Here is a 56421-nt window from a genome sequence, read left to right as displayed (position 1 = left end):
GGTCTGGTTCTTTACTGGCTAGTATCGAACATCGTAACCCTTATCCAGCAAACGTTAATTTATCGTGCACTGGAAAAGAAAGGCTTACATTCTAAGTAAGACTTAATATAGAAAGAAAGGCGACCAAAAGGTCGCCTTTTTGTTTTGCGCTGATTACAATTGCGTTAATGACTATCAATTTCATCGAACAAGCGATTTGGCAAAATTATGACTACAGAGACGATTGTTGCTCAAGCAACAGCACCGGGCCGAGGCGGTGTTGGGATTATTCGTGTTTCAGGGCCTCTTGCAACACAGGTCGCCCTAGAGGTAACCGGAAAAGCGCTAAAGCCACGTTACGCTGAGTATCTTGCTTTTAAAGCAGAGAATGGCGCAGAGCTCGACCAAGGTATTGCCCTGTTTTTCCCAAATCCTCACTCCTTTACAGGTGAAGATGTTCTTGAACTGCAAGGTCACGGTGGCCCCGTTGTGATGGATATGCTTATCAAACGGATATTGTTGATCCCTGGAGTGCGCGCAGCAAAACCTGGAGAATTTTCAGAACGTGCATTTTTGAATGACAAAATGGACTTAACGCAAGCTGAGGCGATAGCAGACCTCATCGACGCCAGTTCTGAAGAAGCTGCTAAATCGGCATTACAATCCCTTCAAGGTGAATTTTCAAACCGTATCAATACCTTAGTGGATTCTTTGATCCATTTACGTATCTATGTCGAAGCGGCCATCGATTTCCCAGAAGAAGAAATAGATTTTCTGGCCGACGGAAAAGTCTCCGCAGACCTACAAACCATCATTGATAATCTTGAAGCGGTACGTAAAGAAGCCAATCAAGGTGCACTCATGCGCGAAGGCATGAAAGTCGTGATAGCAGGTCGACCTAACGCCGGAAAATCCAGCTTACTGAATGCTCTTTCGGGCAAAGAAAGCGCGATTGTGACTGAAATCGCCGGCACAACCCGTGATGTACTTCGCGAACACATTCATCTTGATGGTATGCCGCTGCACATCATCGACACTGCGGGGTTGCGAGATGCCTCTGACGAGGTTGAAAAAATTGGTATAGAGCGCGCTTGGGATGAAATAAAACAGGCCGACCGCGTGCTATTCATGGTCGATGGAACAACAACAGACGCCACCGATCCTTCGGAAATTTGGCCTGACTTTGTCGATAAGCTTCCAAAAGATCTTGGTATAACGGTGATTCGAAACAAAGCCGATCAAACACAAGAAGATCTTGGGATTTGTCACGTCAATTCACCGACCTTGATCCGCCTATCAGCCAAAACAGGTCAAGGCGTTGATGCGCTGCGTACACACCTAAAAGAATGCATGGGATTCTCTGGCGGCCATGAAGGCGGCTTCATGGCTCGTAGGCGTCATTTAGAGGCTCTTAACCATGCCGCGCAGCACTTGAATATCGGCCAGCAGCAGCTTGAAGGGTACATGGCTGGTGAAATATTGGCTGAGGAGTTAAGGCTGACACAGCAATATCTCAATGAAATCACCGGGGAATTTAGCTCTGATGATTTGCTCGGACAGATTTTCTCTTCATTTTGTATCGGGAAATAACAGTTTAGGCAAATAATGGCTTGGGTAAACAAGCGCCTACATAGTACTTAACAAGGAAAAGAGTCAATGATTCATATAATTACAGGCAGTACATTAGGTGGTACTGAGTATGTAGGAGACCACATCAGTGATCACCTAACAGCAAATGGAATAGAGGTGACGGTTCACAATCAGCCTTCTTTAGAGGCGATACCTGCATCCGGAACTTGGCTGATAGTGACCTCAACACATGGTGCGGGTGACTATCCAGACAATATTCAACCTTTTATTCACGCGCTACAATCCACTCCACCAAAGATGGTTGATGTTCGCTACTCCGTCATTGCGATCGGGGATTCAAGCTATGATACCTTCTGCAATGCTGGCAAACATGCCGATGAATTACTGGCTGATATAGGTGCTACTCGCTTATCAAATTGCTTATTAATTGATGTTCTCAATACGCCAGTTCCTGAAGATGAAGTGGATATTTGGCTCTCTTTACATCAAGATCAGCTCAAATAAACAAGATAAAATGAAGAAAAGTGACCATGGTGGTCACTTTTTTTTGCTTCTAATCTGATCTGTGCATAACTTAATAAAGAAAAAAACAGACTGTTCGAACAAAAAACAGCCAATACATCTGTGGATAAATCATAGGATATACCGTTATGATCCTATAGTTATCCCAATAACAACTTTATAGTCTCCCTACCCCTGTGTATAAGCCCCACTTTTGATCCCAACTAATCCTCGTGTTGATCAAGGTTAGATCACAAGAATTGATCCATAAAAACCGCATGATCTTGTTGATTATTTTTAACTTATCCACAGAAAATGGCTTCCTTAATAATAGATCTAGTAAAAGATCTCTATAAAGATCTTATATATATTAAGAGATCGATTAAAAATGAAAAATCGATAATTTCGTTTTTCTATTCCATTAAAAAAGGTAGAATGTCGCTCTTTTATCTCTCCATAATTTCGCTTGGTTACTTAAGGTTTACACATGCTTTATCATGAAAAATTTGATGTCATCGTTGTTGGTGGTGGTCATGCTGGAACAGAAGCTGCCCTAGCCGCAGCACGTACTGGACAAAACACACTTCTGCTAACACACAACATTGATACCTTAGGAGCAATGTCATGTAATCCTGCGATCGGTGGCATTGGCAAAGGGCATTTAGTCAAAGAAGTTGATGCGATGGGTGGCTTAATGGCCAAAGCGATTGATCATGCGGGTATACAATTTAGAACTCTGAACGCATCAAAAGGCCCAGCAGTTCGAGCTACGCGAGCGCAAGCCGATCGTCTGTTGTATAAATCTTATGTTCGCCATGCTTTAGAAAATACTAAAAACCTGACCCTGTTTCAGCAATCTGTTGATGATCTTATTGTCGAAAATGATCAGGTTACCGGTGTAGTGACTCAAATGGGGCTTAAATTCCACGCCCAGTCCGTTGTATTGACTGTTGGGACATTTCTTGGTGGAAAGCTACACATTGGTATGGAAAACTTTTCAGGAGGCCGTGCAGGTGATCCTCCATCGATCGCCCTTGCGGATCGTCTTCGTGAGCTTCCACTTCGAGTTGATCGATTAAAAACAGGAACACCGCCAAGAATTGATGCACGCAGTGTCGATTTTTCTGAGCTTGAAGTTCAACATGGTGATAACCCAACGCCTGTTTTTTCTTTCATGGGGAACCATAGCCAGCAACCTGCGCAAATTCCGTGTTTTATTACACACACCAATGAAAAAACACACGACGTTATCCGAGCGAACCTTGATCGTAGCCCTATGTATGCTGGGGTTATTGAAGGTATTGGCCCTCGCTATTGCCCTTCTATCGAAGATAAAGTCATGCGATTTGCCGATAAAGAAAGCCACCAAATCTTTATCGAGCCTGAAGGATTAACAACCCATGAACTCTACCCTAATGGTATCTCCACCAGCTTACCTTTTGACGTTCAAATTCAAATAGTACGTTCTATGAAAGGGTTTGAAAACGCTCATATTGTTCGCCCTGGTTATGCCATCGAATATGACTTTTTTGATCCAAGAGATCTCAAACAAACTTACGAAAACAAGTTTATTAAAGGTTTGTTCTTTGCCGGGCAAATTAATGGCACGACTGGCTATGAAGAAGCCGCAGCACAAGGTTTGATGGCTGGACTCAACGCGAGTTTATACAGTCAAGGTAAAGATGGTTGGAGCCCGCGTCGAGATCAAGCATACATGGGCGTTCTTATCGATGATCTTTCCACCATGGGAACCAAAGAACCTTATCGTATGTTTACGTCTCGTGCTGAATATCGATTGTTGCTCCGTGAAGACAACGCTGATTTACGCTTGACTGAAAAAGCGCGAGAACTTGGTTTGGTTGATGATCAACGCTGGGCTCGATTTAATCAAAAAGTAGAAACGATCGAAAAAGAACGTCAACGACTAAAAGATCAGTGGATCAACCCTAAATCGGAAGGTGTTGAAGCACTGAATGAATTATTGAAGAGTCCGATCTCTAGAGAAGCCAGTGGTGAAGATCTATTGCGTAGACCAGAGATCACTTACGCACAGCTGACAAAGCTCGATCATTTTTCTCCCGCGTTAGAAGATCAACAATCTTCAGAGCAAGTTGAGATACAGGTTAAGTACGAAGGTTATATTCAGCGTCAGCAAGACGAGATTGATAAATCTTTACGTCATGAGCACACCAAAATTCCAGCGGATTTTGATTACAGCGAAGTCAAAGGTTTGTCTAATGAAGTGATGCTTAAGCTGACCAATGCAAAACCGGAATCGGTAGGCATTGCTTCACGCATATCGGGCATCACCCCTGCCGCTATTTCAATTATATTGGTTTACCTCAAGAAAAAAGGCCTGCTAAAAAAAGGGATTGATTCATAATGAGCGACTTAAAAGCAAGGCTTGAACAACTGGTTAGCCAAACGAATATCCAAGTGTCATCCGATCAAGCAGACCAGCTTATTGGGTATGTTGAAATGCTCAATAAGTGGAATAAAGCGTATAACTTGACATCGGTTCGCAATCCTTCTGAAATGATCGTTAAACATATCCTTGATAGCATCGTTGTTAGTGAGCACTTACAAGGCACTCGCTTTATCGATGTTGGCACGGGCCCAGGCCTTCCTGGTGTACCATTAGCCATCATGAATCCAGAAAAAGAGTTCTATTTGCTCGACAGTCTCGGCAAGCGCATCCGTTTTATTAAGCAGGTTTGTCATGAGCTTGGGATTAAAAATGTGACGACAGTCCAAAGTCGAGTAGAAGAGTTCCAAACGGAAGACAAATTTGATGGCGTTCTTAGCCGTGCATTTGCTTCAATGTCCGATATGGTAGAATGGTGCCATCACCTACCTAAATCTGATTCTGGGGTTTTCCTAGCGCTAAAAGGTCAATTGCAGAAAGATGAAGTCGAGCAACTACCACAATGGTGTTCTGTGAACAGCGTCAAATCTTTGAACGTTCCCGAATTGGAAGGTGAGCGTCATCTTGTAATCTTATCTCGGAAGGGATAACAGCGAGGCAGACCGTGGGTAAAATCGTAGCAATAGCCAACCAGAAAGGTGGCGTAGGAAAAACAACGACATGCATTAACTTAGCGGCGTCTATGGCAGCCACTAAGCGTAAAGTATTGGTTATCGATCTTGATCCCCAAGGCAATGCCACGATGGCGAGTGGCGTTGATAAATATCAGGTTGAAGCGACCTCTTATGAGCTGCTTGTTGAAGATGTTCCGTTTCATGATGTTGTGTGCACGAAAACCTCAGGTCACTATGATTTGATAGCCGCAAATGGAGATGTAACCGCTGCAGAAATCAAATTGATGGAAGTCTTTGCCAGAGAAGTTCGCCTAAAAAACGCATTGGCTTCGGTTCGTGATAACTATGATTTCATCTTTATAGATTGCCCTCCATCGTTAAACCTTCTTACAATCAATGCTATGGCTGCAGCAGATTCTGTTCTGGTTCCTATGCAGTGTGAATATTTTGCTCTAGAAGGTCTTACGGCGTTGATGGATACGATAAGTAAGCTTGCTGCTGTCGTGAATGAAAATCTAAAAATTGAAGGGTTATTGCGAACCATGTATGACCCAAGAAACCGACTTTCTAATGAAGTTTCCGATCAGTTGAAGAAGCACTTCGGTACGAAGGTGTATCGTACGGTTATCCCTCGAAATGTCCGTTTAGCCGAAGCGCCAAGCCACGGTAAACCGGCGATGTATTACGACAAGTATTCAGCAGGCGCAAAAGCGTATTTGGCCCTTGCCGGTGAGATGCTTCGTCGAGAAGAAATCCCAGCGTAAAAATATTTCAAAAAGGAACTAGCTGTCATGTCTAAACGTGGTTTAGGAAAAGGGCTGGACGCGTTGCTTGCGACCAGTTCATTAGCACGAGAAAAACAGCACGTTGCTTCTCATAGCCAAGCTTTATCTGCTGATGGTCAGTTGATGGAACTGAATATTAATCAACTCAAGCCTGGTGTCTATCAGCCTCGTAAAGACATGGCTCCCGAGGCATTAGAAGAGTTGGCAGCATCGATTCAATCACAGGGCATAATTCAGCCGATTGTGGTTCGCCAAATTGACAATGAACAGTTTGAGATCATTGCAGGTGAAAGACGCTGGCGTGCGGCACGTCAAGCTGGGTTAAAACGTGTACCGTGCTTGAACAAGAAAGTGGAAGATCGTGCAGCTATCGCGATGGCATTGATCGAAAATATTCAGCGAGAAGATCTTAATGCGATTGAAGAAGCGGAAGCGTTAGAACGTCTTCAAGATGAATTCTCACTTACACATCAACAAGTTGCTGAAGTGATCGGTAAATCGAGAACCACAGTAAGTAACCTTTTACGCTTGAATCAACTCAGCACTGGTGTCAAACAGTTAGTTGCCGAAAAACGACTTGAAATGGGCCATGCTCGCGCCCTGTTAATTCTGGATGGTGAGAAGCAACTTTCTGTTGCGCAAGAGGTGGCAAAGAAGCAATTAACCGTCCGTCAGACAGAAGCGTTAGTGAAGCGTTTAATCTCTAACGCTGACCAACCGGAAGTCGCGACGATGGCGTTATCAGAGGAGACCCAAACTCAGTTAGCGTCGCTTTCTGAGCAGTTTGAATCTAAGGTCGACGTGGCGGTTGGCAAGAGTGGAACGGGCAAAGTTCAGATCCGCTTTGATAATCCTGAACACTTACACAAAATCTTACATTTGTTAGCTAACGGCGACAGTACATCGTAGCGCATCCTAGCTCACATAATAGAATTCAAGTTAGTTGAGAAGAGAGAGTAACTATTGTTTTTTACTCTCTACTCTATATACTTTTTAAGCTTTTTTTGCTGACTGAGATTTTTCTTTGTTCTCGATCAGTAAATAACACGAAAACAGGTGCTTTTGATGTTTATTTCAAACCTAAGCGAAAAAGGGAAAGTAGCTTTTAAAGTAGTCCATTTCCAGCTTTTGTTCGTCATTCTTATCGGAGGCTTAACATATATGCAGTGTGGAGACGAGGCAGCCCGCTTTATTTTAAAAGGCGGAATGATCGCGGTTCTAGGTAACTACATATATGCTCTGTTTGCCTTCATCCCTAGACCTGACGCCGATGGTTCTGTACTACTTGGCTTCATATTTATCGGATGGGCTTTAAAACTGGTGGTAACCATCATTTTGTTTATATTGGTTTTTTCTTTAACGGAGTTCCTACGTCCAGGGGCTTTCTTTACGGGTTATAAACTGACTTTACTGATGTTTTGGTTTGCCCCTATTTTATTTTTTTCAAGAAATGGGATTAACCATGGCTGATACTCCGCAGGAATATATTCAGCACCACCTCACTAACGCTAAAGTTTGTGTTGTTGATGGCAACATTGCCACGAACTATGGCTGTGCAGAAGCTGGATTCTGGACCCTACACTGGGACACGTTATTGGTCTCAGCTATTCTGGGTACGCTATTTTTGTGGTTGTTCTATCGGGTTGGAAAAAACGCAACCACAGGCACCCCTGGCAAATTGCAATGCTTCGTCGAAATGGTCGTTGAACAGGTCGATGAGATTGTAAAAGGTGCTTTTTATGGACGTGATAAGTTAGTCGCACCGTTAGCATTAACTCTTTTCTGTTGGATTCTATTAATGAATACGATGGATTTGATCCCGGTCGACTTTATCCCTCAACTAATGCACTTAGCTGGATTTGAATATTTCAAAGTAGTCCCTACGGTCGACTTGAATACCACTCTAGCGATGGCAATAGGCGTTCTTATACTTACCGTGGTTTACATGATTAAGTACAAGGGCTTCAAGGGATTTGTGAAGGAATTTACGCTGCACCCGATTAATAATAAAGCGTTAATACCTTTTAACTTGGTCCTGGAAACGGTCTCATTATTTGCAAAACCAGTCTCACTGTCACTTCGTTTATACGGAAACATGTACTCAGGTGAACTTATCTTCATCTTGATTGCTGTCACGTATACAGCGGGTGCCGTCTTAGGTGGGCTTGGTGTTATTGCACATATTATTTGGGCTATTTTCCACATTTTGGTTATCGTGCTACAGGCCTTTATCTTTACGATGTTGACGATTGTTTATCTCAGCATGGCAAGTAACGATTCACACTAGAATAAAAAATTTACTTATTTATAAATGATAGGTTTAGCCTATCTCAATATTTCATTTCGGAGATTATTATGGAAATTTATTTCGTTGTAGCTTTACTACTAGGTATGTGTGCAATCGCGACTGGCTTCGGCTTCGCAATTCTAGGCGGTAAGTTCCTTGAGTCTGTTGCTCGTCAACCAGAGATGGCTCCAGTGCTACAAACAAATATGTTCATTCTTGCAGGTCTACTTGATGCTGTTCCAATGATCGGTGTTGGTATCTCTATGTACATGCTGTTCGCATTGTAAGAAACCCTTTTTCTTATTTACTCTACGTCGTTTCGTGAACACGAAACATTAAAAGAATAAAGGAGGGTCATTGTGAATATCAATGCAACTCTGCTAGGTCAAGCAATAGCATTCATTTTGTTTGTTTGGTTCTGCATGAAGTATGTGTGGCCACCATTGATCGCAGCAATTGAAGAGCGTCAGAAAAAAATCTCTGAAGGTTTGGAGTCTGCTGAGCGTGCTGATAAAGCGTTACAACTCGCGCAGCACAATGCAGCAGACCAGCTAAAAGACGCTAAGCAGGAAGCGCTTGGAATTATTGAGTCAGCAAATAAACGTAAAGCTCAAATTCTGGACGAAGCTCGTCAAGAAGCGATACAAGAGCGTGATAGTGTACTTGCTCAAGGTAAAGCTGAATTAGAAGCTGAAACCTCACGCGCTCGTAACGAACTTCAAAAAGACGTTGCTACTCTAGCTATTCTTGGTGCTGAGAAAATCATCGAACGTTCGATTGATCCCGCTGCTCATCAAGACATACTTGATAGTATTTCTGCGAAGCTATAAAGGAGGGCGTCGGTATGTCTGGTTTGACAACTATTGCTCGTCCTTATGCTAAGGCTGCATTTGGCTATGCAAGTGATAATGGCACGATTGACCAATGGTCAAGTATGTTGGAGCTTGCTAAAACCGTTTCTTTAGCTCCCGAGCTACAAAAAGCGGCGTTACGCCTGCAGCCTGAACAATTGATGCAATTGTATTTCGATATAGCGGGTGAGTACTTTGATGAGCCTTTACAGAATTTCTTAAAGGTCATTATCGAGAATCGTCGTATTTCAGCGTTAAGTGATATCTATCAGCAATACCAGCTGCTTTTATCTGAGTCGTTAAATGTGAAAGAAGTAACAATTACGACCTCATTTGAATTAAGTGAAGCGCAACTAGCTGAGCTAGTTAAGTCGCTTGAAAAACACTTTGATTGCGGTGTAAAGGTCAACTGTTTAGTTGATAGTAGTCTGATAGGTGGTGCGGTGATTAGAACTGGTGATACAGTACTAGACAACTCACTCGTTAGTCGTATTAATCGTCTTAAAGACGTTATTAAGTCTTAACTTAGGGGAATTTGAGCAATGCAACTTAATTCCACGGAAATTAGCGAGCTGATCAGACAGCGTATTGAAAAATTCAATGTCGTATCTGAAGCTCGCAATGAAGGTACTATCGTTTCTGTAAGCGATGGTATTCTTAGCATTCACGGTCTGGATGACGTGATGCAAGGTGAAATGATTGAACTTCCAGGTGGCCTTTTCGCTTTAGCACTTAACTTGAACCGTGATTCAGTTGGTGCTGTAGTAATGGGTCCTTACACGAGTCTTCGTGAAGGCATGAAAGTGACAGGTACTGGCCGTATCCTTGAGGTACCAGTAGGTCCAGAAATGCTTGGCCGTGTAGTTAATACACTGGGCGCGCCGATCGATGGTAAAGGTCCTATTGACGCTAAGCTGTCTTCTCCTATTGAAGTGATTGCACCGGGTGTAATCGATCGTAAGTCAGTCGATCAGCCAGTTCAAACTGGTTACAAATCAGTAGATGCAATGATTCCAATCGGCCGTGGTCAGCGTGAGCTAATCATCGGTGACCGCCAAACTGGTAAAACAGCAATGGCGATCGATGCAATCATCAACCAGAAAGATTCTGGTATTTACTCTGTCTACGTTGCTATTGGTCAGAAAGCGTCAACTATCGCAAACGTGGTACGTAAGCTTGAAGAGCACGGTGCATTAGCAAACACGATTGTGGTTGTGGCATCCGCTTCTGAGTCAGCAGCACTGCAATATCTAGCGCCTTACGCTGGTTGTGCGATGGGTGAATACTTCCGTGACCGCGGCGAAGATGCTTTGATCGTTTATGATGATCTGTCTAAGCAAGCTGTAGCGTACCGTCAGATTTCATTGCTACTAAAACGTCCACCGGGTCGTGAAGCATTCCCTGGTGATGTTTTCTACCTTCACTCTCGTCTACTTGAGCGCGCTGCTCGTGTTAGCGAACACTACGTAGAAACATTTACTAACGGTGAAGTGAAAGGTAAAACTGGTTCTTTAACCGCGCTACCAATCATCGAAACACAAGCTGGTGACGTATCTGCATTCGTACCGACTAACGTAATTTCGATTACTGATGGTCAGATTTTCCTACAGTCAGAACTGTTTAACGCGGGTGTTCGCCCTGCGGTAGATCCAGGTATTTCGGTATCTCGTGTAGGTGGTTCTGCACAAACGAAAATCATTAAGAAGCTTTCTGGTGGTATCCGTACCGCTCTAGCACAGTACCGTGAACTTGCCGCTTTTGCTCAGTTCTCATCAGATCTTGATGAAGCGACGAAGAAGCAGCTAGACCATGGTCAGAAAGTAACTGAATTGATGAAGCAGAAACAGTACGCTCCTATGTCTGTATTTGATCAAGCTCTTTCTATTTACTCTGCTGAACGCGGATATTTAGAAGATGTAGAGTTGAACAAAATTCTAGATTTCGAAGCTGCTTTACTATCGTATGCTCACGCTCAGTATTCTGAATTGGCTACTGAGATCAACAAGTCGGGTGCTTATGACAAAGAAATCGAAGCTCAACTGAAAAAGTTAGTTGATGATTTCAAAGCAACCCAAACTTGGTAATTACAACCTAGTTTTGTAGTTAACGGAGAGTAACGATGGCCAATTCAAAAGAAATTCGTAGCAAGATTGGTAGTGTTAAAAGCACTCAGAAAATCACGAAAGCAATGGAAATGGTTGCCGCTTCTAAAATGCGTCGCACTCAAGACGCAATGGAAGGACCACGTCCATATGCTGAAATTATACGTAAGGTCATTGGTCATATAGCCCACGGTACTTTGGAATATAAACATCCATATCTACTGGAACGTGAGGCTAAGCGTGTTGGGTATATTGTAATCTCATCTGATCGCGGTTTGTGTGGCGGCTTGAACATTAATATGTTCAAGCAAGCCGTTATCCAAATGAACGATTGGTCTGAGAAAGGGGTTGATGTAGAGCTGGCCGTTATTGGTTCAAAAGCAACGTCTTATTTCAATAGCATTGGTGCAAACATTGTGGCGCAGACGTCAGGACTCGGAGACACTCCTACTCTTGATGATATTATCGGCCCTATCAACGTCATGTTACAAAAGTATCAAGACGGCGAGATTGACCGTTTGCATTTGGTGTTCAATGAGTTTGTTAACTCAATGACCCAACAACCAAAAATTGATCAATTAATACCTTTGCCTAAATCATTCGCTGATGAAGAACAGTTCAAGCATGCTTGGAGCTATATGTTCGAATCGGATCAGAAGGTGCTTCTGAATACCTTAATGGCTCGTTATATCGAGTCTCAAGTTTATCAAGGTGTTGTAGAGAACTTAGCGTGTGAAATGGCTGCTCGTATGGTTGCTATGAAAGCAGCATCAGACAATGCTGGCGATTTGATCGAAGAGTTAGAGCTTGTGTACAACAAAGCCCGTCAAACGGCGATAACACAAGAGCTATCTGAAATCGTATCAGGTGCAGCAGCAGTTTAATTTAGGTAAAACAAATTTAGAGGATTAACGATGGCTACAGGTAAGATCGTACAGATCATCGGAGCAGTAGTCGACGTAGAGTTCCCACAGAGTGACGTTCCAAACGTATACGATGCTCTGAATGTGACTGACTCAAAAGAACGTTTAGTTCTTGAAGTTCAGCAACAGCTTGGCGGTGGCGTGATTCGCGCAATCGTAATGGGTAGCTCAGATGGTTTACGTCGCGGCGTAACAGTAGAAAATACTGGTGCTCCAATCTCAGTTCCAGTAGGTACTAAGACCCTAGGTCGTATCATGAACGTTCTTGGTGACGCGATTGATGAGTGTGGTGAAATCGGTGCGGAAGAACATTATTCTATCCACCGTCAAGCACCTAGCTATGAAGAATTATCGAACGCAACAGAGCTACTAGAGACTGGTGTTAAGGTAATCGACTTAATTTGTCCATTCGCTAAGGGTGGTAAAATCGGTCTATTCGGTGGTGCTGGTGTAGGTAAAACCGTTAACATGATGGAGCTTATCAATAACATCGCACTGCAGCACTCTGGTCTGTCAGTATTTGCGGGTGTTGGTGAGCGTACTCGTGAAGGTAACGATTTCTACTACGAGATGCAGGAAGCAGGTGTTGTAAACATCGAAAACCCTGAAGAATCAAAAGTAGCAATGGTTTACGGTCAAATGAACGAGCCACCAGGAAACCGTTTACGTGTTGCCCTGACAGGTTTGACAATGGCAGAACGTTTCCGTGACGAAGGTCGTGATGTACTTCTGTTCATTGATAACATTTACCGTTACACGCTTGCAGGTACAGAGGTTTCGGCTCTACTAGGTCGTATGCCATCTGCGGTAGGTTACCAGCCAACATTGGCAGAAGAAATGGGTGTTCTTCAAGAACGTATCACGTCAACGAAATCTGGTTCTATCACGTCTGTACAGGCGGTATACGTACCTGCGGATGACTTGACTGACCCGTCTCCTGCAACAACGTTTGCTCACTTAGACGCAACAGTTGTACTTAACCGTAATATCGCAGCTATGGGTCTTTACCCTGCGATTGACCCGTTAGATTCATCTTCTCGTCAACTTGATCCACTGGTTGTTGGCCAAGAGCACTACGATATTGCGCAAAATGTTCAGCAGACGCTTCAGCGTTACAAAGAGTTGAAAGATATCATTGCGATACTGGGTATGGACGAGCTTTCTGAGGCAGATAAGCAAGTTGTATCACGTGCTCGTAAGATTGAACGTTACCTAACTCAACCTTACCACGTTGCTGAAGTATTTACGGGTGACCCTGGTGTATACGTACCTCTTAGCGAGACACTACGTGGCTTTAAAGGTCTTCTAGCTGGCGAATACGACGATATTCCAGAGCAAGCGTTTATGTACTGCGGTACGATTGACGATGCGCTAGAGAACGCGAAGAAGCTTTAATAGAGTCTTACAGGAGGCGTTATGACAGCATTAACATCAGTAAGCTTCCATTTGGATGTTGTGAGTGCAGAACAACGAATTTATTCGGGTCAAGCTCGTAGCATTCAGATTTCAGGTGAGAAAGGTGACCTTGGTGTTTTAGCGGGACACACTCCGCTATTAACCACGATTCGCCCTGGTATGGTTCGCATTGTTTCTAAGAAAGGTGATGAAGAAATTATTTATCTTTCTGGTGGTGTTTTAGAAGTACAAGCCAACGATGTGACCATTTTAGCGGATACTGCTGTACGCGGTAAGGACTTAGACCTTGCTAAAGCGGAAGAAGCTAAACGCCGTGCTGAAGAGCTGATCAACCAACCTTATGGTGATGTTGATTTTGCGAAAGCATCTGCGGAACTGGCGAAAGCCGTTGCTCAGTTGAAAGTCATTGAACTGGTGAACAGACGTCGCTAATACTTAGCTTCGTTTGATATAAAAGGCAGCCTAATCGCTGCCTTTTTTGTTGGAAATTTATATAAAGCGGACATTCGTATTTAACTAATGACGGATTAACCGCTAGAATCAGCACTTAATTATAAAATGTCAGTGGATTACAAATGAAATTTAGTGCAGTCATTCTCGCTGCGGGTAAAGGAACCCGCATGTATTCAAACATGCCTAAGGTATTGCATACATTGGCAGGTAAGCCGATGGTTAAGCATGTGATTGATACATGTAATAGCTTAGGTGCTCAAAATATTCATTTAGTTTATGGTCATGGTGGAGAGCAAATGCAAACCGCCCTTAGTGAAGAGTCGGTAAGCTGGGTATTGCAAGCGGATCAGCTCGGTACTGGCCATGCGGTTGATCAGGCTTCCCCTCAGTTTGATGATAATGAAAAAGTCCTCGTTCTATACGGTGATGTCCCGTTGATCTCTGAAGAAACGGTCGAGAGTTTACTTGAAGCTCAACCTAACGGTGGTATCGCCTTACTCACCGTCGTACTTGATAATCCTATGGGATATGGCCGTATTGTTCGACGAAATGGCCCAGTTATTGCGATTGTTGAACAGAAAGATGCAACAGACGAGCAGAAACTCATTAAAGAGATTAACACCGGCGTTATGGTGGCGACGGGAGGTGATCTCAAACGTTGGCTTGCGGGACTTAATAATCAAAATGCACAAGGCGAGTATTATTTAACCGATGTTATTGCGGCTGCGCACAGTGAAGGGCGAGCTGTTGAAGCTGTTCATCCTATCAACCCTATTGAAGTTGAAGGTGTTAACGACCGTTCACAACTTGCGCGTTTAGAGCGAGCCTATCAATCAGCACAAGCACAAAAACTATTAGAGCAGGGCGTAATGTTACGCGATCCTTCTCGCTTTGACCTTCGCGGTGAACTGCAGTGCGGAATGGATGTTGAGATAGACACCAATGTGATTATTGAAGGTAACGTATCGATTGGTGATAACGTTATTATCGGTACTGGCTGTGTACTTAAAGATTGTGAAATCGACGACAACACCGTTATCCGACCGTACAGCGTGATTGAAGGCGCGACGGTTGGGGAAGAGTGTACGGTGGGTCCATTCACTCGTCTTCGCCCTGGCGCTGAGCTTAAAAATGATGCTCATGTTGGTAACTTCGTTGAAGTGAAAAATACGTCTATTGGCGAGGGCTCTAAAGCGAACCATCTAACGTATTTAGGTGATGCTCAAATTGGTCAGCGTGTGAATGTCGGTGCAGGTGTGATCACTTGCAATTACGACGGTGTAAATAAGTTTAAAACCACCATTGGTGATGATGTTTTTGTTGGTTCTGATTGCCAGTTGATTGCTCCTGTTACAATTGCTGATGGAGCGACTATTGGTGCCGGCACCACATTGACAAAAGATGTTGATCAAGGTGAACTGGTCATTTCACGAGCAAAAGAGCGCAAATTTTCTAATTGGCAGCGCCCAGTAAAAAAGACCAAATAATCTGAACGATCTCAATTTTGATGAGTTTGGCTTAGACCGTCATGATTGATAAACAAAAGGGTTGGCTTTGTGCCAACCCTTTTTGATTTCAGTCGCTAAATGTTGAGATAACGAGGATTTGTTTAGTTTTGAGGAATAGCGATTCGTTTTTCCAGCCAGCGAACCGCTTGAGAAACGCATAATATTAGAATGAGGTATTCAAAGACGAGAAAGGTATAAATCTCGAGAGGTAAGTACTCATTAACGACCAACTCATTTGCTCGCCGGGTTAGATCACTGAGCCCTATGACGCTCACTAACGATGACATTTTGAGTATATAAACAAATTGATTGCCTAGAGGAGGCAATATTTGACGAAAAGCCTGTGGAAATATGACGTATTGCATCTTGCGCCAGTAGTTCAGCCCTAGCGCTTCAGCTGCTTCATGCTGTCCCTTACTGATGGACTGAATGCCACCTCGAAACACTTCAGCCATAAACGCACTTTCTGCAATGGTTAATGCAATCACTCCCGCCCAAAAGTAGTCGAGAGAGACATCGAGCAAGGTCGGCATCCCATAATAGACCCACAAAAGCAGAACCAGTACAGGAATGGATCGTACCGATTCCACATAGATTCTGTTTAATCCACGTAAGACCTTGTTGTTAGATAATGCGGGCAACGCGACCAGTAGACCAATCAACATGGCTAAAACCATGCTTAATAGTGAAACAGAAATCGTATCGTAAAAGCCTGCGGTGAGAAACTTTAGGTTGGTCTGCCCTTGAGGGGTGGTTGGATCGAGAATATACCATCCCCACTGGTAGTCTGAGCATCCAGTGAGTAACAACATTATTAATAGAGCGGTGAGCGTACGAAGGTTCACACAATTACCTATTCAAGCTAAATAAAATCATTTGTTACTGCTATGTTATCAATCATGCAGCATAAAAAGTAACTTATTTTAAGGATAATAATAATGAAGAAATTGATGGTATTTTTGGGAATGTGTTTGCTGTCTTTAAGTGCGCTTGCCGCGGATACTAGCCGCTTGCATGGCATTTTAAATAGTGGGGTGTTGAAGGTTGGGACTACTGGGGATTGGAACCCGATGACGATGAAAGATCCTGCAACCAACAGTTATCGTGGGTTTGACATTGATGTAACGACCGAGTTGGCCAAAGATCTTGGTGTCAAAGTAGAATATGTGCCGACAGATTGGAAAACCTTAGTGAACGGCATTACCGCAGGTAAATACGATATTACGGGAAGCGCTTCACTGAACATGTCTCGAGCGAAAGTGGCAGGGTACAGCCAGCCTTATTTCTATTTGGCGTTTGTGCCTGTTGTACAGAAAAAAGACCTAGAGCGATTTTCAGATTGGGCTGATTTTGACCGTGCCGATGTTCGAGTCGCAGCAACATTGGGAACGGTTCAAGAAAAAATGGTCAAAGATTTCTTTCCTTTGGCAAAGCATGTCGTGATTGAAGCGCCAGCACGAGATTTTCAGGAATTGCTAGCAAGGCGTGCTGATGTGTCGGTGACTTCAAATGTTGAGGCGGCGACTTTGGTTGAGAAATTTAGTCAGTTGGCGATTGTGCCAGTAAAAGAGCCTCGCAAGCCTACTCCGATCGCTATGCTGCTACCGCAAGAAGATCAAGTTTGGATTAACTACATTAATCACTGGGTAGAGTTAAAGAAAACTCAAGGTTTTTTCAAAGAAACCGCACAGAAGTGGGGCTTAACGAGCATGTAAATAAGCACTTTGTTTAAGTACTTATTGTGAGTCTGCAAGTTGTGAGTTTACAAGCGCCGCTAACGATAGCGGCGCTTTTTATTATTTATCCCTTACTACTCTTGCGTTGTCTGGTGCACGAAAGTGTCTAGAAAGTTGTCGGTTTGAGAGCACATAACCCACCCATAAGCCAAGGGTGCAAATGATGATAGCGAGACCGGTTGCCGATTGAGCTTGGCTTGCCATCGCTGCGACCAATGCACTAGCAGCACTACTGACGCTAATTTGAATGCTGTTTTGCAATCCCGCTGCGGTTGCTGGGCTCTGTTTTGCGCTTGAAAGGGCTCTATTCACCACAATTGGATACAAAGCACCATTAGCAACAGCAATAAAGCAGAATGGTGTCAAAATAGGCCAGATGGATGTGAGTTGCCACTGTGACACAATAAACACCAATAAAGCGGCAACACTAAATAGCCCAATAATGTGTCGGAGTACTTTTTCATCGCCAAACTTTTTCACACTCGCTTTACCTAAATATCCACCAACCATAAAGGCAAGGGTTTGGGGGATAAAGCTCAAACCAATGTCTTTAGCTGAATACCCTAGCTGAGACATAATTTCTGGCATTCCCGTTAAGTAGGCAAAAAATGCAGCGGACGCTGTAGCAAACATAATAACGTTGCCAAGATAAACCTTTGAACTAACAAGTGCTTTAATATCGCTCTTGATGGAAGACTGCTTCTGTTCTTTTTCTTGTTTTGGTTGAGAAAAGGTAAAAGCAACCAAGGCGGTTCCCATCAGTGTGAGAGCAACGAAAATGCTAGGCCAACCAAAATTATCAGCAAGGACAACGCCGAGTTGAGGAGCCAATGCAGGAGAAAGCGCGACCAGTGGCATAATGGTTGCGAACACTTGCTGACTGGTTTTCGAAGAATATTGCTTGATCACCATTGCTTGCCAAATAACCGCAGGCGCACAGACACCAAACGCTTGAATAAAGCGAAGGGTAAGAAGCTGCCAGACCTGTTCACTAAAGGCTAAACCCAAAGAGGCGATGGTAAATAAACTAAGACCCGCGACCAGTGTCATTCGGTGACCATATTTGTCACTGGCGAGTCCCCACAGTAGTTGGCCCAGCGCCATTCCAACGAGGAATATGGTCAGCGATAACGCTATTTGTTCAGGCCCTGTCGCGAAATCCATCTCCATCGCTTTAAAGGCGGGGAGGTACATATCTGTAGCAATAAAGCCAAGCATCGAGAGTGCCGCTAAGTAAGCGAGCTGAAGTTTCGAAACGTTCATATTTATTATCCGTTCAAATTTTTTAACTGTTAAATTCTGTTTTTTGTTGCTGTTAAGGTTCCATTTACGGTTCCTGTACGCATGGTGGTATTCTATTTTTTGTAATCAATAAAATTAAACGCTAAAATTGTTAGTTATGAATCAAATAATTTGATGGATAAATGTTCTCGAAATCTTCTTTAGAAATGATCGACACTGTAGCTCGGTTGGGTAGCTTTACCGCCGCTGCGGATGTTTTGCACAAAGTACCTTCCGCGATCAGTTATGGCGTACGTCAGGTTGAGCAAGATCTCGATGTTCTGCTATTTCGGCGTTTACCTAGGAAAGTAGAACTGACTCCCGCAGGAGAGCTCTTTGTCGTTGAAGCTCGAATCATGTTGCGCCACATGGAAGAAGTCCAATCGCAAACCAAGAGAGTAGCTCATGGGTGGAAAAAGACCCTTAAGTTGACACTGGATAACGTGGTTCGCCTGGATAAAATGAAGCCATTGATTGAAGATTTTTATTCAACATTTGAATTTGCAGAGCTGCAAATCAATATGGAAGTCTTTAATGGATCCTGGGAAGCGATCTCTCAAGGGCGAGCCGATATTGTTATTGGTGCCACATCCGCAGTCCCTGTTGGTGGCGAGTTTGAAGTCAGAGATATGGGAATATTGGATTGGGCATTTGTTATGTCGCCAAGCCACCCGTGTGTCAAAGAGCAAAATTTGACAGAAAATTTTGTCAGTCAATACCCCGCTATTTGTTTGGATGACACTTCCGTCGTCCTTCCTAAACGTCATACGGTGCACTACCCAAAGCAGAGGCGCTTGCTCTTACCGAATTGGTATAGCGCAATAGAGTGCTTAAAAAATGGGGTGGGTGTCGGGTACATGCCTCGACATATAGCACAACCACTGATTACTGAAGGTTTGTTGGTGGAGAAAGTACTCAACGAAGATAAGCCATTAAGCCAGTGCTGCTTAGTTTGGCGAAAGGATGAGAATCACCGGCTCATTAAGTGGATGGTCGAGTATCTTGGTTCAAGTGAGAAGCTTCATCAAGACTGGTTGCAATCCTAGTTCGCCAGCAAAAGCGAGAGATCAAGAACTCAAGGTTGAAGACGAGACAAAAAAGCCAGTGAGGTGATCACTGGCGTAATATTGGGTAGGATTCAAACGCTTTTCTAAGGTCGTTCAAATACCGTTGCAATCCCCTGACCTAAACCAATGCACATTGTCGCCAAGCCGTATTTGACGTCTTTCGCTTCCATGAGATTGATCAGCGTGGTCGAAATCCGCGAACCTGAACAGCCGAGAGGGTGACCAAGTGCAATGGCGCCTCCATTTAGGTTGACCTTTTCATCGACAACATCAAGCAGGCCTAGGTCTTTTGCACAAGGTAAAGACTGCGCTGCAAATGCTTCATTAAGTTCAACAACGCCCATATCTTCAATGTTTAAACCTGCACGTTTCAATGCTTTTTGAGTCGCAGGGACGGGGCCATAACCCATGATTGAAGGATCACAGCCTGCGATGGCCATCGATTTTATACGAGCTCGGATTTTTAGACCTAGCTTATTGGCTTTTTCTTCACTCATAATCAGCATCGCTGATGCGCCATCGGAGAGTGCTGATGAAGTGCCTGCCGTTACTGTACCGTTCGCAGGGTCAAAGACTGGTCGCAATTGAGATAGGCCTTCAACCGTTGTTTCTGGGCGAATAACTTCATCGTAGTCTAAAGTGAATAACGAACCGTCAGCAGCGTGCGCTTCTGTAGGCAGAATTTCATTTTTGAAACGACCCTCTACCGTTGCTGCCTGTGCTCTGGCGTGGGAACGTGCGGCGAAAGCATCTTGATCTTCACGGCTGATTCCATGCATTTTACCTAACATTTCAGCAGTTAAACCCATCATCCCCGCCGCTTTTGCGACGGTCTTAGACATACCAGGGTGAAAATCGACCCCGTGGTTCATGGGTACGTGGCCCATATGCTCAACACCGCCAATTAAACAGATTTCAGCATCGCCGACCATGATTGAACGCGCGGCATCATGCAGAGCTTGCATTGACGAACCGCATAAACGGTTTACGGTGACGGCACCAATTTCAATGGGTAACCCTGCTAGCAGGGCAGCATTACGTGCCACATTAAAACCTTGTTCGAGCGTCTGCTGGACACAGCCCCAGTAGATATCTTCAATTTCGACAGGGTTGACTTCAGGGTTGCGCTCTAAAATACCTTTCATCAAATGTGCTGATAGGTCTTCGGCACGAGTATGACGGAAAGCTCCACCTTTGGAGCGTCCCATTGGGGTACGAAGGCAATCAACAATCACTACATTATTCATTTTGCTATTCCTTTTCCAAGTGTGGGTTATAGAGAGCTTGCTTGTTGAGCGTCGTAAAAGCTTTCGCCTTTCTCTGCCATATCAATGAGCAACTGAGGTACTTGATACATAGCCCCAAGCTGTTGATAGCCTTTAGCCATTTCAACAAAGTTGTTAATACCCACGCTGTCTAAGTAGCGGAATACTCCCCCTCTAAATGGAGGGAAGCCTAATCCATAAACCAATGCCATATCGGCTTCCTGTGGCGATGCAATGATGCCTTCTTCTAAACAAAGCACCACTTCATTGATCATTGGAATCATGACACGTTGAATAATGGTTTCATCGTCGAAATCTGTTGGCTGTTGGCATACGTCAGCCAGGATAGGAAGAATGTCTTCAGAGAAGGTTTTCTTCGGACGACCGCGTTTGTCTACGCTGTACGTGTAGAAACCGCTGCCGTTCTTCTGGCCGTATTTTTCAGCGACGTAAAGTGCGTCAATTGCATCACGACCTTCTTTACCCATACGCTCAGGGAAACCTTGCGCCATGACCGCTTGTGCGTGGTGTGCTGTGTCTAGGCCCACAACGTCTAGTAGATATGCAGGGCCCATTGGCCAACCGAATTTACGCTCCATGACTTTATCGATCTTAGTGAAGTCAGCGCCGTCACGGAGCAACATGCTGAAGCCGCCGAAGTAAGGGAAAAGCACACGGTTAACGAAGAAGCCTGGGCAGTCGTTGACAACAATGGGTGATTTGCCCATTTTCGCCGCGTACGCGACAACGCGATTAATCGTTTCATCCGATGTGTGTTCACCGCGAATGATTTCAACCAACGGCATACGGTGAACAGGGTTAAAGAAGTGCATACCACAGAAGTTTTCTGGGCGCTTCAACGATTTCGCTAGCAGGTTGATCGGAATCGTTGAGGTGTTTGATGTAAGAACCGTGTCTTCACCAATCAAACCTTCCACTTCACTCAGCACTGCTGCTTTTACTTTAGGGTTTTCTACAACCGCTTCTACAATCACATCAGACTGCTCAACACCTGCGTAATGTAGGCTTGGAGTAATAGAAGACAAAATACCTGCCATCTTGAACCCATCTAGGCGACCGCGTGATAAGCGTTTATTCAATAGCTTAGATGCTTCGTTCATTCCAAGGTCAAGAGATGCCTGTGCGATATCTTTCATCATCACTGGCACGCCTTTCAATGCTGACTGATAAGCAATACCGCCCCCCATGATGCCTGCGCCGATAACCGCTGCTCTTTCTGTGGCTTTGTTTGCTGATTTACCCGCTTGTTTGGCGAGGCTTTTAATATATTGATCATTTAGGAATAACCCAACGAGCGATTTGGCTTCTTCTGACTTGGCGAGTTTGATGAACAGCTGACGTTCAATATCTAATGCGTCGTTACGATCGCTGCGTGCGGCTTTTTCTATCGCTACAACAGCTGTCATGGGTGCTGGATAATGAGGTCCGGCTTTTTGAGCAACCAACCCTTTTGCCATGGTGAAGCTCATCATCGCTTCTAACTTGCTCAGTGATAGGGCGGACGTTTTCTGCTTACGACGCTTTTTCCAGTCTATTTCTTCATTGGCTGCAAGTAAGACGGTGTTAATGGCAGATTGTGTTAACGAGTCCGATTCAACAATAGCATCCAGTAATCCTATTTTTAGTGCTTCATCAGCACGACAGGCTTTTCCTTGGGTGATAATTTCCATTGCACTGTCAGCACCAATGACGCGAGGTAATCGAACACATCCTCCAAATCCTGGCATGATGCCTAGCTTTGTCTCCGGAAGACCAATGCTGGTGGTTTTATCACCAATGCGGAAGTCGGTAGCGAGTACACACTCACATCCGCCACCAAGGGTATGACCTTTTAGTGCGGAGAGCGTTGGGAAAGGAAGATCTTCGAGTTTGCTGAATATGTCATTGGCAAAACGAAGCCATTGATCAAGCTCTTGGTCGGTTTTAGCAAAGAGGCCTAAAAATTCCGTGATATCAGCACCGACGATAAAGGTATCTTTATCTGAAGTAAGGATTAATCCTTTAATGTCCGATTGTGCTTTTATTGCATCAAGCGCTTCGTCGAGTGATTCTAACGTGGCTAAATCCAGTTTATTGACGGACTTCGGTGCGCAAAAACTCAGTTCTGCTATTCCATTCTCGTGTTTTTTTACCTGTAGGGTGTTGGCTTGGTAAATCATTGTCTATCTCCGTGACATACAGTTTGAGACTGTGTGTGAGAGTTATTGTTTTATTTGTATGATTATCGTTCTGGTTTGACCAGTTTTTTTAGTGTGTACTCAACTTTGATTATTTTCAATACATTTTTTAAACAACTGTTTAACATTGTGCAGTAAAACAGAACGGAGCCACTTTTTCTTATGCTCGTGATACACTGTCTATCCTTGCTTCTGTTTATGTAAACTCATGAATGACCAACCTTATTTGATACCAGAAAGTCCCATAATGTATGAGGAAGAGATAAAGAAAAGTGTTTTCATTACGCAACTCGCTCATACGCCAAGTATAGAAGCGGCTAAGTTCTTTATCGATGGGATAAAAAAGCAGCATTCTAGCGCTAGGCATAATTGTTGGGGATTTGTTGCAGGGCGAGCAGAGGATTCAATGAAGTGGGGGTTTAGTGATGATGGTGAACCTTCAGGCACAGCTGGTAAGCCCATTCTGGCTCAGTTATCGGGTTCAGGGATTGGTGAATTGTCTGCTGTAGTCACTCGCTACTCTGGCGGAATTAAACTTGGCACGGGTGGATTGGTCAAAGCATACGGTGGGGGCGTGCAACAAGCACTCAAGCTGCTTCAAACAATAGAGAAAAAAATAACCATTAAATTACAGCTAGAGTTAGACTATGGCTTCATGCCGATAGCTCAAGCTCTTTTGACTCAATATCAAGCGATAGAGATTGATGCAAACTACAGTGGTAATGTCATATTGATGATCGAAATTGAGCAACGAGTTGCCAATAGCTTTATTCAAAATGTCATTAATAAAAGTGGTGCAAAAGCAACGGTCATAAAAATAGAACAATAACTAGGAAGTCAGAAGCACTTGCTTCATATATAAATAACCATGCAATTTCGATCGATTATACGGATAGTCGGATTACTGCTCGCTCTTTTTAGCGTATCCATGCTCGCCCCTGCACTTGTTGCTTTGCTCTATCGAGATGGTGCCGGTGTCCCATTTGTGACGACTTTCTTTGTGTTGCTTTTCTGCGGCACCATTTGTTGGTTTCCGAATAGAAGCCATAAGCAAGAGCTTAAAGCCAGAGATGGCTTTCTCATTGTGGTTTTATTTTGGACGGTTATCGGCAGTGCAGGCTCACTCCCTTTTCTTATTGCTGATAATCCTAATATCTCTGTCACCGATGCTTTCTTTGAGTCCTTTTCTGCCTTAACAACAACAGGGGCAACGGTGATTGTTGGGCTTGATGATCTGCCAAAAGCGATCCTTTTTTATCGCCAGTTTCTGCAATGGTTTGGTGGAATGGGGATCATCGTCTTGGCCGTGGCTATTTTACCTGTGCTTGGTATCGGTGGTATGCAGCTGTATCGAGCCGAAATTCCTGGGCCAGTAAAAGACAGTAAAATGACCCCACGGATAGCCGAAACAGCGAAAGCTTTATGGTATATTTACCTCAGTTTGACGATCGCGTGTGCAACAGCGTTTTGGTTCGCGGGAATGACGCCGTTTGACGCGATAAGTCACAGCTTCTCGACGATCGCTATAGGTGGCTTTTCGACCCACGATGCGAGCATGGGGTATTTCGATAGCTCAACCATTAATATGATTACGGTTGTTTTCTTATTAATCTCCGCATGTAACTATTCTCTTCACTTTGCTGCCTTTGCTTCGGGTGGTGTTCACCCTAAATATTACTGGAAAGATCCTGAGTTTAGAGCGTTCATCTTTATACAAGCGCTGCTTTTTGTTGTCTGTTTCCTCATATTACTAAATCATCATACTTACGACTCTCTTTATGATGCTTTTGATCAGGCCTTATTTCAGACCGTATCAATTTCTACAACGGCTGGATTTACCACGACAGGTTTTTCGGAGTGGCCGCTATTTCTGCCCGTTCTTTTGCTCTTTTCATCTTTTATTGGCGGTTGTGCCGGCTCTACTGGCGGAGGGATGAAGGTGATTCGTATATTACTGCTGACCTTACAAGGGGCTAGAGAAATGAAAAGATTGGTTCACCCAAGAGCCGTTTATACCATCAAGGTTGGTGGTACGGCACTATCTCAACGTGTTGTCGATGCAGTTTGGGGATTCTTTTCTGCTTATGCGTTGGTGTTCGTTGTCTGTATGTTAGGCCTTATTGCAACAGGTATGGATGAACTCAGCGCGTTTTCTGCTGTAGCTGCAACTCTGAATAATTTGGGTCCTGGACTGGGGGAGGTAGCGCTCCACTTCGGTGATGTAAACGACAAAGCGAAATGGGTGCTGATTATCTCAATGCTCTTTGGCCGCCTAGAAATATTTACCCTACTTATCTTACTCACACCGACATTTTGGCGTAGTTAAGGACAATAACAATGAAAGCTCTCTTTTTATATTCAAGCCAAGACGGTCAAACAAAAAAGATCATCCATTATATTCAACAAGAGTTGGATCTTAATGAGTGTGATGTAATAGACATACACCAAGCCGATACGGTGGAACTGGGTAAGTATGAAAGAGTGTTGATTGGTGCTTCAATACGATACGGTCATCTTAATAAGAAACTCTACCAATTTATTCAAAATCACCAAAGCAGCCTAGAATCAGGAAAGTCTGCATTTTTCTGTGTTAACTTGACGGCGAGAAAAGAAGAGCAAGGAAAGGACACTCCTGAAGGTAGCGTCTATATAAAGACTTTTTTAAACAAGTCCCCGTGGAAGCCAAAACTTATCGGTGTATTTGCCGGTGCTCTTTATTACCCTCGTTATAAGTGGATTGATAAGGTGATGATTCGCTTTATTATGAAATTGACGGGTGGAGAAACAGATACAAGTAAAGAAGTCGAATACACCAACTGGTCAAAGGTCACTTTATTTGCAAAACAGTTCAATGATATGTAGATAAAGTAACCGTTTTGGCGTGTTTTGATGTGTTTTTAATCGAACAGGCCATTTCTTTAAGAAAACATCAAGAAAGCGCTTGCCAATGTGATTTCTATCTCTATAATGCGACCTCACTGACACGGGGAAGCATCATTACTTCGGTTTTGAAACGCCCAGCCAGTAAGGTCTACTAGCTTAAGCCAAGAGCTTAAAAAAGGTTTTAAAAAAGTGTTTGACACTGAAACTTAAATCGCTAGAATGGCCGTCCGCTTAGAGAGCTTCTTCTTAAAAAGAATGCATCGACAAGCAACGCTCTTTAACAATTTAAACCTATCAATCTGTGTGGGCACTCGTTGATGATAATCCAATATGTTTTTACCTAGGTAAAAACAGTTTCTTCGGAAACAACTTTGGTTTCAATGAACTGAGTGACCAATTCAATTTGGTACAGCCTTGAGCTGTTTGATTTCACTTTTTAAAGTGAAAACCAAAAAGAGCACAGTCAATTCATTATCTTTCTGTTGGAAAGATAATAGCTTTAGAATTACAGGTTTATCTTCGGATAAATCCTAGTTTTGAAGTCAGTATTCGTTGAGCCGAGCCCTATTTATTTAGGGAATCAAAATCTTAAATTGAAGAGTTTGATCATGGCTCAGATTGAACGCTGGCGGCAGGCCTAACACATGCAAGTCGAGCGGTAACAGAAAGAAAGCTTGCTTTCTTTGCTGACGAGCGGCGGACGGGTGAGTAATGCCTAGGAAGTTGCCCAGTAGAGGGGGATAACCATTGGAAACGATGGCTAATACCGCATAATCTCTTTGGAGCAAAGCAGGGGACCTTCGGGCCTTGTGCTATTGGATACGCCTAGGTGGGATTAGCTAGTTGGTGAGGTAATGGCTCACCAAGGCGACGATCCCTAGCTGGTCTGAGAGGATGATCAGCCACACTGGAACTGAGACACGGTCCAGACTCCTACGGGAGGCAGCAGTGGGGAATATTGCACAATGGGCGAAAGCCTGATGCAGCCATGCCGCGTGTATGAAGAAGGCCTTCGGGTTGTAAAGTACTTTCAGTCGTGAGGAAGGGGGTAAGTTTAATACGCTTATCTCTTGACGTTAGCGACAGAAGAAGCACCGGCTAACTCCGTGCCAGCAGCCGCGGTAATACGGAGGGTGCGAGCGTTAATCGGAATTACTGGGCGTAAAGCGCATGCAGGTGGTTCAATAAGTCAGATGTGAAAGCCCGGGGCTCAACCTCGGAACTGCATTTGAAACTGTTGGACTAGAGTACTGTAGAGGGGGGTAGAATTTCAGGTGTAGCGGTGAAATGCGTAGAGATCTGAAGGAATACCAGTGGCGAAGGCGGCCCCCTGGACAGATACTGACACTCAGATGCGAAAGCGTGGGGAGCAAACAGGATTAGATACCCTGGTAGTCCACGCCGTAAACGATGTCTACTTGGAGGTTGTGGCCTTGAGCCGTGGCTTTCGGAGCTAACGCGTTAAGTAGACCGCCTGGGGAGTACGGTCGCAAGATTAAAACTCAAATGAATTGACGGGGGCCCGCACAAGCGGTGGAGCATGTGGTTTAATTCGATGCAACGCGAAGAACCTTACCTACTCTTGACATCTAGAGAAGCCAGCGGAGACGCAGGTGTGCCTTCGGGAGCTCTAAGACAGGTGCTGCATGGCTGTCGTCAGCTCGTGTTGTGAAATGTTGGGTTAAGTCCCGCAACGAGCGCAACCCTTATCCTTGTTTGCCAGCACGTAATGGTGGGAACTCCAGGGAGACTGCCGGTGATAAACCGGAGGAAGGTGGGGACGACGTCAAGTCATCATGGCCCTTACGAGTAGGGCTACACACGTGCTACAATGGCGCATACAGAGGGCAGCAAGCTAGCGATAGTGAGCGAATCCCAAAAAGTGCGTCGTAGTCCGGATTGGAGTCTGCAACTCGACTCCATGAAGTCGGAATCGCTAGTAATCGTGAATCAGAATGTCACGGTGAATACGTTCCCGGGCCTTGTACACACCGCCCGTCACACCATGGGAGTGGGCTGCAAAAGAAGTGGGTAGTTTAACCTTTCGGGGAGGACGCTCACCACTTTGTGGTTCATGACTGGGGTGAAGTCGTAACAAGGTAGCCCTAGGGGAACCTGGGGCTGGATCACCTCCTTATACGATGATTTTCACGATGAGTACCCACACAGATTGATATGTTTAATACGTTAAGAGTGACCTATGTCCCGTTCGTCTAGAGGCCTAGGACACCGCCCTTTCACGGCGGTAACAGGGGTTCGACTCCCCTACGGGATACCATCTTTAAACGCACTTCTCTGATTTTTATTCAGGGGGTTTTAGTGCTTTTAAACATGGTTTTTTTCTTTCATAAGAAATGAATCTGCTCTTTAACAATTTGGAAAGCTGACGAACAACAACTTGATTGGTTGTTGTTCAAATAAAAGTTCTCAAATCCTATTCTCTTTTAGAGACTAGGTACCAACACACATTCAAGTGTTCTTGGAAACAACATGACTTGTCATGTTCGTTTATATTTGAGTCCGGCAAAATCGCAGTTTGATGTCACTTTTTAAAGTGAGACAAACTGATGTCTCTCGCTCATTCAAATAATGAGAGACAAATTACACCTTGGTTGTTTACCATACATAAGACCTCTTGGGGTTGTATGGTTAAGTGACTAAGCGTACACGGTGGATGCCTTGGCAGTCAGAGGCGATGAAAGACGTAATAACTTGCGATAAGCCCAGATTAGGTAGTAATAACCGTTTGAGTCTGGGATTTCTGAATGGGGAAACCCACGTGCATAAGCACGTATCGTTGTGTGAATACATAGCACAACGAGGCAAACCCGGGGAACTGAAACATCTAAGTACCCGGAGGAGTAGAAATCAACCGAGATTCCGAAAGTAGCGGCGAGCGAAATTGGAGTAGCCCTTAAGCTTTTAATGATGCAGGTGAAGAGTCTGGAAAGTCTCGCGATACAGGGTGATAGCCCCGTAACCGACACATCATAATCAGTGAAATCGAGTAGGGCGGGACACGTGATATCCTGTCTGAATATGGGGGGACCATCCTCCAAGGCTAAATACTACTGACTGACCGATAGTGAACCAGTACCGTGAGGGAAAGGCGAAAAGAACCCCTGTGAGGGGAGTGAAATAGAACCTGAAACCGTGTACGTACAAGCAGTAGGAGCCCACTTGTTGGGTGACTGCGTACCTTTTGTATAATGGGTCAGCGACTTAATTTTAGTAGCAAGGTTAACCGTTTAGGGGAGCCGTAGGGAAACCGAGTCTTAACTGGGCGTACAGTTGCTAGGATTAGACCCGAAACCAGGTGATCTAGCCATGGGCAGGTTGAAGGTTGAGTAACATCAACTGGAGGACCGAACCGACTAATGTTGAAAAATTAGCGGATGACTTGTGGCTAGGGGTGAAAGGCCAATCAAACCTGGAGATAGCTGGTTCTCCCCGAAAGCTATTTAGGTAGCGCCTCGGACGAATACTACTGGGGGTAGAGCACTGTTAAGGCTAGGGGGTCATCCCGACTTACCAACCCTTTGCAAACTCCGAATACCAGTAAGTACTATCCGGGAGACACACGGCGGGTGCTAACGTCCGTCGTGGAGAGGGAAACAACCCAGACCGCCAGCTAAGGTCCCAAAGTATAGCTAAGTGGGAAACGATGTGGGAAGGCTTAGACAGCTAGGATGTTGGCTTAGAAGCAGCCATCATTTAAAGAAAGCGTAATAGCTCACTAGTCGAGTCGGCCTGCGCGGAAGATGTAACGGGGCTAAGCTATACACCGAAGCTGCGGCTGCATACTTTGTATGCGGGGTAGGGGAGCGTTCTGTAAGCGGTTGAAGGTGGTCTGTAAGGGCTGCTGGACGTATCAGAAGTGCGAATGCTGACATGAGTAACGATAAAGGGGGTGAAAAACCCCCTCGCCGGAAGACCAAGGGTTCCTGTCCAACGTTAATCGGGGCAGGGTAAGTCGACCCCTAAGGCGAGGCCGAAAGGCGTAGTCGATGGGAAACGGGTTAATATTCCCGTACTTCTTATAATTGCGATGGGGGGACGGAGAAGGCTAGGTGGGCCTGGCGACGGTTGTCCAGGTTCAAGTACGTAGGCGGAAAGTTTAGGTAAATCCGGACTTTCTTAACGCTGAGATACGATGTCGAGCCACTACGGTGGTGAAGTCATTGATGCCATGCTTCCAGGAAAAGCCTCTAAGCTTCAGATTATAAGAAATCGTACCCCAAACCGACACAGGTGGTCGGGTAGAGAATACCAAGGCGCTTGAGAGAACTCGGGTGAAGGAACTAGGCAAAATGGTACCGTAACTTCGGGAGAAGGTACGCTCTTGGCGGTGAAGTCCCTTGCGGATGGAGCTACTAGGAGTCGCAGATACCAGGTGGCTGCAACTGTTTATTAAAAACACAGCACTGTGCAAAATCGTAAGATGACGTATACGGTGTGACGCCTGCCCGGTGCCGGAAGGTTAATTGATGGGGTTAGACTTCGGTCGAAGCTCTTGATCGAAGCCCCGGTAAACGGCGGCCGTAACTATAACGGTCCTAAGGTAGCGAAATTCCTTGTCGGGTAAGTTCCGACCTGCACGAATGGCGTAATGATGGCCACGCTGTCTCCACCCGAGACTCAGTGAAATTGAAATCGCTGTGAAGATGCAGTGTACCCGCGGCTAGACGGAAAGACCCCGTGAACCTTTACTACAGCTTGGCACTGAACATTGAACCTACATGTGTAGGATAGGTGGGAGACTTTGAAACTTCGTCGCTAGATGGAGTGGAGTCAACCTTGAAATACCACCCTTGTACGTTTGATGTTCTAACGTTGGTCCCTTATCGGGATTGCGGACAGTGCCTGGTGGGTAGTTTGACTGGGGCGGTCTCCTCCCAAAGAGTAACGGAGGAGCACGAAGGTGGGCTAAACACGGTTGGACATCGTGTGGTTAGTGCAATGGCATAAGCCCGCTTGACTGCGAGAATGACAATTCGAGCAGGTGCGAAAGCAGGTCATAGTGATCCGGTGGTTCTGAATGGAAGGGCCATCGCTCAACGGATAAAAGGTACTCCGGGGATAACAGGCTGATACCGCCCAAGAGTTCATATCGACGGCGGTGTTTGGCACCTCGATGTCGGCTCATCACATCCTGGGGCTGAAGTCGGTCCCAAGGGTATGGCTGTTCGCCATTTAAAGTGGTACGCGAGCTGGGTTTAGAACGTCGTGAGACAGTTCGGTCCCTATCTGCCGTGGGCGTTGGAAGATTGAAGGGGGCTGCTCCTAGTACGAGAGGACCGGAGTGGACGAACCTCTGGTGTTCGGGTTGTCACGCCAGTGGCATTGCCCGGTAGCTAAGTTCGGAATCGATAAGCGCTGAAAGCATCTAAGCGCGAAGCGAGCCCTGAGATGAGTCTTCCCTGGCACTTTAAGTGCCCTAAAGGGTTGTTCAAGACTAGAACGTTGATAGGCAGGGTGTGTAAGTGCTGCGAGGCATTGAGCTAACCTGTACTAATTGCCCGTGAGGCTTAACCATACAACACCCAAGGGGTTTTGTGGGCTCAAATAGAACATTGAATGTGTGATTGAACTTTTATAATCAGTTTTCCGAATTAAGAATTTGCTTGGCGACCATAGCGTTGCGGACCCACCTGATCCCATGCCGAACTCAGAAGTGAAACGCAGTAGCGCCGATGGTAGTGTGGGGCTTCCCCATGTGAGAGTAGGACATCGCCAGGCTTTAAATTTGAACACTTGCTAGCGCAAGTCTTCCACTGCGGAGTGGTAGTTCAGTTGGTTAGAATACCGGCCTGTCACGCCGGGGGTCGCGGGTTCGAGTCCCGTCCACTCCGCCATTATTTCAGAGAACCTCGCTATCGCGAGGTTTTTTTGAATCTGAAGTGAAAAATTTTAGGGGTGTAGCTCCAATTGGCAGAGCAGCGGATTCCAAATCCGCGTGTTGGGAGTTCGAATCTCTCCACCCCTGCCATACAATTTGCATACTTATGCAAAAAGAAAGGCCGCTAGTAATAGCGGCCTTTTGTCCATTTTATCTTTAGTTAATCTAACGACGTCGTTTTCGTTTTGTTGGCTTTTTCTTCGCGGTAGATACTTTCACTGGCGTACTTTTACCTTTCACGAACTTGTAGCCTTTCTTTAGTGTACCGTTGCCTTTGAGTCCTGCTTTAGCCATTGTCTTGCTCCCATTCTAGTTTAGAGATTCGCTTATCATGCTGATTGAGTGTTTGCGCTGCTTTTAAGTACAGATAAGCAGCGACTAAACTAATTAACGGATTGATATCACCTAACAACCCAGCAAATGAATTAAGTAATACACCGTCCATTACTTACCTTTACGGTCATCACGAGCAATTGAAGTTGTAGAAGCAATTGCGCCAACTGCCGCTAATACTCCCGAGGCAATCCCCCCTGTTGTCGCAACATCAGCGACTGCACCAATTGTTAACGCTGCTGTTGCTAGGCCTTCCCAAGTTGATGCTTGTGTTAAGTAGTTCAATAGTTTTTTCATAGTTTCCTCTGTCTCTCGACGTTGGGTTGTAGAGTTAAGCCAAAGATACACCGTGGGCGATCAAGTCCATATCATAGGGCTGTACCCCATTTTCAAACTCAATCATAGCGGCTATAAGTACTGGATATTGTGAAGTCAGTACTTTGTGGTTATTTTCGCTGATACCTAGGCGCTTAGAGACATGTTTGATGTAGTTTTCAACATGCGGGTTCTCTTCACCTGCTGGTGCCCATCGTCCGATAATGTCGCGCACCGTGCCTAAGTTGTACTTGCTTTGGTAGTTTTGGATAAGCTTTGTTGCTGCGCGAATGCCATATTCTGGCGAACCAAATACTGCAAATGTGCCATCACTTCCCGTTTGCCCAATCCAATCATTATGTTCACTGTGCTTAATGTTGGTTGGGTTGTTGTTACGAATACCTCGTGGTGTTCCCATTCCGATTATCTCCTCGATAGCGGTTTTGGCTGGATTGCCTGAATGTCTATGTCTAAAAAGTTGCAACCCGATGAGCGCAATACCACCGAGCGTTCCCATCTGAAGTTTATTCATATTGAAAACTCCGGTAGGGCCACGGTCAGTATGTCTCGCGCCTTCTGTCTTTTTTGTTGTATTTCCGTAGGAATATCTAATTCGGTTTCGAGTTTACGGGTGACGTAAAAGTCCGTTGCTTCAAGGTAACGCTTGGCGTTGTAATACTGCTGTGCGTTAGAGACTTCCGTTGTTAACACAAACTCACTCCCATCCCATCGATAATGCTCTGGATTGCTTGCTACTTCAGGCGGTAGAGCGACGCTGAGCGTGGTCAGCGATGGACTTGATTGAGGCGCGTTAATCGTAATAATTTCTCCAGTCTTATTAACTTGAATCATGACTCTTCTCCCTCTAAAAAAGTCGCACGCGATACAATGCAAACATCAATATCAATGTAGTTGCACGTAAAGACGATTCGGGTTGCTTCGCTTGGCGTAAAAATTGGAATAAAGTAATAGCGCACTGAAAGACCCGCTACAAAAGGCACGACCATAGGCCTGTGACTATTAGGTATCACGCTTCCTTTACTATCAAAGCATTGAGACCAAAATGACACTTGGTCAAGCCCACGAGAATTATCACCATTTGACCAGCTCACGCGAACCTCTAAAAGCTCGATGTTTTCTGAAAGTAAAAACTCGACTTGCCTAGAAGTAGCATCGGTTATTTTGGCGCTTTGATTGACGAGCTCAAAATCAAGTAAGCCACCCTGATTATTAGCGCTTGGCACGATAGGTGAGAGGTTACTCATAACACACCTCACTGACATACACTTCATCGTTTTGTAAGCCTGTCATTGTGACCGCTTTATCAGAAGTTAAGATAAACGACTGCCCCGCTAGCAAAGGCACACCGTTTGCCAATACCATGCCTTGATTCGTACTCGCACAAACCATAATGAGTTCATAACGTTGAGTGTTATCACCAATTGAGATTTGCCCTTGCACATCAATGGTATGTTTACCTAGGTCAATTAAGCGCTTGCTTTCCTTTTTTACTTCTATCGGCTCAACGACTTTCTGCACATCAATAGGGTCAATGACTTTTTGAACCTCAATGGGCTTGACAACCTCAACAGGCAAATCAATGGTAGATCCTGTAATGGTCGCGTTAATGTCAGAGCCTGAAATGGACGGGGTAAAGCGGTGATAGCCAACCTCAAGTTCAATCAGATTAATTTCACTCGATAGATTTTTTATCTCTAAACGAGTAAAGCGTGCCGTGGGCGAGAACTCACCAATATCATACTGCTCCCCACGTTGAAGCTTAACTTCTACCGCCTGACCATTATCAACATCAGACGTTAACGTGACAGAAATGGGCGCACTGGCTTTGCGAACGTAAAGAAAGCGCCCTGTTTCTAGAACTGTCGCCCCTGCATGAGAGGCGAGCGTTTTTTCAATTGACATTACTTTTTACTCCAAAGCACCGCACCTGTGACCACAAGGCCGACACCAATCACCGCCATGACCATTTTCATCATGTCTTTTGAGGTTTTAGCAATGACAGCTTCACCCCCAGTTTGGACGTTTTCGGCTAGGTCACGAATGGCTGATATGGATTTATCGTTTTGGGCGCTCTGTGAAGCCGTCAACCCTGACATCATATCCATAGCATCACGCGTAGTACCTGTTACTGCATCTAAAGCCCCATCAAAGGCATTTCCTGCAAACTTGAGGGAGCTTTCCCCAAATCCAAACGCCTCTTTGAGTCCCACTTCGGCAAAGTCAAAAGCGGAACCTATTGCACCGTGGTCAGTGGATATCATGGTATTGCCACTGCCTAAAATAGCGTTACCTTCGTTATCTCCTTGTAGGGCGTAGTTTTCGGTATTGGTTGTGTAGTTATTCGTGGTACTGGATGATGATTTACTTTTACTTCCCATTGCATCCCTCCACTGGTACTAAGAACACATTTTCAACCCATTGAACGGGTAGGTTAATGAGTCGATGCAGCCCTTTATGCGTGGTATGAAAACGACAACCGTAAGCCCCTATGTTGTTAGCTTGCTCAAGAACGCGAGGGGCCGTATTTGCCAACCCCTCACCGACAGCGCATAACACAACCAACACTTTGCCTTTAGAGTCGCTTTCTACCATGACAACAAAATGCGTCTGCTCAATTTGCCAAATTTGAGCCAAACCACATTTGATATTTCGAAGAATATCTTCTGAGTAGTCACCTAAAGCACTTGCAAATAACGCTGCAATCTGACGACTGTAGGCGATCACTTTAATTTCCATAGTAAGACACCCCCAATCACCAATGCAGCGACAACAACGCCAATCATAAGGCCAGAACTATCTACACGGTTGCCGATACCTCCGGCGGTAATTGCCGTATTACCTGTGCTTGAACCTGATTCGGCACTACTAGGCCCACCGTTAGCCAATCCGCCCGCCACATCACCAAAACTTGGCATACCTGGTATCATGTCGCCTCCTATGTTTTCGTGAATTTCTTAAGCATGACACTGGCGATAATCGTCACAATAAGCGTGACGACAACCGTTGTCGTTAAGTTTGCCGTTTTAACACTGGCATCCCCTTCAATGATGATGTCGCTTTTACTGCTTTCGGCTGTTTTGGTCGCGCCCCACCATCCAGCCCCTAGGCCAGAGGCGACAGCCGCGCCGATAATAACTGGAATCATCGGCGACCTCCCAAAAGCAAGATCAGTATTAAGGCCAATAGACCACCACCAATCCACAGCCATTGAGGATTCATTTGTTGCCAACTTGGAGGCGCGGCAACAATGGTTGAACCATCATTATTTTCACCTTTAGGGGGGATCTTATCTTTTCCATACTCTGGATCCGATGTTTTGGCATCTTCAATGCCAGCCCACGCCCCACCTACTGAGTCAATAACTCCGGTTATCCCTTCCCACCAAGACATAAGCGCCCCCTTACTTCACTGATGGAAAGGCAGTCACTTGACGAACACCTTCAATAAGAACGGGAAAATCACCGGCAGAGGCCTTTTTCACTCGGAACACCAAATCACCCATTGGTGCCATTTTGTTGAAGACACCGAGCGCCCCAAAGCCTTGCTGAACAAAATCAAGGATTAGGTTGTCGGTTTGAGGTACACGCTTAAAACGGCGTAGGTCAGCGTCAATATCTTCGACACTGCCTTTTAAGAAGGTGGTGCCATCGCGTTTAATTTCGATGTGCTCTAAGTCGCTGCCTTCCATAAAGAGGCGTGAAACGTAAAAGTCCGCTTCGTTATCAATGTTAATGTCGTTAAAGCCTGCTCGACCTGCACGGTATGACGTAGATATGATTTCCGGTAAGAAGTAACGCTCCGGCTCGCTTGGTGTTGTGAGTGCGTTAGACGTAATTTCTGGGTTGGTTACACCCGATTTGATGCGCACGTAGCATTTCCATGTATCAGTAACCTTAGTGACCATGGTTTTTAAAAACTGACCTTCCCATGTCAGCATTGACGGATCGCCAAAATACAACGTTGGACGAGAATCATCCCAATGAATACCCGCTTCCTGTGCAAGCTTTTTCATTTCTTGAGGGGTCACGTGAATATGAGGACGACCGTTCAACTTAAACTGGAAATACTCAATGTCGGTGAGTGCAAGATTGTTAAGGATAAATTCAATTGCCCAGTAAGTAGGACCAACCGGGATAGTAAGAATAGCTTCACCGCCCGCGCGGATATTTTCCCAGCGGTCAATTTCATGACGGCGTGGCATGACGTTAGAGCGAAGCATATTCATAGCTTGGCGTAGAGCTTGAGACATTTTAGATACCTACCTTATCGAGTGTTTTTGCGACAGATTTTGAATTGCGCTTAGCAAGACCAACCCCTGCCATGACGACCAGTACAATGCCAGCCGTGATTAAATAGGGTTTTGCTTTTTTCATGAGTATTTTCCAAATAGTGGGTGTGAATAAGTGTGAATAAACACCGAAACACTCAACTAAGATGACGCCTTTGCCAATGACAAAGGCGTTTTTAATCCGGCTTAGCCGGATTAATTAGCTGTATTTGACACCGCTAAAGCGGGTTTTGTTGAGCTTTTTAGGCTGGTTGTTAATAAGGAAACGGGGCGATCCTTCCTGCCAGTGCTTAGACTTGGCCCCTACAAAATCAATTTTTCCAGAGCACAATAAGCCTTGGCCGCTTCGCCACTGGATAAAATCAAGTGGCTTGCGTGGCACGACATCCATATCAATACCGAGCTTTTTAGCAATGTAAGCCGCATCATCATCGGTATTGTGCATACAGATATGAAGATAGGTCGCGTTGTTCATAATGGACTTATCTACCTCTTGGCCACGCTGTACCGTACCTAAGATAGTTGGACCAAATGCCAGCCCTTGGTTAATGAGTTTGCCCCACGCACCCTGTGCCTTTGCAGTTCCGGTTACCGCTGCCAACTCTTCCGGAATAATCAGCGCGGGTGCTTCACGGTTAAAAGTAAAGGCCACTTCACAAAAGAGCTCAAAAGATTTTGGGTCACTTGCTACAAATGCCAGCTTACCAGTCCCCTTTGTGGCTCTGGCTTTTTCGATAAATTCAGCAGGGGTTAAACAGGCTTCATAGCCCATTTGATGGACATACTCACCTTTAGGATCAAAAGCCATCACGCGCTCAAATTGCTCCGCGATGCGTTTTACCAATACCGATTTACCGCTTCGAGATACACCCATCGATAGAATTAATTCACCGTCATTACGCATGGTCTGAGTCCTCCTGAGTCCCTGCTGCATTAGTGGTTAGCGTCTTTTTTTCACTGGCTTGTTTCACTGCAAAAATAAGCCCTACGGTAGAGCCTAACGCCCCGAACCACAGCCCATAGTTTTCCATAACCTCCAATACGCCCCCTTTGGGATAGTAATGAACTAAAAGCTGTGCATTGCTCAGCGCGAATTCATCGATCACGTCTTGATCTACATCCAATCCCGCCACTCGCTTGATGACAAGCCCCGTATTCTTAGCGACAAACTCACGGGTCACATGCGCACTATTGCGGATTAACTCTGGTGATATGGAGTCGTCATGCTCCCACTTGCGAAGTGTCACCATAGGCACATCAATATCACGTTGCGCGGCTAGCGATTCGGCCGATGAAATTCTTTCCGGTTCAAAATTTGGCTCTGGTGTTAGAGTTTCCGGTTTAGTGTCAATGTCACTTTGAGGGGCGCTGACTCCCCACTTTTCCGCTATGGCATCATATTCGCGCTCAACGGTTTCCGGACTGATATCAACGGGATTCATAGACCCTCCTATTCAAAAAATGTATTAGTAGATTTACCGGGATATTCCGGTTTATTTTCCGGCTTAGTGTCATGCTCTGGCCCCGGCTTAGTTATTTCTGGTAAGCCGGATAACAATGCTTGTCCTTGACGGGTTTGATAATTGAGTACGCCACATTGCGGGCACTTCAAATCCAGTTGTTTGTACTTGCCGCGACGCTGGCGAATGTGCGCTTCACTTTTACAGGTTGGACAGTGAACGGTTTTGAGGATGTCAGGCATTACGACACCTCCAGTTTGTCTTTGGCAAACAAAATAATCAGTGCATTGGCAGAATCACGCTCTGCGCTGACGGCTTCCAGATAGGTGCCAACCACCGATATGACAGGCTCTAACTCACTGCCTGCGGTTGTCACCGCTTTGACTTTTGCCATGAGCCCACCGGATAGGTCGAAGTTGAGGCCAGAAAGCGTCTGAGCAAGGCGCTGCTCCGCTTCCTGCCGCGTAGTGATATGCCTCTGGTGCTCAATAAGGAGGACGGAAAGTGATTTACTCACGCTCTAACTCCTTAATGCGATTGGTCAATTTAGTGACCTGGCTTTTTAGGTTGGTGATGTCTTTTTTAAACCTCTCAAGCTCTGAGAGTTGCGCTTCCAGCAGCTCAGCAAGTGCCTGATGGTATGGATAAAGGTTGCCAGACCGTGATAAACGATCGAGCGTTTCAACGTGTTTTTTCATAGTGGTCCCCTGTCTCTCGACGTTGGTTAAAAGGTAGCCCCTGATTCCCATCGTTGGCGTATTGGTTATGTCACCCTAAGCTGCCCATTTTGGATACTTAGGGTGATGTGTTTATCAATGGGAACTTTTGCCCCCTTTGACAGTGGTGCGAGCAAGCATTGAATACCTTTAACGCTCCATCCGGTCACGTCCATCAATGCTTTCTCTAGTGGTGTAACCGCCTTTTCTGGAGTCTGGTTACACTTATTTTCAGTGCTCCAAGGAAGGGCGCCGCCCTTTTTAAGAGCAAGAGCAAGGCGTTTGACGTCTTTAGTTTTCACCAAATTAAAGTGCTCGCTGCAGGTTTCGATCACCTTACCGAGCCACTCAATACCAATGACCCGTTTGACCACATCACCGTAATCATTTAATTTTTCTTCATAGGCTAGCTTTGCCTTAAAGCCCAACTCACAAAACCCCTTCCAGCGTGAATTGTCCGCATGTTCTCGAAGGGCTTCTAATTCCTCATCAAAGGCTGTGTCTTGTGCGGTGGCTCGACGCAGTTGACGCCATAGGCCAACTGAAGGTGCACCACTTTGAGAAAACTGCTTAATACGATGAACGGATGCCCACGCACGGGCAGAGAATGCGGCCTCTTGTGCGTCTGTTTCTGGCATGTGTGCCCCGTTAATGTTCTTGGAAATGTATTTGATGATGTAGCCCGTTGCAGTGCCTTTCGCAGGATCGCAACGTTCTATTTTAATTCGACGCTCTTTTTCAAATTGCCCCTCTTTGTTGTAAAGCTCTGGCTTATCTTCATTGCAAGCAATACCTTCACAGAGGCGGATAAGCTCAGCCGTTTGTGAGGGATGAACATACAAAAACAGGTGAGCGTGTGGGGTGCCGTCTTTGTGTGGCTCAGCCACTCGTAGCCCAAACCAGTCAATATCTAATTTTTTGAGCCAAGCACGGGCTAATTTCCATTGCTCCATGATGTTTTGATGCCCCTCTTTAGGGGTGTAGCCTCCCCATTTACTTGAATTACGGTGGTATTTACTTGGTAATGTCCATGTAATGAATACCCCTTCATAACCCAAATCAATGGCACGCTCTTCATCACCCCGACTGCGAACCACTAATTCAATACGGCGGTTTTCAGGATTGGCGGTGGTACGCTTTACGACGTCTTTTAAATCAAAACTTTGTCCTGTCTCCTGACTCATCACTGACATGGAATCAATGAATTGCTTGGTTTCTATTTGCTTTTTACGCCATCGAGCGAATGACCGACGAGAGACATAATGACGCTGACTTTTACGGGCTCCGACTCTATCAAGGGCAATTTGTGAAAATTCAATGTATTGACCTCGCAGAAATTTAAACTTACGTATAAGGTAATCCACATCCAGACAACGACGAATAGCGCGTTCAAGCTCTCTTTCTGCATCAACAATGTCTTTGTGTTTTTTCTTAAGAGAGGGGGCGTTGATATGGACGCTTTTCATTACCTTTTCTATTTCGTGAAAAGTGTATTGCAAAGCGTTCAAATAGCCTCGTTCGGTGTCAGTTGGCGCAATATCGCCCATGGTTCGGGTGAATAGCTCCGTCAGATTAAACGCTAAGTGTTCAAGTGCTTCATCATTCATTAACACTTGATGATTCAACTCAACAGATGAGCGGGCGCGACTATGAAAGCGAGGCCTGTCAGGAGCATTGGTGCGCTCATCCACAAACGGGAATTTATCTTCGATACGTGGCGACCACTTAAGGGCGTGTTTCATCGCGTCATTGGTAAAGCGTTGCATATTCTCTCGTGTTGCGCTTGTGCGTTTTTGGCGTTGAGATATGGCAAAGCGCACATCGTCTTGAACGATGCGCGGCAGTTTATCGAGGAAGTGATTACCAAAGGATGTACTTAGCATGAGGCTGAGCCTTTCATGTTCCACGCTTCAATTGCGCTATTATGGGTGTACGCTTCTTCACTCTCACAACCGCACTCAACACAAACCACGGTGTAAACGGGTTTATGGTAGGCACGTGGGAAGATGGTTTTTTCACAATACGCTTCGTTACTGCCGCAATGTTGGCAATCTTTGATCGCTCTTAATGGGATAAAGGTACTCACTGGGTGATGGTCTCACGTTTTATGCGCTTAACTTGTTGCTCAATAATCGCTTTACGTTTAGCGGTTCGAGCGTGTTTGTATTGGCTGCGTTTAACCGCCAGTTTTAATTCAAGAGGTGGGGGAACAGGCATGGCTATACTTCCAAGTCTTTGAGAGTGTTCATGGCTTCAAGTGATTGGTTCCGAACGTGTAGCCAAAAGCTAGAGTTTGTTTGACTTGCCTTTCTGGTTGCGTAATCAAAAAGCTCTTTAGCTTCTGCGTAGGTATTCATGTCGATATTAATTGAGTGAATAGGTGTGTTCATGTCTTACCCCTGTACAACGATGCGCAAATCACCCTCTAAAGGAATGATTGCAATTTTGGTAGCTATAAAAGAAACGGGGTTTCCAGCTTTGTATTCCATTTCAGACACAGCGCGATAGAAATTAGATGAATGCTCACTTGTTGGAATGTTTTCCACGGGTAAACACTTTGAGTTAGAGAATATTTGAACGAGTGGGGTCATTGCTTATCACTCCTTTCATCCCAAAACAGCCAGCCAGTACAACTCAATGCCGTTAAAGGAATAAGGTCAACAAGATGAAAGCCAAAGCTTTTGAGTCCCATCGTGTAAAGCATGACGATAAGAGTCAGTGTTAAACCTGTCTGGAGTTTATTGATATTCATGCTTCGTCCTCTTCGTACAACTCTGAAAGACTGAATTGCTTAGTGCGGATTCTTATCGCCAGTTCGAGCATATCGACATAACGCTTACCGCCATCATCGTTGTCTATCTCTGGAATCTTGCCGATATCCATTAGCCTTAACACCTTGTCACGCCCCACGCGGTGGGACTTGGCGAACGTCGTTACATCAGTAAAGAAACAAGGCATCAAGGGCATACCTTGCAAGGCCTCCATCAAATCCAGCTCTTTAGGTGTTGGTATTCCAAGCATGTGATATCCTCGAAAGTTTAGGTAAATAGCCTTAATTGGCTTTTTATGGTCGTACGAAAGTACATATTGAGCGTAAGACTATTACGTTCGTACATATGGTGTCAACAATGGGCTTGGGAAAAAAAATTAAAGCAGTACGCATCGCTGAGGAATTAAGTCAACTGGATTTTTCACAACTAACTGATATTTCGATAGATTCTCTAAGAAGTTATGAGAATGACAGAAGAACGGTAAATGAAATAAATATGATTAAAGTCACAAAACATGAACGGTTTAAAAAGTACGCCTATTGGCTTACTACCGATGAAACCCTCCCAGAATCCGGCCAGATAGCACCGGATTTTTCTATCCTATTAGAACTCGGCATTGTCGAAAAAAGCACCGACGACAAAAAGAGTGCTTAACTCTTTGTTATCGCTCGTTTTATTCGCTTGGTAAGGTAAACGTGACATGCTGCTAAAAGTTGAAAATGGATATTCATCCAGTTATGCACCCGAGCAAGTTTTTAAGCTCAAGCGTAAGGCTGTACAACTGGATATGCGCCTCAAATTAGAGTTAGAACGACAAGGTGCCAAACAACAAGACAACCGAACGCTAGATGAACTAATCAGCATTTGGTATAGGCTGCACGGGAAAGCATTAAAAGACCACGTTAGATTACGGAAATTGTTGTATCGATTGTCGGAAGGGCTGGGGAATCCTATCGGTAGTCAACTGACGGCTTCAGACTTTTCTGCCTATCGTGAGGAAAGAACTAAAACGATCAGTACAACTACAGCAAACCGTGAGCATAGTTATCTTAGGGCAATGTTTAATGAGTTAGAAAGACTAGGGGTTACTGCGTTCCCCAACCCCCTAGCCAAGATTCGCCAATTCAAAGAAAGGGAAGGGGAGCTACGCTATCTCTCTCATGAAGAAATCGATCAGTTATTGGAAGCCTGCGCCTCTTCAACTAATCGCTCATTGATTTACGTGGTAAAGGTTTGTCTTGCTACGGGCGCAAGATGGGACGAAGCGGAAAGTTTAAAGCCCTCGCAAATCAAAGATGGAAAGATCACCTTTCTGAACACGAAATCAGGTAAGAACCGAAGCGTTCCGATTAAGCCTTGGCTTTTTGATGAGTTGCATAGAATTGAACCAATCAGTGATAACAAGTTATTTCTAAGCAGTTTGTCAGCATTTCGCAAGGCGGTAGCACGAAGCAAAATTGAATTACCTAAAGGCCAAATGACTCACGTTCTACGGCACACCTTTGCGAGTCACTATGTGGTAGGTGGTGGAAATATTGTGAAGTTGAGGGATACGTTAGGTCATAGTGAGATCACAACAACAATGAGATACGCGCATTTAGCTCCTGACCATCTAGAAGAGGTGTTAGAGCTGAATCCGTTAAATCAGCATTTTCGTTATTAGGCGACAATCTGTCGGCTAATAGGCGTTAACTGTTTCCAGAATTTGGAGTTCAAATGACACGAAGCGAATTAGTACAAGAAGTCCAGTATATAGCTGAAAATATAACTCAGAAGTTCAAACCTGTAGATGGTAGCTGTCTGTATATGAGTGCAACGTTAGCTGCGATGATGAATGATCACTTGCCTGTCGAGACTCGCTTTGTGACAGGAAGTTTATCAGTTGCTGAATCTAAGATCTTTGCTCATCAAGCAATTAAACCAATACTTAGTCAAAAGGAAGGTGTAATTGGCAAATGGGACGGTCACGCTTGGGTTGAGGTTGATGACTTAATCATTGATTTGTCGCTATTTCGAACGGTATTTTCAAAAGCAGCTTCACTTCGCATTCAGAGCCTTTTTGAGGCGAGGTTTGAGCGTGGTACTGCCTACCTAGTTGGGCAAAAACATAAATTGATCGAAATGGGCGTTGTGTACACCCCACTTGAACTATTGTCGGACGACGATGCGACAATCTTTATACAAAATGCGGGTAGAATGGGGCTCATAAACAGTTAACAATCTGTTTAAGAGTGATTCGCAACGCTTGGCATTTTTGCTATGCGTTGTGTTTAGTGTTTAAGGTGGTTTGCGGGAGCTTCAGTATTGCGTTGCTCACACCTTAACAGGGCGTTAGGTGTTTATCAGAATTTGTGAGGTATGAATGAATATTGATTATTCATTATTAGATGCAGGTGAATCAAAAAATGTTCAGGAAGCTATATTAAATCGGGAGCAGTTTTATGGTTATATTCCTGAAAAGGGATTTGACTTTATCTTGCGAAACTATCGATATTTGGCTGAATTAAAACTTCTAGAATCGAACTGGATGGAAGCATATTTACATTCAAGTAATTTTTCAAAAACTACGCTAGAACAACTTAAAGCTGTTTTTGATGTTTGCTCCAAGTCTCGGTTGCAAGAGAGTTTTCCTATACGCGAGGGGCATCAATTTTCCAAAGGTTCACGATACACTCTATTTAGAGGTTGTGCCGGTCCTAAACATAACCTTGGTATGTCATGGTGCGATTCTCTAGATAAAGCTATTTGGTATGCAGCTCACCACTCAGAAATTAATGGTTTGGGTAATTTGGCTGTTTATGCGACTACGGTTTCTAAAGAGGAAATATATTGCACTGGATCACATTACGATTTTGACTTTATAGTTCTTCCTGAGAATGCATGGCGTATAGAAATTCCTAGCCATGAATTTCGGCTCAATAGACCAAGGTGAATACACCTAACAAGTGTTTAAGGTTTCAAGTCTAATATATAGGTTAGTAGAAATTAAACATATCTATGCACCATTACCAATGGCGACTGAATTAACGTTAGTCGCCTTTTTATAGTCTGTTCACTGTCAGATAAAGTCATTTCGCGTGCATATAACGTTACTTGTCGAATTATTACTATACTAAGTGATTGTTTTTTAAGGTTGTTAGGCGGTTTTCCAAATCCGCGTGTTGGGAGTTCGAATCTCTCCACCCCTGCCATATTAAGGCTCTAGCAGAAATGCTAGAGCCTTTTTGCTTTTAGGCATTTATTTTCTATGTGTAAGCTGCGCATATTCGAGTTAAAACCTCTCTATCCCTGCTATTTTATATCTCTATTAAAGATACTATATCTTACTTGTCTTCTACACTGCGTAGCTATATAAGTGACTCCTGTAACGTTTTAAATCTAACTTAATATGAATGGCTCATTACGGTTTTCAATTCGTTAATTGAACCTAATGGATTACAATAGTCCGATATTTATTGTGGGGGGATTTATGGGCCAACTTTCTATTTTGGGATTTATAGCATTGGGTGGCGCTTTTGGTGCCTGCTCTCGTTATCTAGTAAGTGAATTTTGCGCGACTTTATTTGGACGTGGATTCCCTTATGGAACACTAACTGTAAACGTAGTTGGTTCACTAGCAATGGGTGTGTTAGTTGCCGCGTTTGAAAATGGCAGCTTGCCAACCGAGCCATGGCGCCAAATCATAGGCCTTGGTTTTCTAGGTGCTTTAACCACCTTCTCCACCTTTTCAATGGATAACGTCCTTTTAGTGCAACAGGGGGCGTTTTTTAAAGCGGGTCTCAATATGCTACTTAACGTTGCTTTGAGCGTCACCGCAGCCTGGGTAGGGTTTCAATTAATCATAAAAAGTTAATTTTAATGATGATTAGTTAAAATTTAAGCAGATTAACTTGGTTTCAACAATCTGATTACTTATAATGCTTTCTACTTGTCGGAGTGCCAAAAGGCTGAGACCGTTAACTCGGGATCCGTTGAACCTGATCAGGCTAATACCTGCGAAGGGAACAAGAGAAAGATACCAAACTAGATCTATTCTCGTTTTATATCCTTCAACTGTCGCTATTTTAGTGGCAGTTCCTCTTGTAGCATCTTTTCCGTCAAGCATTTATATCCATTATTAAAGGAAGAATGCTATGTCGAGTCGTAAACAAAATAGATTGGAAGCGCAAAATTTTATTAACACGCTCTCCGTCCAACCTTATCCAAATTCTAACAAAGTGTATATCGAGGGTTCACGAAGTGATATTCGGGTTCCAATGCGTGAGATTACACTCGCTGACAGCCTAGTTGGCGGAAGCAAAGACGAACCTATCTTTGAACCGAATGAACCTATTCATGTTTACGATACGTCAGGTGTTTACACCGATCCTACACACAATATCGATTTGTACCAAGGACTACCAAAACTTCGTACTGATTGGATACTTGAACGGAACGATACCGAGTTACTGGACGGTGTAAGCTCTGTTTATTCTAAAGAGCGATTGGAAGACGATACACTCGATGATCTTCGTTATGGTAACCTTCCAGCAATACGCAAGGCTAAAGACGGTTGTTGTGTCACACAGCTCCATTACGCTCGTAAAGGGATCATCACTCCAGAGATGGAGTACATTGCCATTCGTGAAAATATGGGCCGCCAGAAGTTTTCTGATGAGCAATTGAACCATCAGCACCCTGGACATAACTTCGGTGCCAACTTGCCAAAAGAGATCACACCAGAATTTGTGAGAAAAGAAGTTGCCGAAGGACGCGCGATCATCCCTTCAAATATTAACCACCCAGAAGCGGAACCAATGATTATTGGGCGTAACTTTTTGGTTAAAGTGAACGCGAATATTGGTAACTCGTCAGTGAGTTCATCTATTGAAGAAGAAGTCGAAAAATTGGTTTGGTCGACTCGTTGGGGCGGGGATACTGTCATGGATCTTTCTACTGGTCGTAATATTCACGAAACTCGTGAGTGGATTCTTCGCAATAGCCCGGTTCCAATCGGGACTGTCCCAATGTATCAAGCACTCGAAAAAGTGAATGGTGTCGCAGAGGACCTTAACTGGGAAGTCATGCGAGATACGTTGATAGAGCAAGCAGAGCAAGGTGTCGATTACTTTACTATTCATGCTGGTTTGCTTTTACGTTATGTCCCGATGACAGCGAAGCGAGTTACAGGCATCGTTTCTCGCGGGGGCTCAATCATCGCTAAGTGGTGCTTGGCGCATCATCAGGAAAGCTTCCTTTATACGCACTTCCGAGAAATCTGTGAGATCTGTGCTAAGTATGATGTCTCTCTATCGCTTGGTGACGGATTACGTCCAGGTTCGATTGCAGACGCTAACGATGAAGCGCAGTTTGCGGAATTGCGTACACTAGGCGAGCTAACCAAAGTTGCTTGGGAGTATGATGTTCAAGTCATCATTGAAGGCCCTGGACATGTTCCAATGCATATGATCAAAGAGAATATGGATGAACAGCTTAAGCATTGCCATGAGGCGCCTTTCTATACATTGGGGCCACTGACGACCGATATAGCACCGGGTTACGATCATATTACTTCAGGTATCGGTGCTGCAATGATTGGCTGGTACGGATGCGCAATGCTGTGTTACGTCACGCCAAAGGAACACCTTGGGCTACCTAATAAAGAAGATGTAAAAACTGGGTTGATTACATATAAGTTGGCCGCTCATGCTGCAGATTTAGCAAAAGGTCACCCTGGCTCTCAAATTCGTGATAACGCATTGTCTAAAGCAAGGTTTGAATTCCGTTGGGAAGATCAGTTTAACCTCTCTCTTGACCCGGATACAGCGAAGTCATTTCATGACGAAACCTTGCCTCAAGAATCTGGAAAGGTCGCTCACTTTTGTTCTATGTGTGGCCCTAAGTTCTGCTCAATGAAGATCTCCCAAGAAGTCCGTGAATACGCTAAAGATTCAAAGCAAGTCGCTGCAGACCAAGCCATTGAGATCAAGATGTTGGATGACCCACTAGAAGGGATGCGCCGTAAATCTCAAGAGTTTTTGGCCACTGGATCGGAACTGTATCATCCAGCAGTAGGCGAAGCTCAGCCTGAATTAGAGGACTAGCCATTGAAGGTTCTCATCCCATCTCAGTACATTGAACTGACAGGTTTAGTGCAACGCTGCTTACTCATAGCAGAAAAAGAGGGATTTGGAATTCGCCATATTGAGTTGGGTGTGAGCCCAACTCAATTATTCAGTTTGTCTGGTGAATCAGATCCATTCCACATTCGGGTTGTTCGTCATTCTGAGGATCTTGATGTTGTAGAGCCGTCAGAATTATTAATTCCTGACTTATTTGTTCGTTATAACTCAAATCTTAGCGTCCGTGAATCCGGTGATGTACTTCACCAAGCTGACAACATGGCGATTATTGGGATTGGCGATGATTCGAATTTCATCGACGCATGGCGGTTGAAATCTTTGTTATCGGTATTTAATGGCCAGCTCTCTTCTGTCATCGATGAAGAAGGTTCGATTAAGGCGATTAAGTATCAGCATGCTGTCGATGAATTTGAGCAGCATCTCGCATGGGTTATAACCGCTAGAGCTTTAGATTTTCCTATTGATGATTGTCTTACTCTCGCCAGAGCTGCGCTTAATATGAGTGTTTCACGTGAAACATGGCCAAGTGATTATCAATATTTCCCAATTCCAGTTATTGATGACCCTAGATTAAATATCTCCGTCGAATGGGCTTATCAGGGATATAATGTTTCTTTTCCAGGTCTCACAAAGAAAAGCCTAGGGCTTTACCCCGTAGTCGATGATGTGAGCTGGATAAGGCGGTTATTGCCGTTGGGAATCACGACAATACAGCTTCGAATCAAAGACCCTGACCAATTGGATCTGGAGCAACAAATTGCCGAATCAATTCAACTTGGTGAGCGCTATGGCGCGCAAGTGTTCATTAACGATCATTGGAAACTGGCGATAAAGCATGGTGCGTATGGCGTTCATTTAGGTCAAGAAGATATTCAACAGTCTAATCTGGATTTACTCGCTAAAGCCGGTTTAAGACTGGGATTATCAACACACGGCTACTACGAGCTACTTCGGATTATTCAGATTAACCCAAGCTACATTGCCCTCGGTCATATATTTCCGACCACGACAAAAAAAATGCCATCGAAACCACAAGGCTTAGTGCGCCTGTCACTATACCAATCACTCATCGACACCATACCTTACTCCAGTGGTGTTAATGGTTACCCTACGGTGGCCATTGGCGGTATTGATCAAAAAACCGCGAGCAGCGTGTGGAAATGTGGTGTTTCGAGCCTTGCTGTCGTTCGAGCGATTACAGAGGCTGACAACCCAGAAGGCGTTATAGAGTCATTTGCTCACTTGATGCTATCAAGACAGTTTTCAGGTGACCGCACACAAGTCGATACCGTTAGTGAAAGCAAGCTCGCACCGGAGGTTGACAATGCTAACGGATAGAGAATTTCTTAATTACCATCGCCAGATTTGCCTTCCCGACTTTCTAGAAGAAGGCCAAGCTAATTTAAAGGAGTCGACAGTATTAATACTTGGATGCGGTGGGCTAGGCAGTGCAGCTGCGCTCTATCTAGCTGGTGCAGGTGTTGGTCAACTGGTTATAGTTGATGACGATGTGGTCGAAAAAAGTAACTTACAGCGCCAAGTGGTTTATCGTGAAAGCGATATTACGTCTCGCAAATCATTGGCGATGAAGCAGCAGCTTCTTTCGCTTAACTCAGATTGCAGCATTCGCGCAGTTACAGAACGACTAGGAGAAGAGCCGCTTTCTAATGAAGTGGCCGTTTCAGATGTGGTTCTTGATTGTACGGACAGCTTTGAGAGTCGTCACTTGATTAACCAAGTCTGCTTTCAACAGGGAAAGCCGTTGATTTCTGGCGCCGCAATTGGTTGGCAGGGACAGTTTATTGTCTTTGATTTTCCCAATGTGTCCCCTTGTTATCAATGCTTGTACCCGAAGCAAAATGTCGGTGAGTCGAGACGTTGTGCTGATATGGGCATCATTGGCCCTGTCGTTGGCACTGTCGGTAATCTACAAGCACTGGCGGCCATTCAAAAGTTAGCGTTAGGCCGGTTTGAGTGCCCAACCCAGCAGCTGAAATTGTTCGATGGCAAAACGTTTCACTGGCAGAGCTTAAGATTAGAGAAAGACACATCGTGTACGGTTTGCGGACAAGAATCCACGGACCAAAATGGAGCAACTGATGGTGTCATACCTAAAGAGGTAACCTTATGAGCAAATTGGATGCAGAGAGTAAAGTAGATATAGAAATCAATGGCAAGGTGACTCAGATCCAGCAAGGTTCAACGCTTCAAGATGTGATTAGAATCCTGGCGTTGCCAGATAATGGCTGCGTGTTTTCAATTAATAACACGATTGTATCGAGGAATCGATGGGAATCTACTTTGCTAAAGAACAACGATTCAATCTCATTGTTTCAAGCCATAGCGGGAGGTTAGGTTATGATTCTCACAAAAGACCAGTTGGTTATCGCCGATAGAACTTTTAGTTCGCGCCTATTTACCGGAACAGGTAAGTTTTCCAATAAATACTCGATGGTAGAATCGATAAAGGCATCAGGATCAGAGCTAGCGACAATGGCGTTGAAGCGTGTTGATATTAGCGCGAGTCAAGACGACATCTTGGACCCGTTAGTTGAAGCCGGGGTAAACCTTCTCCCTAATACCTCAGGTGCGAAAAATGCAAAAGATGCCATTTTTGCTGCGCACCTGGCACGAGAAGCGATAGGCACAAACTGGTTGAAATTGGAAATTCACCCAGATCCAAAGTATTTGATGCCTGATCCTATCGAGACGCTAATTGCAGCAGAACAACTTGTCAAAGATGGCTTTGTTGTTCTCCCTTACTGCCATGCTGACCCTGTTCTGTGTAAACGACTTGAAGAGGTTGGCTGTGCTGCGGTTATGCCGCTGGGTGCACCGATTGGCTCAAACAAGGGGATAGCCAGTAAAGACTTCTTAGAAATCATTATCGATCAAGCGACGGTTCCTGTTGTTGTTGATGCAGGGATAGGCGCGCCATCGCATGCTGCTTTCGCAATGGAGCTTGGTGCTGACGCGGTGCTAGTAAACACCGCGATTGCTGCTTCAAGTCATCCGATGGTTATGGCGACGGCTTTCCGATACGCGGTTGAAGCGGGCAGAGCGGCCTATTGTTCTGGTTTAGCAAGTGTTGCTACTCACGCAGTTGCCTCTAGTCCATTAACGTCATTTTTAGATGACTGATTCTAGTTAGGGAATTGATGATGAGTTTTGTAGATGAATTCAGCAAGCTTGATTGGGATGATATTACTCTGTCGATCAACGCCAAGACATCTCGTGACGTTGAGCGAGCACTAAGCAAATCAAGGTGTGATTTAAATGACTTTAAGGCGCTTATCTCTCCAGCGGCAGAACCTTACTTAGAGCAGATGGCACAACGATCTTTGATGCTTACTCGACAAAGGTTTGGCAATACTATCGGTCTTTATATCCCACTGTATCTCTCAAACTTGTGTGCGAATGCTTGTACCTATTGCGGCTTCTCTATGGAGAACAGAATTAAGCGACGCACACTCGATATTGACGAAATTTCACTGGAAACACAGGCTATCAAAAAGATGGGATTTGATAGTGTACTGCTGGTCACAGGGGAACACGAAACAAAGGTCGGAATGAACTATTTCAGGCAGGTTTTGCCTTCGATTAAGGAACGGTTTAGTTACTTGGCGATGGAAGTCCAGCCTTTAGCCCAAGAAGATTATCAGGAACTAAAGTGCTTAGGTTTGGACGCGGTCATGGTTTATCAAGAAACCTATCATCCATCCACTTACGCGCAGCACCATTTACGCGGTAACAAAACGGATTTTCACTTTCGACTAGAGACTCCTGACCGATTAGCCAAAGCGGGAATTGATAAGATTGGTATTGGTGCACTGATCGGTTTAGAAGAGTGGCGCACAGACTGTTTTTACGTCGCGGCTCATTTAGATTACCTTGAAAAGACCTATTGGCAGACACGCTACTCGATCTCTTTTCCACGTTTACGACCGTGTGAAGGAGGGCTTCAACCTAAGTCGATCATGTCGGATAAACAGTTGGTCCAATTAATCTGTGCGTATCGGATCCTGAATCCTGAAGTTGAGTTGTCTCTTTCTACGCGTGAATCTGCGATATTTCGAGATAACGTATTGCCACTTGGGATCACTACGATGTCAGCGGCGTCAAAGACTCAACCTGGTGGGTACGCGTTGGAGGATATCGAGTTGGAACAGTTTGAAATCAGTGATGAGCGCAGCGCCGATGCTGTTGCAACTATGATTAGAAGTCGTGGCTTTGATCCTGTCTGGAAAGATTGGCATAGCGGATATTCAGGTTAAAGTGCATTGCTAGCACTTAGTTGTTTCACGTGAAACAAAAATGGCTACGAGTTCGTAGCCATTTTTGATCATATAAACATAAAAATAGAACAGTCGATGCTAGCAATGTTAGCCATGAGATAACGTTTGAGTTGCTTTCTTAAGCCAAGTTTTAACGTCACCTTCTACTAGAGAGTTCAATTCATCCCAAACTTTTTGATGGTAATCGTTAATCCAAGCGAGTTCTGGGCGAGTTAACATATTGGTGTCAATATTGCGATAATCGATAGGGCAACGCGTGAGGGATTCAAACCCTAACAGTGGCAAGTCACCGTTAGATTCGATTTTGGTGACCAGCTCTAGATTCTCGATACGGATACCAAATGCTTCAGCACGATAGTAGCCAGGCTCATTAGAAAGAACCATCCCGTCGACTAAGGGTACATTTATCTGTCTTTTGGAAATACTTTGTGGCCCTTCATGGACACTAAGAAAGTGGCCGACACCATGCCCCGTCCCGTGGTCATAGTCGTAACCCTCAGCCCATAAATGCTGTCGGGCTAGTGTATCCAGTTGGTAACCACAAGTCCCTACGGGAAAGCGCGCTCTAGCAATGGCAATATGCCCTTTAAGTACCAGCGTAAATTGCTTAATCATTTCTGCGGAAGGCTGTCCGATAGCTACGGTACGGGTGATATCTGTCGTGCCATCGGGATACTGACCACCTGAGTCAACAAGATACAGTGAATCCATGGTGAGGTTTGCAGGTTGGGCTTGGTTCTCATGGTTGTAGTGACACATGGCTGCGTTACCACCCGCGGCAGATATGGTATCAAAACTTAGATCCGCTAACGTTGGGTCTTGTTCTCTAAAGCGCTGTAACTTGTCGGAGAGTTCCGCTTCGTTTAGTAGGTTGTTTTGCTCTACTTGTTTATCTAGCCAGCAGAGAAAGTTCACCATAGCCACACCATCTCGAATGTGGCTCGCTTTCATACCAGCAATCTCGACGCTGTTCTTTTGCGCTTTAGGCAGCAAACAAGGGTCCGACGCAGAGATAATATGAGCGCCTGAGTTTTGCAACTGAAGAGTGAACCAAGCGTTGCTGGTTGCTGGGTCAATGAGGACCTTCTTACTCGTCATTGAGCCTAAAACATCGGCAAGTTCACTTGGTTTTCTCACGTTAACATTATCGCCAACATGAGAAGAAAATTCATCTGGAAGTCGAGTTTCGTCAAAGAAAAAATCGAGACTAGAATCAGAATGCAAAATCACATGAGAAAGGAGGACAGGCAAACGCGATACGTCTAAACCACGAATGTTAAGTAACCAACCAATCGAATCCAAAGCGGTAATGACCGCACAATCGGCTCCCATCGCTGTAATTTTATCTGCCATTGCCTTTCGTTTGTCTTCGCTTGTTTGTCCAACAAATGACAGTGACATTAGTCTCGCTACTGAACAAATCGCGGTAGGACGGTCATGCCATAAATCGTCTATCGGGTTGGTTGAAATAGCAGATAACGTGTAATGGCTGGCCAGTTTATCTTGAGCCGCATTCAACCAAGCACTTGTATGCATTCGTGGGTCGAACGCTACGTGACTTTGGGCATCGAGGTTTTGGCTGATCCAATCTAACGCAGGCTCTTCGATAAGGTGGCGGAATTCAAAGATGCTCTCAGGCACTTCGCTGCGCACTTGAACCGTGTAGCGACCATCAATAAAAATAGCGGCTTTAGTTGGGGTGATGACAGCACAACCCGCGGAACCGGTAAATCCTGTAAGCCAATGCAAGCGTTCATTATGAGCTGGGATGTATTCACCAAGGAACTCATCCTCATGGGGAATGATGATGGCGTCATAGTTGTGTTCGGAGAGCCAGTTTCTTAGTGCTTGAACACGCTCAGAAGTTGATTGATGCATCAAAAATGTTCCTTATTAGTTTGTGCGGCATAAGCTTGTACGGCTTTTAGGTGGTTATTTACTTTTCTCGCTTGTTACGCCAATTTTTAGATTGTTGCCGCGATTCTTTGACAGTTGCAGCAACAGGTAATAAAGACAAATAAGCTACTCTTTTTAGACAAAAGCTGCAATCGTTCTCAGTGTGCAATTTATCTAAGTAAACGAGTTTTTTCTTTGATGATATTCGTTAACCACATTAATGCGGGGTCATTTTCTCTGTCTTTATGCCAAAAAAGAGTATAGGCCATTGCGGGAAACTCAAGAGGCAGAGGCAGTTCAACGAGATCAAGTTGTTTTGCAATGAGAGAAGTAAAGTGGCTGGGTGCTGTAAAGATAAAATCAGTATAAGTACATAAACTCGCAGCACTATTAAAGTCAGGAACGGTGATGGCGATATCTCGCTCTCGTCCAAGATCAGCAAGGCGATAATCAAGCAGCCATCGATCATTGCCATCGCAGCGAACCTGAACGTGACGCATGTCTAGATAGCTATCCAAACCCCATGGGGTAGTCAATACGGGGTGATCTTTACGTACCACACACATTTGAACGTCTTGATAGATTTCTAGCTCGGCAATGTCGCTAGGCGGTAGCATCGTCAGCTTCGCATCATTAATGTCGATATCTTTACCGGTAATGCCAATATCCAACTCCCCCAATTGAAGTCGTTTAAATGTCTGATCGTCCCAAGAGTGTGTCGAGATATTGAGATTCGGCCCTTGTTGAAAAACAATAGGCATGAAGTGAGGTAAAATTAACGGATAGACACTTTCCACTGCAGCTATATGAAATCGATATTCACTGGTGTTCGGACAGAAATCGAGAGGTTGTGTGATGCTTTCGAGTTGATGGATGAGGTTTTCCAAGCGTGGCTTTAAGTGTTGGCTTTTTGCTGTCGGTCTTAATCCGTGTGAGGTTCGAACAAACAAAGGGTCCTCGAATTGCTCACGAAGCTTGGCGAGTGATTTACTGACCGCAGACTGACTGAGACACAATCTTTGTGCTGCCCGAGTGACGCTGCGCTCTTCAATTAAGATATTTAGGCAAACCAATAGGTTTAGATCTATACGGGCTAAGGCTTCAATCGACAATGTGATTTTCCATATAAGAATATTAGGTATGAGTATATACCATTAAGACGAATAACATGAATGCGATACACTCTCGCCAATTCAATAATATGGTCGGTATATACAGTGAATACGTCGCAACTCGATACGCCTAAAAGATTACAAATGGTACTACTTACAATGCTAGTGCTGTTTAGCCCATTGGGGATCGATATCTATCTTCCAGCATTTCCTCTTATGGCGGAAACGTTTCACGTGGAACCGACTCGAATTCAGGACACAATCACATGGTTTTTGTTTGCTATGGGAGTGGGGCAACTCTTTGCTGGCCCCTTAGCAGATAAACACGGGCGTCGAACAGTTGCATTAGTCGGTGTCAGTATCTACGGTTTGAGTGCTTGCTTGGCGTGGGCCGCACAAACCATTGAGTGGATGCTACTAGCAAGGCTACTACAAGGCTTGGGCGCATGTGCGACCGCAGTAGCTGCTTTTGCAACTGTTCGCGATCTGTTTGGGGCAGAAAAAAGTGGGAGAATGATCAGCTACCTAAACGGTGCGATCTGTTTTATTCCTGCTCTTGCCCCAATTTTTGGTAGCTGGCTAACACAGCAGTTTGGTTGGCGATCCAATTTCTCTTTCATGGCTATCTTTGCGTTAGTGGTTGGAGTAGCTCTCTTTTTATATCAAAAAGAGACAAACCCAAGAAAAGCCACAGAAGCGGTATTCAAACCGAGCCGATATGCTCAAGTGCTGAAAAACCCAATGTTCGTTTTTCATGCCTCACTTTGTATGCTCGCGATGGCAGTGATACTTGCTTATGTCACTTCTGCTCCTGGTGTGCTGATGGAAAGGTATGGCTTATCGATGGATGAGTTTACTTTTTGGTTTGGAGTGAATGCTGTCGTTAACATTATTGCGTGCATGACAGCGCCGAAGTGTATGGAAAAACTAGGCACGAGAATGACGATCGTCATTGGTGTTGTGATGCTCAACACTGCCGGTGTCATGATGCTAGCAATGCAAAGTCAGCAAACGCCATTTGCTTTCATGTTACCTATCTTTGTTTCATCCGCCGGCTTCGCGTGGGTACTAGGCGCAGCAGCGGGTAAAGCGTTAGCGCCGTTTGGTGATAAAGCCGGAACAGCTGCGGCTTTATTAGGACTATTTCAAATGAGCGGAGCTGGCCTCGTAGTCGGTATTATGCAGAGGTTATCACTTGAACCAGAAATGCTAATCACCTTACTTCTTTGGCTTACTGCACCAAGTTTAATCGTGCTATGTACCAAGGTAGGACATAAATGGCATGAGGTACGGTTGTCAGCTGAACAGAGTTAATATGATGTGTTATTC

66 protein-coding genes, 3 tRNA genes, 3 rRNA genes and 1 riboswitch (1 of these 73 cut by a window edge) are annotated in these 56421 nt (G+C 44.7%); of the genes, 40 read left to right on the top strand and 32 right to left on the bottom strand.

Annotated features, from left to right (window positions below; all coding sequences use genetic code 11):
- From yidC to glmU, 17 genes are all read left to right on the top strand, one after another.
- A protein-coding gene (gene yidC, locus QF117_RS21410) for a membrane protein insertase YidC (RefSeq protein WP_282388113.1) crosses the window boundary here: on the top strand, positions 1-99 show its 3' portion. It extends 1524 nt beyond the left edge of the window; the window shows 99 of its 1623 coding nt (coding positions 1525-1623); its start codon lies off the left edge, out of view; its stop codon occupies positions 97-99.
- 108 nt (positions 100-207) lie between these two features.
- The gene (mnmE, locus tag QF117_RS21405) at positions 208-1569 is read left to right on the top strand and encodes a tRNA uridine-5-carboxymethylaminomethyl(34) synthesis GTPase MnmE (protein ID WP_282388112.1); all 1362 of its coding nucleotides are present in this window, start codon (positions 208-210) and stop codon (positions 1567-1569) included.
- A 66-nt stretch (positions 1570-1635) separates the two neighbouring features.
- Entirely contained in the window at positions 1636-2073 is a 438-nt protein-coding gene (gene mioC / locus QF117_RS21400; protein ID WP_282388111.1) for an FMN-binding protein MioC, read from the top strand.
- Between the two features lie 484 nt (positions 2074-2557).
- Complete coding sequence (mnmG, locus tag QF117_RS21395) at positions 2558-4453, top strand: tRNA uridine-5-carboxymethylaminomethyl(34) synthesis enzyme MnmG (RefSeq protein ID WP_282388110.1); 1896 nt, start codon at positions 2558-2560, stop codon at positions 4451-4453.
- Positions 4453-5085 (top strand): 16S rRNA (guanine(527)-N(7))-methyltransferase RsmG, encoded by a 633-nt coding sequence (rsmG, locus tag QF117_RS21390; RefSeq protein ID WP_282388109.1) that lies wholly within the window; start codon positions 4453-4455, stop codon positions 5083-5085. Before mnmG ends, rsmG begins: the two co-directional genes overlap by 1 nt.
- A 14-nt stretch (positions 5086-5099) precedes the next feature.
- Positions 5100-5873 carry a ParA family protein gene (locus QF117_RS21385; RefSeq protein WP_017034373.1) on the top strand — a complete coding sequence of 258 codons (774 nt, stop codon included), beginning with the start codon at positions 5100-5102 and terminating at the stop codon, positions 5871-5873.
- Between the two features lie 27 nt (positions 5874-5900).
- Complete coding sequence (locus QF117_RS21380; RefSeq protein ID WP_282388108.1) at positions 5901-6803, top strand: ParB/RepB/Spo0J family partition protein; 903 nt, start codon at positions 5901-5903, stop codon at positions 6801-6803.
- Positions 6804-6959: 156 nt separating this feature from the next.
- A complete protein-coding gene (locus tag QF117_RS21375) occupies positions 6960-7364 on the top strand; it encodes an ATP synthase subunit I (RefSeq protein WP_282388107.1) in 405 nt (134 codons plus the stop codon).
- A complete protein-coding gene (atpB, locus tag QF117_RS21370; RefSeq protein WP_017034376.1) occupies positions 7357-8181 on the top strand; it encodes a F0F1 ATP synthase subunit A in 825 nt (274 codons plus the stop codon). Before QF117_RS21375 ends, atpB begins: the two co-directional genes overlap by 8 nt.
- Before the next feature lie 68 nt (positions 8182-8249).
- Positions 8250-8468, top strand: a complete 219-nt coding sequence (gene atpE / locus QF117_RS21365) for a F0F1 ATP synthase subunit C (protein WP_017034377.1) — start codon at positions 8250-8252, stop codon at positions 8466-8468.
- A 72-nt stretch (positions 8469-8540) separates the two neighbouring features.
- Positions 8541-9011: a F0F1 ATP synthase subunit B gene (gene atpF / locus QF117_RS21360; protein ID WP_017034378.1), complete on the top strand. Its 471-nt coding sequence runs from the start codon at positions 8541-8543 to the stop codon at positions 9009-9011.
- Between the two features lie 14 nt (positions 9012-9025).
- Positions 9026-9556: a F0F1 ATP synthase subunit delta gene (locus QF117_RS21355; protein ID WP_282388106.1), complete on the top strand. Its 531-nt coding sequence runs from the start codon at positions 9026-9028 to the stop codon at positions 9554-9556.
- Between the two features lie 18 nt (positions 9557-9574).
- Positions 9575-11116, top strand: coding sequence for a F0F1 ATP synthase subunit alpha (atpA, locus tag QF117_RS21350; protein WP_282388105.1), 1542 nt, complete (start codon positions 9575-9577; stop codon positions 11114-11116).
- A 35-nt stretch (positions 11117-11151) separates the two neighbouring features.
- A complete protein-coding gene (atpG, locus tag QF117_RS21345) occupies positions 11152-12018 on the top strand; it encodes a F0F1 ATP synthase subunit gamma (protein ID WP_282388104.1) in 867 nt (288 codons plus the stop codon).
- Between the two features lie 30 nt (positions 12019-12048).
- Positions 12049-13452 carry a F0F1 ATP synthase subunit beta gene (gene atpD, locus QF117_RS21340; protein ID WP_282388103.1) on the top strand — a complete coding sequence of 468 codons (1404 nt, stop codon included), beginning with the start codon at positions 12049-12051 and terminating at the stop codon, positions 13450-13452.
- 21 nt (positions 13453-13473) lie between these two features.
- On the top strand, positions 13474-13905 hold the full coding sequence (locus QF117_RS21335; RefSeq protein WP_017034383.1) for a F0F1 ATP synthase subunit epsilon: 432 nt from the start codon (positions 13474-13476) through the stop codon (positions 13903-13905).
- 143 nt (positions 13906-14048) lie between these two features.
- Entirely contained in the window at positions 14049-15413 is a 1365-nt protein-coding gene (glmU, locus tag QF117_RS21330; protein ID WP_282388102.1) for a bifunctional UDP-N-acetylglucosamine diphosphorylase/glucosamine-1-phosphate N-acetyltransferase GlmU, read from the top strand.
- Between the two features lie 122 nt (positions 15414-15535).
- On the opposite strand, the gene QF117_RS21325 is transcribed toward glmU, so the two are convergent.
- A complete protein-coding gene (locus tag QF117_RS21325) occupies positions 15536-16279 on the bottom strand; it encodes an amino acid ABC transporter permease (RefSeq protein WP_282388101.1) in 744 nt (247 codons plus the stop codon).
- 93 nt (positions 16280-16372) lie between these two features.
- On the opposite strand from QF117_RS21325, the gene QF117_RS21320 reads away from it, so the two are divergent.
- The gene (locus tag QF117_RS21320; protein WP_282388100.1) at positions 16373-17149 is read left to right on the top strand and encodes a transporter substrate-binding domain-containing protein; all 777 of its coding nucleotides are present in this window, start codon (positions 16373-16375) and stop codon (positions 17147-17149) included.
- Between the two features lie 81 nt (positions 17150-17230).
- On the opposite strand, the gene punC is transcribed toward QF117_RS21320, so the two are convergent.
- Positions 17231-18433 carry a purine nucleoside transporter PunC gene (gene punC, locus QF117_RS21315; protein ID WP_282388099.1) on the bottom strand — a complete coding sequence of 401 codons (1203 nt, stop codon included), beginning with the start codon at positions 18431-18433 and terminating at the stop codon, positions 17231-17233.
- A 161-nt stretch (positions 18434-18594) separates the two neighbouring features.
- On the opposite strand from punC, the gene punR reads away from it, so the two are divergent.
- Complete coding sequence (gene punR, locus QF117_RS21310; RefSeq protein WP_282388098.1) at positions 18595-19497, top strand: DNA-binding transcriptional activator PunR; 903 nt, start codon at positions 18595-18597, stop codon at positions 19495-19497.
- A 104-nt stretch (positions 19498-19601) separates the two neighbouring features.
- On the opposite strand, the gene fadA is transcribed toward punR, so the two are convergent.
- Positions 19602-20765, bottom strand: coding sequence for an acetyl-CoA C-acyltransferase FadA (gene fadA / locus QF117_RS21305; protein ID WP_282388097.1), 1164 nt, complete (start codon positions 20763-20765; stop codon positions 19602-19604).
- Between the two features lie 26 nt (positions 20766-20791).
- Positions 20792-22963 carry a fatty acid oxidation complex subunit alpha FadB gene (gene fadB / locus QF117_RS21300; RefSeq protein ID WP_282388096.1) on the bottom strand — a complete coding sequence of 724 codons (2172 nt, stop codon included), beginning with the start codon at positions 22961-22963 and terminating at the stop codon, positions 20792-20794.
- A gap of 226 nt (positions 22964-23189) precedes the next feature.
- Here fadB and QF117_RS21295 point away from each other — a divergent pair, with 226 nt between their 5' ends.
- The 9 genes from QF117_RS21295 to QF117_RS21255 all read left to right on the top strand — a co-directional run bounded on the left by QF117_RS21295 (position 23190) and on the right by QF117_RS21255 (position 31853).
- Positions 23190-23810, top strand: coding sequence for a YigZ family protein (locus QF117_RS21295; protein ID WP_282388095.1), 621 nt, complete (start codon positions 23190-23192; stop codon positions 23808-23810).
- A gap of 39 nt (positions 23811-23849) precedes the next feature.
- The gene (locus QF117_RS21290) at positions 23850-25307 is read left to right on the top strand and encodes a TrkH family potassium uptake protein (protein WP_026026673.1); all 1458 of its coding nucleotides are present in this window, start codon (positions 23850-23852) and stop codon (positions 25305-25307) included.
- 11 nt (positions 25308-25318) lie between these two features.
- Positions 25319-25843 carry a menaquinone-dependent protoporphyrinogen IX dehydrogenase gene (gene hemG / locus QF117_RS21285; RefSeq protein ID WP_282388094.1) on the top strand — a complete coding sequence of 175 codons (525 nt, stop codon included), beginning with the start codon at positions 25319-25321 and terminating at the stop codon, positions 25841-25843.
- A gap of 611 nt (positions 25844-26454) precedes the next feature.
- A 16S ribosomal RNA gene (locus QF117_RS21280) occupies positions 26455-28001 on the top strand.
- A gap of 65 nt (positions 28002-28066) precedes the next feature.
- A tRNA-Glu gene (locus QF117_RS21275) sits at positions 28067-28142 on the top strand.
- Between the two features lie 369 nt (positions 28143-28511).
- A 23S ribosomal RNA gene (locus QF117_RS21270) occupies positions 28512-31400 on the top strand.
- A gap of 87 nt (positions 31401-31487) precedes the next feature.
- A 5S ribosomal RNA gene (rrf, locus tag QF117_RS21265) occupies positions 31488-31603 on the top strand.
- Together the 16S, 23S and 5S rRNA genes with 3 tRNA genes alongside form the textbook arrangement of a ribosomal RNA operon.
- A 39-nt stretch (positions 31604-31642) precedes the next feature.
- A tRNA-Asp gene (locus QF117_RS21260) sits at positions 31643-31719 on the top strand.
- Positions 31720-31776: 57 nt separating this feature from the next.
- A tRNA-Trp gene (locus QF117_RS21255) sits at positions 31777-31853 on the top strand.
- 75 nt (positions 31854-31928) lie between these two features.
- On the opposite strand, the gene QF117_RS21250 is transcribed toward QF117_RS21255, so the two are convergent.
- From QF117_RS21250 to QF117_RS21125, 26 genes are all read right to left on the bottom strand, one after another.
- A complete protein-coding gene (locus QF117_RS21250; RefSeq protein ID WP_282388093.1) occupies positions 31929-32057 on the bottom strand; it encodes a hypothetical protein in 129 nt (42 codons plus the stop codon).
- Positions 32050-32208, bottom strand: coding sequence for a hypothetical protein (locus tag QF117_RS21245; RefSeq protein ID WP_282388092.1), 159 nt, complete (start codon positions 32206-32208; stop codon positions 32050-32052). Before QF117_RS21245 ends, QF117_RS21250 begins: the two co-directional genes overlap by 8 nt.
- Positions 32208-32393 carry a hypothetical protein gene (locus QF117_RS21240; RefSeq protein WP_282388091.1) on the bottom strand — a complete coding sequence of 62 codons (186 nt, stop codon included), beginning with the start codon at positions 32391-32393 and terminating at the stop codon, positions 32208-32210. Before QF117_RS21240 ends, QF117_RS21245 begins: the two co-directional genes overlap by 1 nt.
- A gap of 34 nt (positions 32394-32427) precedes the next feature.
- Positions 32428-32943 carry a structural protein P5 gene (locus QF117_RS21235; protein WP_282388090.1) on the bottom strand — a complete coding sequence of 172 codons (516 nt, stop codon included), beginning with the start codon at positions 32941-32943 and terminating at the stop codon, positions 32428-32430.
- Entirely contained in the window at positions 32940-33263 is a 324-nt protein-coding gene (locus QF117_RS21230) for a hypothetical protein (protein WP_282388089.1), read from the bottom strand. Before QF117_RS21230 ends, QF117_RS21235 begins: the two co-directional genes overlap by 4 nt.
- Entirely contained in the window at positions 33260-33676 is a 417-nt protein-coding gene (locus QF117_RS21225; RefSeq protein ID WP_282388088.1) for a hypothetical protein, read from the bottom strand. The genes QF117_RS21230 and QF117_RS21225 overlap by 4 nt, the downstream gene beginning before the upstream one ends.
- On the bottom strand, positions 33669-34334 hold the full coding sequence (locus QF117_RS21220) for a hypothetical protein (protein ID WP_282388087.1): 666 nt from the start codon (positions 34332-34334) through the stop codon (positions 33669-33671). The genes QF117_RS21225 and QF117_RS21220 overlap by 8 nt, the downstream gene beginning before the upstream one ends.
- Positions 34334-34810, bottom strand: a complete 477-nt coding sequence (locus tag QF117_RS21215) for a hypothetical protein (RefSeq protein ID WP_282388086.1) — start codon at positions 34808-34810, stop codon at positions 34334-34336. The genes QF117_RS21220 and QF117_RS21215 overlap by 1 nt, the downstream gene beginning before the upstream one ends.
- Positions 34800-35168, bottom strand: a complete 369-nt coding sequence (locus QF117_RS21210) for a hypothetical protein (protein ID WP_282388085.1) — start codon at positions 35166-35168, stop codon at positions 34800-34802. Before QF117_RS21210 ends, QF117_RS21215 begins: the two co-directional genes overlap by 11 nt.
- The gene (locus tag QF117_RS21205) at positions 35153-35359 is read right to left on the bottom strand and encodes a hypothetical protein (protein ID WP_282388084.1); all 207 of its coding nucleotides are present in this window, start codon (positions 35357-35359) and stop codon (positions 35153-35155) included. The genes QF117_RS21210 and QF117_RS21205 overlap by 16 nt, the downstream gene beginning before the upstream one ends.
- 8 nt (positions 35360-35367) lie before the next feature.
- Positions 35368-35577 carry a hypothetical protein gene (locus QF117_RS21200; RefSeq protein WP_282388083.1) on the bottom strand — a complete coding sequence of 70 codons (210 nt, stop codon included), beginning with the start codon at positions 35575-35577 and terminating at the stop codon, positions 35368-35370.
- Positions 35574-35822, bottom strand: a complete 249-nt coding sequence (locus tag QF117_RS21195) for a hypothetical protein (protein WP_282388082.1) — start codon at positions 35820-35822, stop codon at positions 35574-35576. Before QF117_RS21195 ends, QF117_RS21200 begins: the two co-directional genes overlap by 4 nt.
- Positions 35823-35832: 10 nt before the next feature.
- A complete protein-coding gene (locus QF117_RS21190) occupies positions 35833-36681 on the bottom strand; it encodes a major capsid protein P2 (RefSeq protein ID WP_282388081.1) in 849 nt (282 codons plus the stop codon).
- Position 36682: 1 nt separating this feature from the next.
- The gene (locus tag QF117_RS21185) at positions 36683-36805 is read right to left on the bottom strand and encodes a hypothetical protein (protein WP_282388080.1); all 123 of its coding nucleotides are present in this window, start codon (positions 36803-36805) and stop codon (positions 36683-36685) included.
- A gap of 114 nt (positions 36806-36919) precedes the next feature.
- Positions 36920-37624: a hypothetical protein gene (locus QF117_RS21180; protein WP_282388079.1), complete on the bottom strand. Its 705-nt coding sequence runs from the start codon at positions 37622-37624 to the stop codon at positions 36920-36922.
- Positions 37617-38162: a hypothetical protein gene (locus QF117_RS21175; RefSeq protein ID WP_282388078.1), complete on the bottom strand. Its 546-nt coding sequence runs from the start codon at positions 38160-38162 to the stop codon at positions 37617-37619. The genes QF117_RS21180 and QF117_RS21175 overlap by 8 nt, the downstream gene beginning before the upstream one ends.
- A gap of 8 nt (positions 38163-38170) precedes the next feature.
- Positions 38171-38422 (bottom strand): hypothetical protein, encoded by a 252-nt coding sequence (locus QF117_RS21170; RefSeq protein ID WP_282388077.1) that lies wholly within the window; start codon positions 38420-38422, stop codon positions 38171-38173.
- A complete protein-coding gene (locus QF117_RS21165) occupies positions 38422-38697 on the bottom strand; it encodes a hypothetical protein (protein ID WP_282388076.1) in 276 nt (91 codons plus the stop codon). Before QF117_RS21165 ends, QF117_RS21170 begins: the two co-directional genes overlap by 1 nt.
- Positions 38690-38878 carry a hypothetical protein gene (locus QF117_RS21160; RefSeq protein ID WP_282388075.1) on the bottom strand — a complete coding sequence of 63 codons (189 nt, stop codon included), beginning with the start codon at positions 38876-38878 and terminating at the stop codon, positions 38690-38692. Before QF117_RS21160 ends, QF117_RS21165 begins: the two co-directional genes overlap by 8 nt.
- A gap of 65 nt (positions 38879-38943) precedes the next feature.
- Positions 38944-40779: a replication endonuclease gene (locus tag QF117_RS21155; RefSeq protein WP_282388074.1), complete on the bottom strand. Its 1836-nt coding sequence runs from the start codon at positions 40777-40779 to the stop codon at positions 38944-38946.
- Positions 40773-40982: a Lar family restriction alleviation protein gene (locus tag QF117_RS21150; protein WP_282388073.1), complete on the bottom strand. Its 210-nt coding sequence runs from the start codon at positions 40980-40982 to the stop codon at positions 40773-40775. Before QF117_RS21150 ends, QF117_RS21155 begins: the two co-directional genes overlap by 7 nt.
- A complete protein-coding gene (locus tag QF117_RS21145; RefSeq protein ID WP_282388072.1) occupies positions 40979-41113 on the bottom strand; it encodes a hypothetical protein in 135 nt (44 codons plus the stop codon). Before QF117_RS21145 ends, QF117_RS21150 begins: the two co-directional genes overlap by 4 nt.
- Positions 41114-41115: 2 nt before the next feature.
- The gene (locus QF117_RS21140; protein WP_282388071.1) at positions 41116-41286 is read right to left on the bottom strand and encodes a hypothetical protein; all 171 of its coding nucleotides are present in this window, start codon (positions 41284-41286) and stop codon (positions 41116-41118) included.
- Positions 41287-41289: 3 nt separating this feature from the next.
- Positions 41290-41487, bottom strand: a complete 198-nt coding sequence (locus tag QF117_RS21135; RefSeq protein WP_282388070.1) for a hypothetical protein — start codon at positions 41485-41487, stop codon at positions 41290-41292.
- The gene (locus QF117_RS21130; protein ID WP_282388069.1) at positions 41484-41648 is read right to left on the bottom strand and encodes a hypothetical protein; all 165 of its coding nucleotides are present in this window, start codon (positions 41646-41648) and stop codon (positions 41484-41486) included. The genes QF117_RS21135 and QF117_RS21130 overlap by 4 nt, the downstream gene beginning before the upstream one ends.
- On the bottom strand, positions 41645-41917 hold the full coding sequence (locus tag QF117_RS21125) for a hypothetical protein (RefSeq protein ID WP_282388067.1): 273 nt from the start codon (positions 41915-41917) through the stop codon (positions 41645-41647). The genes QF117_RS21130 and QF117_RS21125 overlap by 4 nt, the downstream gene beginning before the upstream one ends.
- 107 nt (positions 41918-42024) lie before the next feature.
- On the opposite strand from QF117_RS21125, the gene QF117_RS21120 reads away from it, so the two are divergent.
- The 11 genes from QF117_RS21120 (at position 42025) to thiH (ending at position 52063) form a co-directional block, all read left to right on the top strand.
- Positions 42025-42321, top strand: coding sequence for a helix-turn-helix transcriptional regulator (locus tag QF117_RS21120; RefSeq protein ID WP_282388066.1), 297 nt, complete (start codon positions 42025-42027; stop codon positions 42319-42321).
- Positions 42322-42367: 46 nt separating this feature from the next.
- On the top strand, positions 42368-43330 hold the full coding sequence (locus QF117_RS21115; protein WP_282388065.1) for a tyrosine-type recombinase/integrase: 963 nt from the start codon (positions 42368-42370) through the stop codon (positions 43328-43330).
- Between the two features lie 53 nt (positions 43331-43383).
- Positions 43384-43884 carry a hypothetical protein gene (locus QF117_RS21110; RefSeq protein WP_282388064.1) on the top strand — a complete coding sequence of 167 codons (501 nt, stop codon included), beginning with the start codon at positions 43384-43386 and terminating at the stop codon, positions 43882-43884.
- 145 nt (positions 43885-44029) lie between these two features.
- Positions 44030-44599 (top strand): hypothetical protein, encoded by a 570-nt coding sequence (locus QF117_RS21100; protein ID WP_282388062.1) that lies wholly within the window; start codon positions 44030-44032, stop codon positions 44597-44599.
- Between the two features lie 537 nt (positions 44600-45136).
- Positions 45137-45520: a fluoride efflux transporter CrcB gene (gene crcB / locus QF117_RS21095; protein WP_282388061.1), complete on the top strand. Its 384-nt coding sequence runs from the start codon at positions 45137-45139 to the stop codon at positions 45518-45520.
- Between the two features lie 69 nt (positions 45521-45589).
- Positions 45590-45688: riboswitch (TPP riboswitch) on the top strand.
- A 112-nt stretch (positions 45689-45800) separates the two neighbouring features.
- Positions 45801-47750: a phosphomethylpyrimidine synthase ThiC gene (gene thiC / locus QF117_RS21090; protein WP_282388060.1), complete on the top strand. Its 1950-nt coding sequence runs from the start codon at positions 45801-45803 to the stop codon at positions 47748-47750.
- 3 nt (positions 47751-47753) lie between these two features.
- Positions 47754-49127 (top strand): thiamine phosphate synthase, encoded by a 1374-nt coding sequence (locus QF117_RS21085; protein ID WP_282388059.1) that lies wholly within the window; start codon positions 47754-47756, stop codon positions 49125-49127.
- Positions 49114-49920: a HesA/MoeB/ThiF family protein gene (locus QF117_RS21080; RefSeq protein WP_282388058.1), complete on the top strand. Its 807-nt coding sequence runs from the start codon at positions 49114-49116 to the stop codon at positions 49918-49920. The genes QF117_RS21085 and QF117_RS21080 overlap by 14 nt, the downstream gene beginning before the upstream one ends.
- Entirely contained in the window at positions 49917-50144 is a 228-nt protein-coding gene (gene thiS / locus QF117_RS21075) for a sulfur carrier protein ThiS (protein WP_282388057.1), read from the top strand. The genes QF117_RS21080 and thiS overlap by 4 nt, the downstream gene beginning before the upstream one ends.
- A gap of 3 nt (positions 50145-50147) precedes the next feature.
- Complete coding sequence (locus QF117_RS21070) at positions 50148-50930, top strand: thiazole synthase (protein ID WP_282388056.1); 783 nt, start codon at positions 50148-50150, stop codon at positions 50928-50930.
- Positions 50931-50950: 20 nt separating this feature from the next.
- On the top strand, positions 50951-52063 hold the full coding sequence (gene thiH, locus QF117_RS21065; protein ID WP_282389537.1) for a 2-iminoacetate synthase ThiH: 1113 nt from the start codon (positions 50951-50953) through the stop codon (positions 52061-52063).
- A 108-nt stretch (positions 52064-52171) separates the two neighbouring features.
- On the opposite strand, the gene QF117_RS21060 is transcribed toward thiH, so the two are convergent.
- Together QF117_RS21060 and QF117_RS21055 are read right to left on the bottom strand one after the other, a co-directional pair.
- Complete coding sequence (locus tag QF117_RS21060) at positions 52172-53962, bottom strand: aminopeptidase P family protein (protein WP_282388055.1); 1791 nt, start codon at positions 53960-53962, stop codon at positions 52172-52174.
- A 188-nt stretch (positions 53963-54150) separates the two neighbouring features.
- Positions 54151-55092 (bottom strand): LysR substrate-binding domain-containing protein, encoded by a 942-nt coding sequence (locus tag QF117_RS21055; protein ID WP_282388054.1) that lies wholly within the window; start codon positions 55090-55092, stop codon positions 54151-54153.
- Positions 55093-55236: 144 nt separating this feature from the next.
- Between QF117_RS21055 and QF117_RS21050 the strand changes: the two genes are divergently transcribed.
- Positions 55237-56406 carry a multidrug effflux MFS transporter gene (locus tag QF117_RS21050; protein WP_282388053.1) on the top strand — a complete coding sequence of 390 codons (1170 nt, stop codon included), beginning with the start codon at positions 55237-55239 and terminating at the stop codon, positions 56404-56406.
- Positions 56407-56421: the final 15 nt, after the last annotated feature.

Source organism: Vibrio sp. YMD68 (assembly GCF_029958905.1).
Taxonomy (GTDB): domain Bacteria; phylum Pseudomonadota; class Gammaproteobacteria; order Enterobacterales; family Vibrionaceae; genus Vibrio.
The sequence above is the reverse complement of the archived record's forward strand: the minus strand, read 5'-3'. Positions and strand labels throughout refer to the sequence as shown.

Coding starts and splice junctions, on each gene's coding strand:
- QF117_RS21190 (WP_282388081.1), bottom strand. CDS start 36,681: ATGTCTCAAGCTCTACGCCAAGCTATGAATATGCTTCGCTCTAACGTC.
- QF117_RS21200 (WP_282388083.1), bottom strand. CDS start 35,577: ATGATTCCAGTTATTATCGGCGCGGCTGTCGCCTCTGGCCTAGGGGCT.
- mioC (WP_282388111.1), top strand. CDS start 1,636: ATGATTCATATAATTACAGGCAGTACATTAGGTGGTACTGAGTATGTA.
- QF117_RS21185 (WP_282388080.1), bottom strand. CDS start 36,805: ATGAAAAAAGCAAAACCCTATTTAATCACGGCTGGCATTGTACTGGTC.
- atpA (WP_282388105.1), top strand. CDS start 9,575: ATGCAACTTAATTCCACGGAAATTAGCGAGCTGATCAGACAGCGTATT.
- QF117_RS21210 (WP_282388085.1), bottom strand. CDS start 35,168: ATGGAAATTAAAGTGATCGCCTACAGTCGTCAGATTGCAGCGTTATTT.
- QF117_RS21155 (WP_282388074.1), bottom strand. CDS start 40,779: ATGCTAAGTACATCCTTTGGTAATCACTTCCTCGATAAACTGCCGCGC.
- QF117_RS21125 (WP_282388067.1), bottom strand. CDS start 41,917: ATGCTTGGAATACCAACACCTAAAGAGCTGGATTTGATGGAGGCCTTG.
- QF117_RS21080 (WP_282388058.1), top strand. CDS start 49,114: ATGCTAACGGATAGAGAATTTCTTAATTACCATCGCCAGATTTGCCTT.
- thiH (WP_282389537.1), top strand. CDS start 50,951: ATGAGTTTTGTAGATGAATTCAGCAAGCTTGATTGGGATGATATTACT.
- QF117_RS21205 (WP_282388084.1), bottom strand. CDS start 35,359: ATGATACCAGGTATGCCAAGTTTTGGTGATGTGGCGGGCGGATTGGCT.
- atpB (WP_017034376.1), top strand. CDS start 7,357: ATGGCTGATACTCCGCAGGAATATATTCAGCACCACCTCACTAACGCT.
- QF117_RS21295 (WP_282388095.1), top strand. CDS start 23,190: ATGAATGACCAACCTTATTTGATACCAGAAAGTCCCATAATGTATGAG.
- QF117_RS21170 (WP_282388077.1), bottom strand. CDS start 38,422: ATGCCTGACATCCTCAAAACCGTTCACTGTCCAACCTGTAAAAGTGAA.
- QF117_RS21225 (WP_282388088.1), bottom strand. CDS start 33,676: ATGAGTAACCTCTCACCTATCGTGCCAAGCGCTAATAATCAGGGTGGC.
- punR (WP_282388098.1), top strand. CDS start 18,595: ATGTTCTCGAAATCTTCTTTAGAAATGATCGACACTGTAGCTCGGTTG.
- QF117_RS21245 (WP_282388092.1), bottom strand. CDS start 32,208: ATGGACGGTGTATTACTTAATTCATTTGCTGGGTTGTTAGGTGATATC.
- QF117_RS21115 (WP_282388065.1), top strand. CDS start 42,368: ATGCTGCTAAAAGTTGAAAATGGATATTCATCCAGTTATGCACCCGAG.
- hemG (WP_282388094.1), top strand. CDS start 25,319: ATGAAAGCTCTCTTTTTATATTCAAGCCAAGACGGTCAAACAAAAAAG.
- QF117_RS21140 (WP_282388071.1), bottom strand. CDS start 41,286: ATGAACACACCTATTCACTCAATTAATATCGACATGAATACCTACGCA.
- QF117_RS21070 (WP_282388056.1), top strand. CDS start 50,148: ATGATTCTCACAAAAGACCAGTTGGTTATCGCCGATAGAACTTTTAGT.
- atpD (WP_282388103.1), top strand. CDS start 12,049: ATGGCTACAGGTAAGATCGTACAGATCATCGGAGCAGTAGTCGACGTA.
- QF117_RS21180 (WP_282388079.1), bottom strand. CDS start 37,624: ATGCGTAATGACGGTGAATTAATTCTATCGATGGGTGTATCTCGAAGC.
- QF117_RS21060 (WP_282388055.1), bottom strand. CDS start 53,962: ATGCATCAATCAACTTCTGAGCGTGTTCAAGCACTAAGAAACTGGCTC.
- QF117_RS21100 (WP_282388062.1), top strand. CDS start 44,030: ATGAATATTGATTATTCATTATTAGATGCAGGTGAATCAAAAAATGTT.
- QF117_RS21220 (WP_282388087.1), bottom strand. CDS start 34,334: ATGTCAATTGAAAAAACGCTCGCCTCTCATGCAGGGGCGACAGTTCTA.
- QF117_RS21110 (WP_282388064.1), top strand. CDS start 43,384: ATGACACGAAGCGAATTAGTACAAGAAGTCCAGTATATAGCTGAAAAT.
- QF117_RS21215 (WP_282388086.1), bottom strand. CDS start 34,810: ATGGGAAGTAAAAGTAAATCATCATCCAGTACCACGAATAACTACACA.
- QF117_RS21290 (WP_026026673.1), top strand. CDS start 23,850: ATGCAATTTCGATCGATTATACGGATAGTCGGATTACTGCTCGCTCTT.
- thiS (WP_282388057.1), top strand. CDS start 49,917: ATGAGCAAATTGGATGCAGAGAGTAAAGTAGATATAGAAATCAATGGC.
- rsmG (WP_282388109.1), top strand. CDS start 4,453: ATGAGCGACTTAAAAGCAAGGCTTGAACAACTGGTTAGCCAAACGAAT.
- QF117_RS21250 (WP_282388093.1), bottom strand. CDS start 32,057: ATGGCTAAAGCAGGACTCAAAGGCAACGGTACACTAAAGAAAGGCTAC.
- QF117_RS21195 (WP_282388082.1), bottom strand. CDS start 35,822: ATGTCTTGGTGGGAAGGGATAACCGGAGTTATTGACTCAGTAGGTGGG.
- QF117_RS21320 (WP_282388100.1), top strand. CDS start 16,373: ATGAAGAAATTGATGGTATTTTTGGGAATGTGTTTGCTGTCTTTAAGT.
- QF117_RS21380 (WP_282388108.1), top strand. CDS start 5,901: ATGTCTAAACGTGGTTTAGGAAAAGGGCTGGACGCGTTGCTTGCGACC.
- punC (WP_282388099.1), bottom strand. CDS start 18,433: ATGAACGTTTCGAAACTTCAGCTCGCTTACTTAGCGGCACTCTCGATG.
- atpE (WP_017034377.1), top strand. CDS start 8,250: ATGGAAATTTATTTCGTTGTAGCTTTACTACTAGGTATGTGTGCAATC.
- QF117_RS21375 (WP_282388107.1), top strand. CDS start 6,960: ATGTTTATTTCAAACCTAAGCGAAAAAGGGAAAGTAGCTTTTAAAGTA.
- fadB (WP_282388096.1), bottom strand. CDS start 22,963: ATGATTTACCAAGCCAACACCCTACAGGTAAAAAAACACGAGAATGGA.
- QF117_RS21335 (WP_017034383.1), top strand. CDS start 13,474: ATGACAGCATTAACATCAGTAAGCTTCCATTTGGATGTTGTGAGTGCA.
- mnmE (WP_282388112.1), top strand. CDS start 208: ATGACTACAGAGACGATTGTTGCTCAAGCAACAGCACCGGGCCGAGGC.
- QF117_RS21145 (WP_282388072.1), bottom strand. CDS start 41,113: ATGCCTGTTCCCCCACCTCTTGAATTAAAACTGGCGGTTAAACGCAGC.
- glmU (WP_282388102.1), top strand. CDS start 14,049: ATGAAATTTAGTGCAGTCATTCTCGCTGCGGGTAAAGGAACCCGCATG.
- thiC (WP_282388060.1), top strand. CDS start 45,801: ATGTCGAGTCGTAAACAAAATAGATTGGAAGCGCAAAATTTTATTAAC.
- QF117_RS21050 (WP_282388053.1), top strand. CDS start 55,237: ATGGTACTACTTACAATGCTAGTGCTGTTTAGCCCATTGGGGATCGAT.
- fadA (WP_282388097.1), bottom strand. CDS start 20,765: ATGAATAATGTAGTGATTGTTGATTGCCTTCGTACCCCAATGGGACGC.
- QF117_RS21240 (WP_282388091.1), bottom strand. CDS start 32,393: ATGAAAAAACTATTGAACTACTTAACACAAGCATCAACTTGGGAAGGC.
- mnmG (WP_282388110.1), top strand. CDS start 2,558: ATGCTTTATCATGAAAAATTTGATGTCATCGTTGTTGGTGGTGGTCAT.
- QF117_RS21230 (WP_282388089.1), bottom strand. CDS start 33,263: ATGATTCAAGTTAATAAGACTGGAGAAATTATTACGATTAACGCGCCT.
- QF117_RS21120 (WP_282388066.1), top strand. CDS start 42,025: ATGGGCTTGGGAAAAAAAATTAAAGCAGTACGCATCGCTGAGGAATTA.
- QF117_RS21135 (WP_282388070.1), bottom strand. CDS start 41,487: ATGACCCCACTCGTTCAAATATTCTCTAACTCAAAGTGTTTACCCGTG.
- crcB (WP_282388061.1), top strand. CDS start 45,137: ATGGGCCAACTTTCTATTTTGGGATTTATAGCATTGGGTGGCGCTTTT.
- QF117_RS21355 (WP_282388106.1), top strand. CDS start 9,026: ATGTCTGGTTTGACAACTATTGCTCGTCCTTATGCTAAGGCTGCATTT.
- QF117_RS21160 (WP_282388075.1), bottom strand. CDS start 38,878: ATGAAAAAACACGTTGAAACGCTCGATCGTTTATCACGGTCTGGCAAC.
- QF117_RS21130 (WP_282388069.1), bottom strand. CDS start 41,648: ATGAATATCAATAAACTCCAGACAGGTTTAACACTGACTCTTATCGTC.
- QF117_RS21175 (WP_282388078.1), bottom strand. CDS start 38,162: ATGAATCCCGTTGATATCAGTCCGGAAACCGTTGAGCGCGAATATGAT.
- atpG (WP_282388104.1), top strand. CDS start 11,152: ATGGCCAATTCAAAAGAAATTCGTAGCAAGATTGGTAGTGTTAAAAGC.
- QF117_RS21235 (WP_282388090.1), bottom strand. CDS start 32,943: ATGAATAAACTTCAGATGGGAACGCTCGGTGGTATTGCGCTCATCGGG.